Annotated in this window: 34 protein-coding genes and 2 tRNA genes (1 of these 36 cut by a window edge); 21 read left to right on the forward strand and 15 right to left on the reverse strand. The window is 62.2% G+C overall.

The features are described 5' to 3' along the window. From ftsH to phoR, 10 genes are all read left to right on the forward strand, one after another. Window positions 1-554, forward strand: the end of a protein-coding gene (ftsH, locus tag D769_RS02155) for an ATP-dependent zinc metalloprotease FtsH (RefSeq protein WP_008641654.1). It extends 1,348 nt beyond the left edge of the window; only the last 554 of its 1,902 coding nucleotides appear in the window; its start codon lies off the left edge, out of view; it ends in the stop codon at window positions 552-554. 112 nt (window positions 555-666) lie between these two features. Next, on the forward strand, window positions 667-1,536 hold the full coding sequence (gene folP, locus D769_RS02160; protein ID WP_008641655.1) for a dihydropteroate synthase: 870 nt from the start codon (window positions 667-669) through the stop codon (window positions 1,534-1,536). 5 nt (window positions 1,537-1,541) lie between these two features. Continuing rightward, the gene (gene glmM, locus D769_RS02165) at window positions 1,542-2,885 is read left to right on the forward strand and encodes a phosphoglucosamine mutase (protein WP_008641656.1); all 1,344 of its coding nucleotides are present in this window, start codon (window positions 1,542-1,544) and stop codon (window positions 2,883-2,885) included. Between the two features lie 303 nt (window positions 2,886-3,188). Continuing rightward, a complete protein-coding gene (gene pstS / locus D769_RS02170; protein ID WP_008641657.1) occupies window positions 3,189-4,220 on the forward strand; it encodes a phosphate ABC transporter substrate-binding protein PstS in 1,032 nt (343 codons plus the stop codon). A 113-nt stretch (window positions 4,221-4,333) separates the two neighbouring features. Then, the gene (gene pstC, locus D769_RS02175) at window positions 4,334-5,299 is read left to right on the forward strand and encodes a phosphate ABC transporter permease PstC (protein WP_008641658.1); all 966 of its coding nucleotides are present in this window, start codon (window positions 4,334-4,336) and stop codon (window positions 5,297-5,299) included. Next, window positions 5,296-6,207 (forward strand): phosphate ABC transporter permease PstA, encoded by a 912-nt coding sequence (pstA, locus tag D769_RS02180; RefSeq protein ID WP_035882303.1) that lies wholly within the window; start codon window positions 5,296-5,298, stop codon window positions 6,205-6,207. Before pstC ends, pstA begins: the two co-directional genes overlap by 4 nt. A 21-nt stretch (window positions 6,208-6,228) precedes the next feature. Next, the gene (gene pstB / locus D769_RS02185; protein ID WP_008641660.1) at window positions 6,229-7,017 is read left to right on the forward strand and encodes a phosphate ABC transporter ATP-binding protein PstB; all 789 of its coding nucleotides are present in this window, start codon (window positions 6,229-6,231) and stop codon (window positions 7,015-7,017) included. A 70-nt stretch (window positions 7,018-7,087) separates the two neighbouring features. Next, on the forward strand, window positions 7,088-7,792 hold the full coding sequence (phoU, locus tag D769_RS02190) for a phosphate signaling complex protein PhoU (RefSeq protein ID WP_008641661.1): 705 nt from the start codon (window positions 7,088-7,090) through the stop codon (window positions 7,790-7,792). A 36-nt stretch (window positions 7,793-7,828) separates the two neighbouring features. After that, the gene (phoB, locus tag D769_RS02195; RefSeq protein WP_008641662.1) at window positions 7,829-8,536 is read left to right on the forward strand and encodes a phosphate regulon transcriptional regulator PhoB; all 708 of its coding nucleotides are present in this window, start codon (window positions 7,829-7,831) and stop codon (window positions 8,534-8,536) included. A gap of 123 nt (window positions 8,537-8,659) precedes the next feature. Further along, on the forward strand, window positions 8,660-10,012 hold the full coding sequence (gene phoR / locus D769_RS02200; protein ID WP_008641663.1) for a phosphate regulon sensor histidine kinase PhoR: 1,353 nt from the start codon (window positions 8,660-8,662) through the stop codon (window positions 10,010-10,012). A gap of 89 nt (window positions 10,013-10,101) precedes the next feature. Here the strand turns inward: phoR and ppk1 are convergent, their stop codons facing one another. Beyond that, window positions 10,102-12,222 carry a polyphosphate kinase 1 gene (ppk1, locus tag D769_RS02205; RefSeq protein ID WP_080709698.1) on the reverse strand — a complete coding sequence of 707 codons (2,121 nt, stop codon included), beginning with the start codon at window positions 12,220-12,222 and terminating at the stop codon, window positions 10,102-10,104. A gap of 110 nt (window positions 12,223-12,332) precedes the next feature. Between ppk1 and ppx the strand changes: the two genes are divergently transcribed. Further along, entirely contained in the window at window positions 12,333-13,865 is a 1,533-nt protein-coding gene (ppx, locus tag D769_RS02210; RefSeq protein WP_008641665.1) for an exopolyphosphatase, read from the forward strand. Between the two features lie 131 nt (window positions 13,866-13,996). On the opposite strand, the gene D769_RS02215 is transcribed toward ppx, so the two are convergent. The 5 genes from D769_RS02215 to D769_RS02230 form a co-directional block, all read right to left on the reverse strand. Continuing rightward, on the reverse strand, window positions 13,997-14,848 hold the full coding sequence (locus D769_RS02215; RefSeq protein WP_081596761.1) for a GNAT family N-acetyltransferase: 852 nt from the start codon (window positions 14,846-14,848) through the stop codon (window positions 13,997-13,999). Between the two features lie 248 nt (window positions 14,849-15,096). Continuing rightward, on the reverse strand, window positions 15,097-15,573 hold the full coding sequence (locus tag D769_RS02220; protein ID WP_008641667.1) for a histidine phosphatase family protein: 477 nt from the start codon (window positions 15,571-15,573) through the stop codon (window positions 15,097-15,099). A gap of 162 nt (window positions 15,574-15,735) precedes the next feature. Further along, window positions 15,736-15,957 (reverse strand): translation initiation factor IF-1, encoded by a 222-nt coding sequence (gene infA / locus D769_RS02225; protein ID WP_008641674.1) that lies wholly within the window; start codon window positions 15,955-15,957, stop codon window positions 15,736-15,738. A 429-nt stretch (window positions 15,958-16,386) separates the two neighbouring features. Then, window positions 16,387-16,539 (reverse strand): hypothetical protein, encoded by a 153-nt coding sequence (locus tag D769_RS32185; protein ID WP_008641675.1) that lies wholly within the window; start codon window positions 16,537-16,539, stop codon window positions 16,387-16,389. 192 nt (window positions 16,540-16,731) lie between these two features. Next, window positions 16,732-16,808, reverse strand: a tRNA-Pro gene (locus D769_RS02230). A gap of 445 nt (window positions 16,809-17,253) precedes the next feature. Here D769_RS02230 and D769_RS02235 point away from each other — a divergent pair. Together D769_RS02235 and D769_RS02240 are read left to right on the forward strand one after the other, a co-directional pair. Further along, complete coding sequence (locus D769_RS02235; protein ID WP_008641677.1) at window positions 17,254-18,510, forward strand: GGDEF domain-containing protein; 1,257 nt, start codon at window positions 17,254-17,256, stop codon at window positions 18,508-18,510. A gap of 74 nt (window positions 18,511-18,584) precedes the next feature. Continuing rightward, window positions 18,585-18,661, forward strand: a tRNA-Arg gene (locus D769_RS02240). Between the two features lie 227 nt (window positions 18,662-18,888). Here D769_RS02240 and D769_RS02245 read toward each other — a convergent pair. From D769_RS02245 to D769_RS02275, 7 genes are all read right to left on the reverse strand, one after another. Next, on the reverse strand, window positions 18,889-21,075 hold the full coding sequence (locus tag D769_RS02245) for a c-type cytochrome (RefSeq protein WP_008641679.1): 2,187 nt from the start codon (window positions 21,073-21,075) through the stop codon (window positions 18,889-18,891). Between the two features lie 294 nt (window positions 21,076-21,369). Further along, window positions 21,370-23,829, reverse strand: a complete 2,460-nt coding sequence (locus D769_RS02250; RefSeq protein WP_040010829.1) for an ATP-binding protein — start codon at window positions 23,827-23,829, stop codon at window positions 21,370-21,372. Window positions 23,830-23,844: 15 nt separating this feature from the next. Then, the gene (locus D769_RS02255; RefSeq protein ID WP_008641682.1) at window positions 23,845-24,486 is read right to left on the reverse strand and encodes a response regulator transcription factor; all 642 of its coding nucleotides are present in this window, start codon (window positions 24,484-24,486) and stop codon (window positions 23,845-23,847) included. 66 nt (window positions 24,487-24,552) lie between these two features. Continuing rightward, entirely contained in the window at window positions 24,553-26,775 is a 2,223-nt protein-coding gene (locus D769_RS02260; RefSeq protein ID WP_008641683.1) for a PBP1A family penicillin-binding protein, read from the reverse strand. Window positions 26,776-27,001: 226 nt separating this feature from the next. Next, window positions 27,002-28,699 carry a penicillin-binding protein 2 gene (locus D769_RS02265; RefSeq protein WP_241227833.1) on the reverse strand — a complete coding sequence of 566 codons (1,698 nt, stop codon included), beginning with the start codon at window positions 28,697-28,699 and terminating at the stop codon, window positions 27,002-27,004. A 623-nt stretch (window positions 28,700-29,322) separates the two neighbouring features. Further along, the gene (locus D769_RS02270; protein ID WP_008641685.1) at window positions 29,323-31,212 is read right to left on the reverse strand and encodes a flagellin; all 1,890 of its coding nucleotides are present in this window, start codon (window positions 31,210-31,212) and stop codon (window positions 29,323-29,325) included. A 139-nt stretch (window positions 31,213-31,351) separates the two neighbouring features. Next, window positions 31,352-33,325 carry an alkyl sulfatase dimerization domain-containing protein gene (locus D769_RS02275; RefSeq protein WP_008641687.1) on the reverse strand — a complete coding sequence of 658 codons (1,974 nt, stop codon included), beginning with the start codon at window positions 33,323-33,325 and terminating at the stop codon, window positions 31,352-31,354. A 104-nt stretch (window positions 33,326-33,429) separates the two neighbouring features. On the opposite strand from D769_RS02275, the gene D769_RS02280 reads away from it, so the two are divergent. Beyond that, window positions 33,430-34,320, forward strand: coding sequence for a LysR family transcriptional regulator (locus D769_RS02280; RefSeq protein ID WP_008641689.1), 891 nt, complete (start codon window positions 33,430-33,432; stop codon window positions 34,318-34,320). A gap of 61 nt (window positions 34,321-34,381) precedes the next feature. Here the strand turns inward: D769_RS02280 and fabI are convergent, their stop codons facing one another. Beyond that, window positions 34,382-35,164 carry an enoyl-ACP reductase FabI gene (gene fabI, locus D769_RS02285; RefSeq protein WP_008641690.1) on the reverse strand — a complete coding sequence of 261 codons (783 nt, stop codon included), beginning with the start codon at window positions 35,162-35,164 and terminating at the stop codon, window positions 34,382-34,384. A gap of 209 nt (window positions 35,165-35,373) precedes the next feature. Here fabI and D769_RS02290 point away from each other — a divergent pair, with 209 nt between their 5' ends. From D769_RS02290 to D769_RS02310, 5 genes are all read left to right on the forward strand, one after another. After that, window positions 35,374-37,260, forward strand: coding sequence for an extracellular solute-binding protein (locus D769_RS02290; protein WP_008641692.1), 1,887 nt, complete (start codon window positions 35,374-35,376; stop codon window positions 37,258-37,260). A gap of 18 nt (window positions 37,261-37,278) precedes the next feature. Then, window positions 37,279-38,328 carry a microcin C ABC transporter permease YejB gene (gene yejB / locus D769_RS02295; protein ID WP_008641693.1) on the forward strand — a complete coding sequence of 350 codons (1,050 nt, stop codon included), beginning with the start codon at window positions 37,279-37,281 and terminating at the stop codon, window positions 38,326-38,328. Beyond that, window positions 38,325-39,455, forward strand: a complete 1,131-nt coding sequence (locus D769_RS02300; protein WP_008641695.1) for an ABC transporter permease — start codon at window positions 38,325-38,327, stop codon at window positions 39,453-39,455. Before yejB ends, D769_RS02300 begins: the two co-directional genes overlap by 4 nt. Further along, window positions 39,452-41,101 carry an ABC transporter ATP-binding protein gene (locus tag D769_RS02305; RefSeq protein ID WP_008641696.1) on the forward strand — a complete coding sequence of 550 codons (1,650 nt, stop codon included), beginning with the start codon at window positions 39,452-39,454 and terminating at the stop codon, window positions 41,099-41,101. Before D769_RS02300 ends, D769_RS02305 begins: the two co-directional genes overlap by 4 nt. Before the next feature lie 357 nt (window positions 41,102-41,458). Further along, window positions 41,459-42,139 (forward strand): C40 family peptidase, encoded by a 681-nt coding sequence (locus D769_RS02310; protein WP_008641698.1) that lies wholly within the window; start codon window positions 41,459-41,461, stop codon window positions 42,137-42,139. 133 nt (window positions 42,140-42,272) lie between these two features. Here the strand turns inward: D769_RS02310 and D769_RS02315 are convergent, their stop codons facing one another. Continuing rightward, complete coding sequence (locus tag D769_RS02315; protein ID WP_035882313.1) at window positions 42,273-43,223, reverse strand: patatin-like phospholipase family protein; 951 nt, start codon at window positions 43,221-43,223, stop codon at window positions 42,273-42,275. A 1,295-nt stretch (window positions 43,224-44,518) separates the two neighbouring features. On the opposite strand from D769_RS02315, the gene ltrA reads away from it, so the two are divergent. Both ltrA and gltX read left to right on the forward strand, forming a co-directional pair. Beyond that, window positions 44,519-46,219, forward strand: coding sequence for a group II intron reverse transcriptase/maturase (gene ltrA, locus D769_RS02320; RefSeq protein WP_008641702.1), 1,701 nt, complete (start codon window positions 44,519-44,521; stop codon window positions 46,217-46,219). A 151-nt stretch (window positions 46,220-46,370) separates the two neighbouring features. Continuing rightward, complete coding sequence (gene gltX / locus D769_RS02325; protein ID WP_008641708.1) at window positions 46,371-47,768, forward strand: glutamate--tRNA ligase; 1,398 nt, start codon at window positions 46,371-46,373, stop codon at window positions 47,766-47,768. Window positions 47,769-48,000: the final 232 nt, after the last annotated feature.

Consider the following 48,000-nt stretch of genomic DNA (forward strand, 5'->3'; position numbering starts at 1 on the left):
AGTTGCCGGAGCATGACAAGTACTCGAAGTACAAGGACAACATGCTCGAGGAAATTGCCATCCTGTTCGGCGGCCGCGCTGCCGAAGAGGTGTTCCTCAACGCCATGAGCACCGGTGCTTCGAACGACTTCGAGCGTGCCACCAAGATCGCCCGCGATATGGTGACCCGCTTTGGCATGAGCGATTCGCTCGGCGCGATGGTCTACGTGGACACAGAGCAGGACGGCATGTTCGGCAAGCTGTCGTCGAAGACCGTGTCCGAAGCGACGCAGCAGAAGGTTGACGCAGAGATCCGCCGCATCATCGACGATCAATACGCGCTGGCCAAGCGCTTGCTCGAAGAGAACCGCGACAAGGTCGAAGCGATGACCAACGCGCTGATGGAGTGGGAAACGATCGACGCCGAACAGGTGAACGACATCATGGCGGGCCGTCCGCCGCGTCCGCCGCGTGGCGCGCAGGGTCCGAACAGCGGTGGCAACACGCCTCCCGGCGGTTCCCCGGTGGCACCGACCAATGCACCCGCAACGGCACGTGCCGACGAAACGGTTTGATACGGATGTGACATGAGGTGATACGCAGAGACCAGCTCGCAAGGGCTGGTTTCTGATAGCCTCTCAGGCCGGTGCCTTGCGCGCCGGCTTTTTTGTTTTCAGGACGCGAATCTTGTCGACCGAGTTCTTCCAGTGCGGGCGCTATCGTTTTTCCCGCCGCCGCCGCCCACTCGTGATGGGTATTCTCAATGTGACCCCCGATTCGTTCTCCGATGGCGGGCAGCACACCACCCGTGACGCCGCGCTGCGCCACGCGGAGCAATTGATTGCAGAGGGTGTCGACATCATCGATATCGGTGGAGAGTCCAGCCGACCTGGGTCGGCCGCGCTGCCGCTCGATCAGGAACTAGATCGTGTGATGCCGATTGTCGAGTCGCTGGCCGATTGCGGTAAGCCGCTTTCGATCGACACCTACAAGCCGGAGGTTATGCGTGCAGCGCTGGCGGGCGGAGCGGATCTGATCAATGATATCTGGGGCTTCCGAATGCCGGGTGCCGTTGAGGCAGTTGCCGCAGGGCAGTTCGGACTATGCGTCATGCATATGCAGCGTGATCCCCAGACGATGCAGGAGGATCCGCACTACACCGATGTGGTTGCCGAGGTAGCGTCTTTTCTGGAAGAACGGGTGTCAACCCTGCGTGCGGCGGGCATCGACACGGCGCGTATTTCCCTTGATCCAGGTTTTGGATTTGGCAAGACTCCAGACCATAATCTGAGGTTGCTCGGGCAATTACCTAGCCTTGCCGTTGATGGCCTGCCGCTCCTGGTGGGCCTGTCGCGCAAATCGACGCTGGGTGCAATCATCGGCGGCAAACCTCCACAGGCGCGCGTAGCTGCCAGTGTGGCGGCAGCCGTGTGCGCAGCTGAGCGCGGTGCATATATCGTCCGGGTACATGATGTTGAACAAACAGTGGACGCCCTCAAGGTGTGGTGGGCGGTCCGCCAAGAATCAGTTGCCCCCGATGGGCAACACGGAGAATGAGAAATATGACACGCAAGTATTTCGGGACAGACGGCGTGCGGGGTCGGGTCGGCGACGCGCCGATCACGCCAGATTTTGTGATGCGACTTGGCCATGCGGCCGGCAAGGTGCTGGCGCTGGGGCAGAAGAGTTCGCAGGGCAAGCCCACCGTCCTGATTGGCAAGGACACGCGGATCTCTGGATATATGCTGGAAGCGGCACTCGAGGCCGGCTTTACAGCCGCAGGCGTCAATGTGCTGCTGACTGGTCCGTTGCCCACGCCGGGCATTGCCTATCTCACGCGAACGCTCCGGTTGGCGGCGGGAGTGGTGATTTCCGCAAGCCACAACCCGTACTACGACAACGGTATCAAGTTCTTTTCGGCGTCGGGTGACAAGCTGCCCGATGACGTGGAATCGCGGATCGAGGCCATGGTTGAAGAGCCAATGACCTGCGTGCACTCGGATGAACTCGGCCGCGCCCGCCGGATCGACGACGCTGCAGGTCGTTACATCGAGTTTTGCAAGAGCACATTCCCGTACGAACACGACCTGCATGGTCTGAAGATCGTAGTCGATTGCGCTAATGGTGCCGCTTATCACATCGCACCGCATGTGTTCCACGAGTTGGGCGCCGAGGTGATTTCGATCGGCAACCAGCCCAATGGCCGCAACATCAACGCCGGGTATGGCGCCACCGCGCCCGAGAAGCTGATCGAAGCAGTCAAGGCTAACGGCGCGGATCTCGGCCTGGCATTCGACGGCGACGCCGACCGCCTGCAGGTGGTGGACGCCGATGGCCGGTTGTACAACGGCGATGAGTTGCTCTATCTGATTGTGCGCGATCGTCAGGCGTCCGGCCAGCGGGTAGAAGGTGCGGTCGGCACGCTGATGACGAACATGGCAGTCGAACTGGCGCTCAAGCGCATTGGCGTGTCGTTCGTCCGCGCCAAGGTTGGCGACCGTTACGTGCTCGAGGAACTCAATCGACGCCACTGGCAGCTCGGCGGCGAGGGATCCGGGCATCTGCTGTGCCTGGACAGGCATACCACGGGCGATGGCATCGTGTCCGCGCTGCAGGTGCTGGCCGCGCTACGCCGCAGTGGCAAGACCCTTCCGCAACTGCTGGATGGCGTGAGTCTGTTCCCGCAGACGCTCATCAACGTGCGCGTCGAGAAGGGCTTTGACTGGCAGAACCACGCTGGACTCAAGGCTGTCCGGGAGCGTGTGGAGCCCGAACTGGAAGGCCGGGGTCGGGTACTGATCCGCGCCTCGGGAACGGAGCCCGTGGTCCGTGTGATGGTGGAGGCCGAACAGGTGGAAACCGCTGAGCGCGCCGCGCAGGAGCTTGCCGCCGCATTGCGTGCCTGAGCGTTCCTCTGGGCAGTTCAACGCTGTCAAAAGGCCACGGCATTGTGTCGTGGCCTTTTCTTTTTCGCAAATAAGGCAATTAACCGCCGTCACTTACCGCCATCCATAGATGAAATACTATCAATAATTGGGTGGCGATTGAGGCGCAAATGTATGCTGGCACATTGACAAGCCCTTGAATATCGGGGCCTCCAGGTGGCGTTTGAAGAAGATTTGGCGATGTCATGGAACTGTCATATGGAGAGCATACAGTTCGCCTTGTCAAAAATTTGTCATTCCCAACCCATGTTCTCTGGAGGACATATGAAGCTGGTCAAGACTGCCGTAGCAGGCATCGTGTCGATTGTGGTGGCGGGTACTGCGTTCGCGGCGGAAATTACCGGTGCTGGCGCTTCTTTCCCGGCGCCTGTGTATTCCAAGTGGGCTGATGCCTACCAAAAAGCAACGGGCAACAAGGTCAACTATCAATCTATCGGTTCGTCGGGTGGTATCAAGCAGATCGGCGCCAAGACCGTTGACTTCGGCGCTTCGGACGCTCCGCTGAAGGACGACGAACTGGCAAAGGGCAACCTGATCCAGTTCCCGACCGTGATCGGTGGCGTAGTGCCGGTGATCAACCTGCAAGGCGTGAAGCCGGGCGAGCTGATCATCACGGGTGACGTGCTGGCCAACATCTACCTCGGCAAGATCAAGAAGTGGGACGATCCCGCGATCAAGGCCCTGAACCCGAAGGCCCACCTGCCGAGCCAGGACATCCTGCCGGTGCGTCGTGCCGACGGCTCGGGTACGACGTTCATCTTCACGAACTACCTCTCGAAGGTCAGCCCTGACTGGAAGAACTCGGTGGGCGAAGGCACCACGGTGAACTGGCCGGGCGGTGGCACGGGCGGCAAGGGTAACGAAGGCGTGGCCGCCTTCGTGCAGCGTCTGAATGGCGCCATCGGCTACGTCGAGTATGCCTATGCCAAGCAGAACAAGATGACGTACCTGACGATGAAGAACTCGGCAGGCGAGATCGTCAAGCCTAGCGACGAAGCCTTCAAGGCGGCCGCTGCCGGCGCTGACTGGAGCAAGTCGTTCTACCAGATCCTTACGAACGAGCCGGGCAAGACGGCATGGCCGATCGCTGGCGCCACCTTCATCCTGCTGCACAAGACGCAGGAAAAGGCGGCACAGGGCCAGGAAGTCATGAAGTTCTTCGACTGGGCCTACAAGAGCGGTGGCACGATGGCTGCTGAACTGGATTACGTACCGCTGCCGGAATCGGTCGTGAACCAGATTCGCTCGACCTGGAAGAACAGCGTCAAGGACGGTTCGGGTAAGGCACTGTACTAATCCCGAAGTCTGTCCGGTCACGTAGTCCGGGGTCGTGCCTCGGCGTTGCGTGACGGGTGCCGCGGCGGCTGAAAAGCCGCCGCGGCTCCGATTCACCCATCGATCTTTTCATCATGGCGACCTCGTCCGATCTTCCCGTCGTCCGGCCTCCCAGCCGTCTTGGCGACATCCTGTTCGGCGGCCTGACCCGCGGCGCCGCCATTGTGACGCTGTTGCTGCTCGGCGGCATCATCGTGTCTCTGGCCATCAGCGCCTGGCCCTCGATCAGCAAGTTCGGCATTTCGTTCCTCTGGAACTCGGAATGGGATCCACCCGCCGACGTCTACGGCGCGCTTGTTCCCATCTACGGCACGATCGTCACCTCGCTGATCGCGCTCATCATCGCCGTGCCGGTCAGCTTCGGCATCGCACTGTTTCTTACCGAGCTGTCGCCCGCCTGGTTGCGCCGGCCGCTCGGCACCGCCATCGAGCTGCTCGCCGCAGTGCCGTCGATCGTCTACGGCATGTGGGGTCTGCTCGTGTTCTCTCCGATCTTCGGCGAGTACTTCCAGAAGCCGCTGGCCAACACCATCGGTCAGGTACCCGTGATCGGCAAGCTGTTCCAGGGCGCTCCGCTCGGCATCGGTCTGCTCTGCGCGGGTGTGATTCTGGCGATCATGATCATCCCGTACATCGCCTCGGTGATGCGCGACGTGTTCGAAGTCACCCCGGTGCTGCTGAAGGAATCGGCCTACGGCATTGGCTGCACTACCTGGGAAGTGATGTGGCGCGTGGTGCTGCCCTTTACGCGTGCCGGCGTCATCGGTGGCGTCATGCTTGGCCTGGGCCGCGCGCTGGGCGAAACGATGGCGGTCACGTTCGTGATCGGCAACACCAATATCCTCGACAACGTGTCGCTGTTTTCGCCGGGCAACAGCATTACCTCGGCGCTGGCGAATGAGTTCGCCGAAGCCGGCGCTGGCCTGCATACCGCCGCGCTGATGGAACTGGGCCTGATCCTGTTCTTCATTACGTTCGTGGTGCTGGCGCTGTCCAAGCTCCTGCTGCTGCGTCTGGCCAAGAATGAGGGTGGAAAATGAACCAAGCCAGTCAAGCCAGTCAAGCCGTGTCAAGTTCGTCCATCCCCGCCGTACGTCCTGACTCGGACGCTGTACGTGCGCGCCTGCAGGGCTCGCGCCGCCGCATGAACATGTACGCGCTGACCGCGTCGCTGGCCGCGATGGGTTTCGGCCTGTTCTGGCTGGCATGGATTCTCTGGACCACCATCTCGCTGGGCGTCGGCGGCCTGTCGCTCGACCTGTTCACGCAGATGACGCCGGCCCCGAACACCGCCGGCGGTGGTTTGGCCAACGCCATCTTCGGCAGCTTCGTGCTGGTGGGCATGGCCACGCTGATCGGCACGCCGCTGGGTATCCTGGCCGGCATCTACCTGTCCGAATATGGCAAGAAATCGCCGCTGGCCAGTTTGATCCGTTTCATCAACGACATCCTGCTGTCGGCCCCGTCGATCGTGATCGGTCTGTTCGTCTATGCCATCGTGGTGACCCGCATGGGCCATTTCTCGGGCTGGGCCGGTGTCTGCGCGCTGGCACTGCTGCAGGTGCCGATCGTGGTCCGTACCACCGAGAACATGCTGAACCTGGTGCCGAACGCATTGCGTGAAGCTGCCGTTGCGCTTGGCACGCCCAAGTGGAAGATGGTGATGTCGATCACGATCAAGTCGTCGTACGCGGGCATCGTGACCGGCGTACTGCTGGCCGTGGCCCGTATCGCCGGCGAAACCGCGCCGCTGCTGTTCACCGCGCTGTCCAACCAGTTCTGGAGCGCCGACCTGAACAAGCCGATGGCCAACCTGCCGGTGACGATCTTCCGCTTTGCCATGAGCCCGTTCACCGAATGGCAGCAACTGGCGTGGGCCGGCGTGTTCCTGATTACGATTGGTGTGCTTGCGCTGAACATCATCGCGCGCATGCTCTTCAAGAAGTAACAATTCAAGCGAGACATCAGCATGACCTCTACCGTCATCGATATTCCCGATACCGTGCGCGCCAAGATCGACGTTCGGAACCTGAACTTCTACTACAACCAGTTCCACGCGCTCAAGAACATCAACATGTCGATCCCGGATCGGAAGGTGACCGCCTTCATCGGTCCGTCCGGTTGCGGCAAGTCGACGCTGCTGCGTACGTTCAACAAGATGTACGCGCTGTACCCCGAGCAACGCGCCGAGGGCGAGATCAGCATGGATGGCGAGAACCTGCTGACGAGCAAGCAGGACATCTCCCTGCTGCGCGCCAAGGTCGGCATGGTGTTCCAGAAGCCGACGCCGTTCCCGATGTCGATCTACGACAATATCGCCTTTGGCGTGCGCTTATTCGAGAAGTTATCGCGCTCGGAGATGGATGACCGCGTCGAGTGGGCGCTCTCCAAGGCGGCGCTCTGGAACGAGGCCAAGGACAAGCTGCACCAGTCCGGATATGGCCTTTCCGGTGGCCAGCAGCAACGTCTGTGCATTGCGCGTGGTATTGCGATCCGCCCGGAAGTGCTGCTGCTGGACGAGCCGTGCTCGGCGCTGGACCCGATTTCGACGGGCCGCATTGAAGAACTGATCGCCGAGCTCAAGGACGAGTACACGGTCGTGATCGTGACGCACAACATGCAGCAGGCTGCACGCTGCTCGGACTACACCGCCTACATGTACCTGGGCGAGCTGATCGAGTTCGGCGAGACCGAGAAGATCTTCATCAAGCCGCATCGCAAGGAAACCGAAGACTACATAACCGGCCGCTTCGGTTGATCGAAGCCGGACTGAATTGCAGGACTCGAGCATCCACGCTTAGCATACGATTAGCGGCCAGGAGAACACCATGACTGACAAGCACCTGTCGACCCAGTTCGACGCAGACCTTAACGCGATCAACACCAAATTGCTGCAGATGGGTGGTCTGGTCGAGTCCCAGATCGAGCTCGCCATGCGCGCGCTGGCGGACTTCGACGGCGATCTCGCTGATCAGGTCATCACCCGCGAGCAGCAGCTCAACGCGCTTGAAGTCGAGATCGATGCCGATTGCGGCAACATCATCGCGCGCCGCCAGCCCACCGCGCGTGACCTGCGTCTGGTGATGGCGATCTCGAAGACGATCACCAATCTCGAGCGCGCCGGTGACGAGGCCGAGAAGATCGCCAAGCGGACCAAGCACATCATGGAAGATGCCGCGGCCCACACGATCAACTACGCCGAGGTGAAGCTGTCCGGCGAGATGGCCATCACGCTGCTGCGCCAGGCACTGGATGCCTTCGCGCGGCTGGATACCGTGGCCGCCGCGCGCATCGTGAAGGACGACAAGGCCATCGACGAGGAATTCCGGGCCTTCGTGCGCAAGTTGATTACCTACATGATGGAAGACCCGCGCACGATCTCGGTGGCGCTGGACTTCCTGTTCATCGCCAAGGCCGTCGAGCGTATCGGCGATCACGCGAAGAATATTGCAGAATTCATCATCTACATCGTAAAGGGCACGGACGTTCGTCATGCCTCGCGCGAGGACATGGAGCGCGAAGCGCTAAGCTGATAACGCGCCTGGACTGAGTTTGCGGAGAACAATTACATGCCAAGCAGTATTCTCGTTGTCGAAGACGAACCGGCAATCGCCGAGTTGATTGCCGTCAATCTGCAGCACGCCGGGCACTATCCCATCCGCGCATACAACGCCGAGCAGGCGCTGTCGCTGATGAGTGACGTGCTGCCGGATCTCGTGCTGCTGGACTGGATGCTCCCGGGCAAATCGGGTGCCACCTTCGCCAAGGAGCTGCGCAACAACGATCGCACCAAGCAGATCCCGATCATCATGCTCACCGCGCGCAGCGAGGAGCAGGACAAGGTGATGGGCCTCGAAGCTGGTGCGGACGACTATGTGACCAAGCCGTTCTCGCCGAAGGAACTGCTGGCCCGCATCAAGGCGGTGTTGCGCCGACGCGCGCCGCAGCTGACCGACGACGTGGTGGCGATCAACGGCCTGCGTCTTGACCCGGCCACGCACCGCGTTACCGGTCAGGATGACGGTGGTCCGATCAAGCTGGATCTGGGGCCGACAGAGTTTCGTTTGCTGCACTTTCTGATGACGCATCCGGAGCGTGTGCATAGTCGCTCACAGTTGCTGGATCAGGTTTGGGGCGACCACGTTTTTGTGGAAGAACGGACCGTGGACGTACACATCAAGCGCCTGCGCGCCGCGCTGACCCCGGGTGGATACAGCAACATGATCGAAACCGTGCGTGGCAGCGGCTATCGCCTGGCGCGATCGCCAAGCCACTGAGCGTAACCGGCCGGCGGCGGTGCGGCGAGGGCCCCGTCCGGTCGAAAAGGACCATGCAGGCCACGGCTGTTTCGTGGCAAACTCCGTCGCAATGCGACCGCCGCTCGAACTTCCTACCCTCGCATGAATGTCATCTGGGCCCGTTCCGTGGCCATTCTCGTCAGCCTGACGGTCATCGCCGCCGGACTGTACGTCTTTGCCGGCCCTGTCTCCGGTCTGCTGTTCCTCTGCATTTCGCTGTTTCTGCTGCTCGGCTACTACCTGTTCCAGATCAACCGGCTCTGGAAGGTGCTGGACGCGCCCGCATACGGCGAGATCCCCAGCGCGCTGGGTCTGTGGGGCGAGGTCTACTATCGCCTGCACCGTCTGGTGAAGCGCTGGCGCACCCAGGTGTTGCAGGTGGAGCAGCAGCACACCCGCTTTATCCAGGCCATCCAGGCATCGCCCTATGGCGTGCTGATGCTCGACGACGCCGACCAGATCGAATGGTGCAACGACGTGGCCGAGCAGCATTTCGGCCTCAACGCGAAGCGCGATGTGCGTCAGCGCATCACGCACCTGATTCGGCGCCCGGAGTTCGTGCACTACCTGACGCGCGAACGCTATGACGAGCCCCTGATCATGCGTGATATGGGCGAGCACAAGCGCAGCAGCACCTCGGTACAGATTCTTCCCTACGGCGAGAATCGCAAGCTCGTGCTGACGCAGGACATCACCAAGGTCGAGAACACCGAGGCGATGCGCCGGGACTTCGTCGCCAACGTCTCGCACGAGTTGAAGACGCCGCTGACCGTGCTGACCGGGTTTCTCGAGACCGTTCGCGACCTGCCGGTGTCGGAGGAAGATCGCAAGCGCTACATCGATATGATGCTGGTGCAGTCGATGCGGATGCAGCATATCGTCGAGGATCTCCTGGCGCTGGCCAAGCTGGAATCGGATGTCCAGCCTCCGACACTTGATCCGGTGGACGTCGGTGGGCTTGCCGCTCACCTCGTACATGACGCCGAGGCGCTGTCCCAGGGGCGCCACGACATCCACACGGAGATCGATACCGCCGTGGTGCTGCGCGGCTCGGAGGGCGAACTGCTGTCGGCGCTTGGCAATCTGGTGTCGAACGCGGTGCGCTATACGCCGGACGGCGGGCGCATTGCCATCCGTATGACGTACACGGACGGGCATTCGGTGTTCTCGGTGAGCGATACCGGGCTTGGGATTGCGCCCGAGCATATCCCGCGCCTGACCGAGCGCTTCTATCGCGTCGACCGCAGCCGCTCACGGGATACCGGCGGCACGGGGCTGGGCCTGGCGATCGTCAAGCACGTCCTGTCGCGTCACCACGCGGATCTGCGAGTGACCAGCGAAGTGGGGCGGGGTAGCACGTTCCGCATCGTGTTCCCGGTGGATCGCAGCGGGTATGAGCCTGAGTCGGCGCAGCCGATGCCGCAACTGGGCGATGCCCCGCGCCACGCGGCCTGACGTCAACGGCACGCTGCTTCAGGCGAATCCGATACAAAAAGGGCCGCTTCCTTTCGGGAAGCGGCCCTTTCGCTTGCAAGGTGCGCCGTTCAGGTGCCGAACCTCTCCAGTAGCTCCACCTGGCTTACGCGCTGTTCCTTGGCGCGCGATGGCTTGCGCACATACTCGCCGTCCGATTGCATGATCCACGCCGAGGCGTTGTCGCGCAGATGCACCTGCAGACCTTCCTTGATCACGCGTGCCTTGAGCGTGCGATCCAGTACCGGGAAAGCTACCTCCACGCGGCGGAACAGGTTGCGGTCCATCCAGTCAGCGCTCGACAGATACAGCACGTCATCGCCACCGGCATGGAAGTAGTAGACACGATGGTGCTCGAGGAAGCGGCCGACGATCGAACGTACCGAAATGTTCTCGGACATCCCCGGCACTCCTGGGCGAAGCGCGCAAACGCCCCGCACGATCAGATCGATCTTCACGCCGGAACGCGATGCCTTGTACAGCTCTTCGATGATCGTCGGCTCCAGCAGCGCGTTCATCTTCGCGATGATGCGCGCCCGCTTGCCCGCGCGTGCGTTGCGGGCCTCGGCACGGATGTGCTCGACGAGGTTGCTGTGCATCGTGAACGGCGACTGCCACAGGTGATTCAGGCGGATCGTGCCGGCGGTGCCCGTCAGAAGCTGGAACACGTGATGCGCGTCCTCGCAGATCTTTTCGTCGGCCGTCAGCAGCCCGAAGTCGGTGTACAGCCGGGCCGTGCGCGGATGATAGTTGCCCGTGCCAAGGTGGACGTAGCGGCGCAGCATGAAGTGCTTCGCCTTGGGCGTGGCCGGCTCGCGGCGCACGATCAGGAGCATCTTGGCATGGCATTTGTGGCCGACCACGCCATACACGACGTGGGCGCCAACCGATTCCAGCCGTTCGGCCCAGTTGATGTTGGTTTCTTCGTCAAACCGCGCAAGCAGTTCCACCACTACCGTCACTTCCTTGCCGTTGCGCGCCGCGGTCATGAGCGCTTCCATCACCGCAGATTCGTTCCCGGTGCGGTAGACAGTCTGCTTGATTGCCACCACGTTCGGGTCGTTGGCGGCAAGCTGCAGCAGGTCGAGCACAGATGAGAAGCTTTCGTACGGGTGATGCAGCAGCACATCGCGCTGACGGATCACGTCGAACATGTTGGAACCCGCCGGAAACGCCTTGACAGCTGCCGGCACATGGGGCGTGTACTTGAGGGTAGGGCGGTCCACCATGTCGGGAATCTGCATCAACCGCGCCAGGTTGACCGGACCGCTCACGCGGTACAGATCCTGTTCGGTCAGGCCGGACTCGAGCAGCAGCCGGCGCGTCAGCGCGGGCGGCGTGTCAGACGACACTTCGAGGCGGACCATATCACCGAAGTGACGTGTCGGCAGTTCGCCCTGGAGTGCTTCACGGAGATCGGTAATGTCGTCTTCGGACACGAACAGGTCCGAATTGCGCGTTACGCGGAACTGATAGCAGCCTTCGACTTCGATTGCGGGGAACAGCTCATGCACGAATGCCTGCATGAACGACGACAGCATCACGAACCCGTACGGATACCCCGAAAGCTGCTCGGGCATGCGCACCACGCGAGGCAGCGCGCGCGGGGCCTGAACGATGGCAAGATCGGCATCGCGTCCGAACGCGTCCTTGCCGGACAGTTCGATCACGAAATTCAGGCTCTTGTTGAGCACGCGCGGGAACGGGTGGGCCGGATCGAGCGCGATCGGCGTGAGCACGGGGCCCAGCTCGCGCACGAAGAAATCGCGCGCCCAGGCGCGCTGCTGCTCGGTCCAGGTGCTGGTCAGGTGGAAGAACACACCTTCCTGCTCCAGCGCGGGGAAAATCACGTTCTGCAGCATGTCATACTGCGAGGCAACCAGTCGCTGGGTGCGCTCGGTGACAAGCTGGTAGGTTTGCAGGAATGAGAGACCGTCGGGCGTGAGGCCCGATGCGTTTTCCCGCATCTGTTCCTTCAGACCCGCCATCCGGATCTCAAAGAATTCGTCCAGGTTGCTGGATACGATACAGATGAACTTCAGCCTTTCCAGCAGGGGAACATTAGGGTCGGCGGCCTGCGCGAGCACGCGCGCATTGAACTCCAGAATGCCCAACTCGCGATTGAGAAGCGTGCCGGGCGGCGTCGTCGACATGTCTATGACCTTATTTTGGCGATGTGGCGACTTTTTCATAGAATCGTGTCATTTTAATGACACTTTGATTTTGTCATGATGCGGACATGGCTACGACATAATCTTACGAGTTTGGCTCACCAGAGCCTAGCTCGCGCTTGACAGACGCAATGACACAGACTCCCCGCTTGCTGGCCGCCGTCGACATGGGCTCCAACAGCTTCCGCCTGATGATTGGGCGGGTGGATGAAACCCCTACGGCTTCCGGCCCCGCCAGTCAGATCTTCCAGGTCGACGCGCTCCGTGAGCCGGTGCGCCTGGCCGCCGGCCTGACCCCTGACAAGTATCTGGACCAGCCGGCCCGCCGCCGTGGCATCGAGGCCTTGCGACGCTTCGGTGACCGCCTGCGTGACTTCTCTCCCGACCAGGTACGCGCCGTGGCGACAAATACGCTGCGTGTGGCCAAGAATGCCTCCGAATTCCTGATCGAGGCCGAGGCGGCGCTTGGGTTCCCGATCGAAGTCATTGCCGGTCGGGAAGAGGCGCGACTGATCTACCTGGGCGCCTCGCACGACGCGCCCGCCTGCCAGGGCAACCGACTCGTCGTCGATATCGGCGGCGGCTCCACCGAGTTCATCATCGGTAGCGGCTACCAGTCGAAGTTGATGGAAAGCCTCTACATCGGTTGCGTGTCTCACAGCCGCCAGTTCTTTCCAAGCGGCAACGTCGATGAATACGCGATGAAGCAGGCCGAGCTTGCCGCGCGTCGCGAGATCCAGGTGCTGGTCCGCCAGTATCGGGCTGCAGGCTGGCAGCAGGCGGTGGGCTCGTCGGGCACGGCGAGGGCGTTGGCCGAGCTGATCGAGCTGAACGGCATGAATGACAGTGCTTCCGAGCATGGCATCACGCGTGACGGTCTGGAGCGGCTGAAGCGCGCGCTGATCAAGGCCGAGAACGCCAACCGCGTGAAGCTCGCCGGCCTCAAGGCAGACCGTATTCCCGTGCTGCCGGGTGGTTTGTCGATCATGCTTGGCGTGTTCGCGGAACTCGATCTCGATCGCATGGACGTGACTGATGGCGCGTTGCGGCTCGGTGTGTTGTACGACCTGCTCGGCCGCAGTCATCACGAGGACATGCGCACGGTCACCGTGGATCAGTTCATGCGCCGCTACGGCGTTGATCGCGCGCAGGCCGGCCGGGTAGGGCTGGCTGCGCGCGACCTGCTTTCGCAGTTTCCTGATCCGCCCAACGAGCGTCGCTCCGATAACCTGGCACTGCTGGGCTGGGCCGCAAGCCTGCATGAGATCGGCATGACGATTTCGCACAGCGGCTATCACAAGCACTCGGCCTACATCGCGACGCATGCTGATATGCCCGGGTTCTCGAAGACCGATCAGGCGCGTCTTGCCACGCTGCTGCTAGGACACGCGAGCAAGCTCAGCAAGCTCTCGGGCAGCGGAAAGTTTCTCGACTGGCGCATGCTGTTCAGTCTTCGACTCGCTTTCGTGTTGTGCCGTCGGCGTGCCGATGTGAAGCTGCCCGAGATTCAGGTTGGCCAGCGCTCCGACGAACTCGACGAAGGGTTTGAAGTGCGGTTGCCGAAGTCGTGGATCGACATGAATCCGCTCGTCGAATACAGCCTGGCGCAGGAGGCCGATGAGTGGGAGCGCATCGGCAAGCGGTACAAGGTGGTCTACGTCTGAGGTAGGTCTTAGGCGTGTCTGAGCGAAGCTATCGCGGGTCTCAGATTGACGTGGCCTGCGATGCAAAACGGCGACTCCTGGGAGTCGCCGTTTTGTTTGCGAGGTCAGAGGATCTGCCGATCCGACCGGGATCAGTCGCGATTCAGGCCCAGGAAATGGCGTGCATAACGCGGATTCATGTCGCGTACGCGCAACAGCGTCAGGAAATCCGCCACGTTGAAATCGGGATCCCAGGCGGGCAGGCCGCAGATCTTCGCGCCCAGGCGCAGATAACCCTTGATCAGCGCCGGCGGTTCGACGTCCAGCGTCTGGTTCAGGTCTTCGACCGGCAGCGGTACCCGCGGGAAGGCGTGGTACTCGATCGGCGCCAGCGATTTTTCCGCGAACAGGCGATAGAGACTGGCAGCGTAGTGGCCGCCATCGCTCATCGGCACGCTGGCGCAGCCCAGCATGGTTTCGAGGTTGTAGCGTTGCAGGTACTCGCCGAGCCCACCCCACAGCGCCATGATGACGCTGCCCGAGCGATAGTCGCGATGCACGCAGGAGCGGCCCAGTTCAAGCATCTTGGGGCGCAGGTGCGAGAGGCGAACCAGATCGAACTCCGATTCGGCATACAGGCAGCCGATGCGCTTGGCCTGATGCGGGGGCAGCACGCGATAGGTGCCCACCACCCTCAGCGTCTCCTGATCACGAACGATCAGGTGGTCGCAATAGGCGTCGAACATGTCGACATCGGTTTCAGTGGCCGACGATTGCAGTCGCGCGCCCATTTCCTCGGCAAAGACCTTGTAGCGCAGGCGCTGGGCCTCGGCTACTTCGTCCTGGTGACGCGCCCACGCCACGCTGAAAGCAGGCGTTGCAACTTGTGTTTCGGCTTGGCGTTGTGTTGGCTGACGAGGAAGACGCCTCCGCGCCGACTGGCCGGTCAGGCCAGTGGGCAAGGAGTCGAAGAGCGGCTGGGTAGGCGTCGGAAGGTCTCGCATCAGGTGTGTCCTTTCGGTGACGAAACGGCTTTGAAACAATGTAGAGATGCCGGGTGACAGCGCCGTGAATTGATGGTGACGCTTCAGTGACGGCCACGCGCCTGCGTGCGCGGTACATTGATTGCTAAGGCTGCAACCTTAGATAGGGAGCCGTTTCGCGGCTATCGCCGATATCCGAAATGTGAACGTCCAGATGGAAGACGTGCCAGGCAACTGTTCAGTTGCGGGTGTCGGAATTGGAGGTGGTGCTAGAGAAGTTCGGGCGGGATCACCGCGCGCAACACGACCTGCGCTTCGCTTTCGCGGGTGCGGGCAGTCAGCCACCAGATGCCGCTCTTCTTGACGCTCCAGTTGATCTCCTGCCCGGCCAGCAGCAAGCTGGCGAGTTGGCCGATCCAGGGCTGGTGTCCCACGACGACGGTGTATTCGTGCCCTTGCGGCCAATCGATCGCCGCAAGCACGGCGCCGACATCTGCTCCTGGGGCGAGTTCATCGAGGATCTCGGCCTTGCCCGTCAGTGCGGCCGCCGTTTCCCGGGTACGCAGCGCGGGACTGCAGACAACCCGATAGTCGGCCGGCAGACGGGCGCGCAGCCACGCGGCCGATGATTCGGCCTGCTTGCGTCCGCGGCGGGTCAGTGGTCGCTGAAGGTCGGCCGAGCGCGAGATGCTCAGAACGTCGGGCAGGTCTTCCGCCTCGGCGTGGCGCCACAGAATCAGGTTCATGTTCGGGGCAGGGGCTTCGTACGAGCCTTGAGTATGGTGAAACGGGCTGCCGCCATCAAGGCGGCGGTCGCCGCAAACAAAAACGGGCTATCCGGCGGGATTGCCCCCGGATAGCCCGTCAGTGTCCGTAGCGGCTGTGTCAGCCGCGTGACAGGATCGAACTCAGGATTTGTGGCGGAAATTGATACGGCCCTTGGTCAGGTCGTAGGGCGACATTTCCAGGGTCACGCGGTCGCCTGCCAGGATACGAATGCGGTGCTTCTGCATCTTGCCGGAGGCGTATGCCCAGATTTCCACGCCGTTTTCCAGCGTGACGCGATAACGGTTATCGGGCAGGGCTTCCGACACCACGCCGCCAAATTCAATGAGTTCTTCCTTAGCCAATCTGTTTTCCTTTGCGGCAGCACCCTAGGCTGCATGAGTTAAAGGGATCGAGGGGACCCTGAGGACGTTCACCCGCGGGCGTGCCACAACGGCGCGACCGTGTGCGTCACGGGGAAAGGCGGGCAATGTGTTTCCGGGTCTGACCGGTCCCAACTCCCCCGATATGGGGTGTGGGGGCCAAATGTTCCAGTGCGCCTGGCGGCGCCGACCCGGTTACAGGGCATGCTCAGATACCCCAAACTGACGCGGGATTATAGCACGATCGCAGGCGCAGCATCGGACGCGGAGGATCGTACGTCGTCAGCTACCTGGGACCGTGTTGCGGCGCGACATCGGCGCATCAAATGGCCGAGGCGCGACAAGCAGCTGATTGTGCAGTGCAAGTTTCATTTTGAGTCGCTGTCATTGCGCCTTCTGACGCGTAACGTGCTACGGTTTCCGGACCAGCCAGCGCGCCAGCACGACTGCGGCAGCGAAGCCGACCATGATGATGGCCTCCTCGTATTGCGGCAATTGCCGGGCCAGCAGGCCGACGAGAGTAACGCAGATCAGTACGGAGACGATGGCCTTTACGTAACGCATGATGCACTTTATAGGGTTGGTTTCTGCGTATGGTACTGCGCGGGCAGGACCGGTGCAGCGGCCTCCGTACGGTGTTGCGCGTGCTCCGGCACGACATCAACGATATGGGGAGGCGTACGACAGGCAAGAAAAAACGGCCTACGCCGTGAGGCGTAAGCCGTTCAATCTTCTACCTAAAACTGCCTGCAAATATGGTCGGAGCGATAGGATTCGAACCTACGACCCTCTGATCCCAAATCAGATGCGCTACCAGGCTGCGCTACGCTCCGAAGCCGGCGATTCTATCGCGGTGTTGCCAGCGAGGTCAATTGTGCCGTGAAAGATATTCTATTCGGCATGTCGTCGGTTGCCCGATGTGCCGGTTGATTCTCTGGCCACGCACCCTGCTTCAGGCGGGTTCGGTTTTGGCTTGACTTGGTGCGGCGCGCTGACATAATCCGCACACCGTAACGGTCCGACCTGGCGCTTCGCGCCTGGCATTGCAGTATTCACACGGACCTGGTCCCGACTATCACAACTATGGCGAGACAGCCCCGCGAGCGATGCGATTGGGCTGGGGCACGCCTGAGCCATGCCCGGCCCGGCACGCTGTGCCACGGCGCCCGGGCAGCCGGACCTGCGGAAAACAAAATATGACGGCTTGTCGCGGGCCGGAATCAGAAGGTGCGCCATTGCCGTGCGGAGCATGGCGACACCTTTGGAACGGGAATTGAGATGTTTCAGTCGCAGGTGGTAGTGCTGATCGCAGGCTTGATAGCGCTGCAGATGGCGATCGTCTGTGCCGTGCTGCGGCGCTCTGCGGGTATGGAGCGTAGCGGGCTCACATCGTGGGCGCTCGGCGATCTGTTGGTGACCCTGGCCGTGGTCCTTCAGGCCGCGCACGCATACCGGCCAGACTGGCCGCTGGTGGCGCTCCCCGAGTTCGCCCTTACCGCGGGTCTGTCGATGATGGTCTACGGCACGCGGCATTTCGCGGGCAAGCGTGGTCGTGGCGTGGTGCTTGGTGTGCTGAACCTCCCCGGGCTGGCTGCGCTGACGGTTTATGCGGCCGGTGGGCTTGTCGAAATGGGCCTGGGGCATGTGCCGGCCGGCACACTCGCCTGGCTCGAGCTTGCCACGACGTCGATCCAGACCCTGCTGCTACTGGAAATTGCCCGGATCACGGTTGCCCTGGTGCCGCACAAGCGCGGCACGGGTCGGCTGGCAGCACTCTCGTTATCCGTCCTGTCCCTTGGTTGCGCGGTACTGGCTGGTGCGGAGGCATGGCCGATGTTCGTCGCGCTCATGGACGGCCATACGCAGCCGATGGTTGATCGTCACGAAAGCATGACCGTCTGGTTCGTGTTCGGCGTGATGGGGCTGGCCGTCAGCTTCGCGCTGATGGCCCATGACCGCTTGCGCCAGATCATCGAACGTCGTGCGCGGCACGACGATCTAACCGATGTGCTATCTCGTGGCGCATTCTGGGAAGAACTCGAACTTGCCTGCAAACAGGCGGAGCGCTCGCGCAAGCCACTTACCGTGGCGTTCATGGACCTGGACCACTTCAAGGCCATCAACGATCTCTATGGACACCTGGCTGGAGACAGCGTGCTGCGCCATTTCGCGGGACTGCTGCGCAAGGTGGCGGCGCCCGGCTCAGTGATTGGCCGTCTCGGCGGCGAGGAGTTCGCGATCGTGATGCCTGCCACCGGACTGGAGACGGGCCGCGCCATCAGCGTCCGGCTCAGCGCGCTGGTGCGGGCGACACCATGTCCATCCGAGCCAGACCCGATCGCCTACACGGTCAGCATCGGGATGGCGGAATGGCAGTTGGGCGAAAACGCCGACGCGGTCATGCGTCGTTCGGATCGCGCGCTCTATGACGCCAAGCAGATGGGGCGGAACTGCGTTTCCTCGCACGATGCGGAGGAGTTCACGGGAATGCCGCGTCGCCCGCGCGTGCGCGAACGCGAACGCGAGCCTTCGTAAAGCAGACGAAGTGTCCTGTGCGCGGCATTCGTGCTGCGGTAGAATGCACGCCTTGCCGCAATGGCAAGGCCGCGCCGCCCTTAGCTCAGTTGGATAGAGCACTCGCCTTCTAAGCGAGCGGTCAGAGGTTCGAATCCTCTAGGGCGGGCCAAGAATCCCAGGTTTGGAGGCCGTTCGGTGGAGAGAGGATCGCCCACCAAGGCACGCAGTTCTGCAGGCTTTCTGGCATCCCGAGAGCTTCCATGCACCTGATGACACGCTGGGCACGCGATGCTCACACTGTGCCGAAATCCTATCCCTCCTGACCGCGTGTGTTTCCGGCATCTGGCGTCGGCGGCCCCAACGTTTTTACGTCGGGGCCGCGCCAGCCGAGAGACGTTAGTAACGCGCGTCGGCCGGCTTCTTGTCGTTGGGCCAATCCTTGACCTTGGCCGCGAAGTCTGGCCGGGGCATGTGGGTGAAGTACTCGGCGACATCCACGGCTTCCTGATCGGTCAACCCGCCCTGGCCCAAGGGGAAGCCATTATGGAAAGCGATGGGCATGTTGCGCTTGACGAAGGCCGCTGCCGTATAGGTTCGCGCCATACCCGCACCGATGTTGAAGGACTCGTCGCCCCACAGCGGCGGATAGACCCACTTGCCGTTGGCATTCTTGATGCCTTCGCCGCCGTCACCGTGGCATAGCGCGCACTGGACTGCGTAGATCTTCTTGCCGTTTTCCACGTTCGGTACCAGGCGGCGGTCAATCTTGCCGACACCGCGGCCTTCGACCTTGTCCTCTGGCTTGGTCTCGCGTTTCATCCAGTCGAAGTAAGCGACCATCGCCTTGAGTTCCTCGGAGTCGAGCGGCAGCGGCTTGCCGTTCATCGATCGCAGGAAGCAACCGTTGATACGGTCTGCCAGCGTGATGACCCGGCCAGCGCGCGGCGCGTAGCTCGGGAAGAACGCGGACACACCAACATACGGCGAGCCATCTGCGACGGTCCCGGCATTCAGGTGGCAACTCGCGCAGTTCAGCGCATTGCCCACATTCCTGGGCAGCATCTCGTGCGTGTTGATGTTCAGCCGGGCACCAAGAACCAGCTGCGTGGCGTTGGACTCCTTCAGGATGTTGGCGATGCGCGGGGTCTCGAACTTGCTGTCGTCAAGCTTACGGACGTCGAGTTGCTTGCGCATACTCCGCACCGTGGCTGCCGCGATCGGCTTGGCGGTGGCGTTGCCCCAGTTTCTGCGGGTGAAGTTCAGGATCTCGGCAATTTCCTGGTCGCTCAGGCGGGCGAATGCCGGCATGCTCAGGACGCGGGCATTGTCGGCAGTCTGGGCGGAACGCCAGCCCGTCAGCGTGATATGAACGAGCGTCGAGGGGTCGTCGGACATCAGTACCGGGTTGCCCGCAAGCGCCGGGAACACGCCTGACACCCCGGCACCATCCGAGCGATGGCAGTCGGTGCAGAACTGCAGGTATCCCAATCCACCGCGCGAGGTATAGAGGTCGGCGGGCGCTCCAGATGCGGTGGCCGGTACAACGTCCGATGCGGCCTTTGACGCGCGCGGCGCGATGGCGGGCGCGGGCCCCTGTGCGACCTGCATCGGCTTGTCATGCCCCGCAGCCGGTAGCGACTTGAGATAGACGCCGATGGCAGTCAGATCGCCATCCGTCATGTATTGGGTACTGTGCTGCACCACGTCGACCATGTTTCCGGACACCGTGCCATGCCGGTTGCGCCCGGTCTTCAGAATCTCGGCGGTGTCCTCAGGCGTCCACAGGCTGCGCAGGCTCAGTGCGCGCCATCCCTCCACGGTCTCTCCCGCGAGGAAAAATTTGCCCGTGCTGCCAGCATCGGACATGGTCTTCTCCTGGAAGCCAATGCCGCGAGGCGTATGGCACGCGCCGCAGTGTCCGAGCCCTTGCACGATATAGGCGCCGCGGTTCCATTCCGCGTCCTGCTTTGCATTGGTCTGGAAGGGCTTTGCGTCCAGGAACAGCCAATTCCAGACTGCCAATCCCCAGCGCTGGTTGAAGGGGAATGACATCCCCAACGGCTGATTGGCTTGGCGGACTGGCTTCACGCCGTGCATCAGGTATGCGTACAGCGCCTGCATGTCCTCCTGCGTGAGCTTGGCATAGGAGGGATACGGCATGGCCGGATACAGGTTGTGGCCGTCGGCGGCCACGCCCTTGCGCATCGCACGGTCGAACTGCGCGAAGCTGTATCTGCCGATGCCGGTTTCGGGGTCAGGTGTGATGTTGGTCGAATGCAGCGTGCCGAATGGCGTCTCCAGCGCAAGCCCGCCTGCCATCGGTCTGGACTTGTCGGTGCCGGTGTGACAGGCGACACAATCGCCCAGCCGCGCTACGTATCGGCCCCGTTCGACTTGCTTCCGAGTCGCGGCATCCAGGCTGGCAGCGTAGTTCGCTGGCAAGTCGTCGATGACCTGGGGATGGGACGCATTTGGCGAGGGTGCGGGCTCGGTTTGTGCCAGGGCATATGTCGCCCCGATGGCCGTCAGCAAGGCCAATCCGCCTTGCAGGGCCTTTCGAATGGTGATCGCGGGAATTCTCATTATTGTGTGCGGTAGGAACGGAACCCCATGAGGTTCCGCGTGTTTTATGCCCTTGATGTCCAAAGGGTTTTGTCAGTGCATGGTCGCGCCAACACCCCGCACATGGAGTTGACGTAGATCAATCATTTAGTGATGTGGAAGTAACTCTCGGTAGCGCTTACCGATACCGTCGGCGGGCAATCTCGCGCAGTCGTTGTCTGCGCGATCTGAATCGTTCGGTGTGCGCAAGCGCGCCGCGCTAGCCGGATGTCGAGGTGGAGGCCGGAAGAGGGCGATCAGCAGCGCTCGCCAGCATCAAGCGTCATCTGCCGACTGCCTGAGAATCTCGGATCGAAGGTGTTGAAGGCTCAGGACGACGCCATCCCAGTCGACGTCCTTGTCGAGGCTGGCCTCGATGGACGGGATGCTCTCAGCCAGGTTTGTGAGCTGCGAGGACTGGAGCAGTGTCCCCTTTAGGCGATGGAGATGATGTCTGGCCATGACAGGGTCTCGCGCCCGCGCGGCGGCATCGAGGGCCGCAAGTTCGAGCAGCGCGTATTCCGCCATGGTCTTGGTACGTTCCAAAAGGCTGGAATGGCTGGCGTCGCGTGCGTCGAGTGCGTTGAGTGCGTCGGGAGCAGGCGCCCCGATGGCGCCAGTCGCGTGGCAATCCGGAATCCACAGGTGCAATGTTTCCTGCAATCCCTGCAGATTGATCGGTTTGGCTAGAACGCAATCGATGCCCGCATCCAGCGAACGCAATGCCTGTTCCGGCCCGGCTTCGGCCGTCACGGCGATGATTGGTGTGGGTTGCGAATGCGTCGAGTCCTCCCGCGCGCGCATTTGCTTTGCGACTGTGACGCCGTCGACGTCCGGCAAGTGAAGGTCCAGCAGAATGGCGGCAAACGATCGAGTCGAGAACAGGTCGATGGCCTGGGCGCCGGATTCCGCAAGCACCGGGTCATACCCAAGCGCGCGCAACTGCTCCATGAGCACCAACTGGTTGGCCGGCGTGTCTTCGACGACCAGAATCGCCCCGGAGACGCTTGCTGCCACCTGTGGCGAGGGGGGCAAGGCGGCTTCGTCCTGTGTGTCGGCAATCGTCGTTTCCAGGGAGAATTCGACCGTCGTACCCTGCCCGAGGGTGCTCCAGATCGAGATGCTTCCCCCCATGGCTTCCACGAGCTTCTTGCAGATGGAGAGGCCAAGGCCACTGCTACCCGTTTGGCGTTGACGGGCGTTCCCCACCTGGCTGAAGGGCAGAAACAGCCGAGGTTGATCCTCTGGCGCGATACCGATGCCCGTGTCGCTCACGCGGATCGCCAGCGTGACGCGTTCCGACGACCGCTCTGACCGGGACAGCCGGACGTCGACCGTGACGGCACCCTGCTCGGTGAACTTGATCGCATTTGCCACGAGATTGCCCAGCACCTGGCGTATGCGATTACCGTCCAGGTCGATGGTGTGACCGCCAGACTGGTCGTTCAGCTGGAGCGCAATGCCCTTGCGATCGGCGATGGCCTCGAAGCCATTGAGCACCGAGCGGACGAGATCGTTTACACGCAGCGCCGAGGGCTTCACGAGGATCTTCCCGGTGCTGATGCTCGAATAGTCCAGGACGTTATTGAGTACCGCGAGCAACGAGTCGGCGCTTTCCCGAGCCCGATGAAGAAGCTCTCGTCTTGGCGTGCTGTTGTCTTCCCGATCGAGTAACTCCAGCGCGCCCACGACCGCACTAATGGGCGTCCGTATCTCATGGCTCATGATGGCCATGAACTCGGATTTCACCTTCTCGCTCTTCAAGGCATTTGCGCGGGCACGCATCGCCTGGTAGACGGAAACGCCCAGTGATATCAGGACGATCAAGAAAAGCACAATCGTGGTGCCGTAGTAGTGCCAGAGTGCCTTGAGCGATGGCTGAAGATAATCCGCGCCCTCCAGCCAGTTCTGATAGAGCTGGTCGGTTTCCCCGGCGCTGAGCGAAGCCAGCGCCTGATTCATCAGGGAGAGCAGCGGCGCGGAATCCTGGCGGACGGCCATGCGCAGCACCAGAGGCAGCTCGGCGATGGTCCCCGCGATATGAAGCGTTTTGTCGTACTGCAGCCGGATGAGCGGATGCAGTACCGCGCTCGGCCCGACGGCGGCGGCAGCCTTGCCGTCGCGAACCGCCGCCAATGCCATGCTGTCGCTCGGCTCCGGGAGTATCCGCGTGCAAGACAACGGGTGCCCTTCGAACCATTGGTGATAGGCGCCGCCTTCCTTGACCGCTACGGTAATGCAGCCCAGGCTCGACAAATCGAAGTAGTTCTTGTCCCGCGCATTTGCAACGACCAGTGTCGTGCCGACGTAGTAGGGACGTGTCAGCGCAATCCGTGTTCCAGCGGACTTGGGCAACTGGAAGTCAGGCACGGCAGGTAGCACGTCCACCTCGCCATCCAGAAGCTTGCGCACGGATTCCGACCATGACTTCGTGGGCACCAATTGCACCGTCATGCCAAGCCGATCGGCAATGGCATGGATATAGGCGATGCTGAGCCCGTGAGCGGTTCCTTTCTCGACATATTCGAGCGGTTGCCAGTAGGGGTCCACCGCGATACGCAGGACATGGTGCTCCTTCAGCCATGCTTCCTCCGCAGCTCCCCAGGGGCTTTGCGCCATGGCGCGGGCATACGGAACGAAGCCGGCCAGGACAGCCAGGATCAGGAGCAGTGCCCGTTTCATGATGCGTGGGGATTCGGTGCCGACATCGATATCTTCGTCTTGGGTTGCGGGCAAGTCGCTGGGCGTGGGTCAGATAAGATGGCGCACCTTGAACAGATCGTTGTCGGAGCGGATACCCAGCTTGCGGAGCGCCGACTGCTTGTGGCCGCTCACCGTCTTCTTGCTGCGCGAGAATTTCGCGGCGATCTCGTTGACCGTCATCCCGTCCAGAAAGCACCTGAGCACCTCGCGTTCCTTCTCGGTCAGCGCGGCGGTGAGGTCCCCCGATCCCGTTGCGCCTTCACCCTGCTCCTTGCCGAACACGGAAAGCGAAGCAACCTGGGCTGGGATATGGCTTGCCCCCCGGAGTATCTTGGCGATAGCCGCCGTGATTTCGGCAATCGAGCCGTTCTTGATGCAGTACCCATCGGCCCCCGCCTTCATTGCCAGGGCGATGGTGACGGGGCTGTCATGGGCGGATAGAACGAGGATCTTGATGCCCGGATACTGTCGCCGGATCATTCGGATAACGCCGATGCCGTCCGCATCCGAAGGCTCCAGCGCATAGTCGATGATCACAAGATCCGGGGCCTTGTTCCTGAGCGCCTGCACGAAATCCCTGCTGCGGGTGAATGTCCCGAGGATTGCGAATGCAGAGTTCTGCTGCAGTACCCGGACGATTCCCTGATGAACAATTTCGTGGTCATCCAGGACCATGATCGAAATGGGCATTTTGCGGCTTCCAAGACGTATCGCAGGCGCTGAATTATAAGCCTTGCAGCAATCGCGCCCGAGGCGTCACACGTTATCGGCGTCTTGCCGGAACCACTCCAGGACCTGCTCGTGCTCGCGTTGCTGCTCGCGTGTCGGGATGGGCGCGGGCTCGGATGCGCAGCGGTATCCCGTCCGGATGAATGCGTGGGAATCGCTCACGCAGGCGGACGAACGATACTCGCGGTAGATGTAGTCGCCGTTTTCCTCGACAACATCGTCCGGCAACGCTCTGCTGATCGGGGCACGGTCAGCCGTGGCGTGACGCATGAAGTCCGTCCAGATCGGCAGCGCAAGCGTCCCGCCCGTGACCGCCCCGAGGCTGCGGAACTGGTCATGGCCAACCCATACGGTGGTCGCCAGCCCCGTCGCGTATCCGGCGAACCATGCGTCCCTGGCATCGTTCGAGGTCCCCGTCTTGCCGGCAGCGTCGGCCTTGTCGATACGGGCCGCCGCGCGACCGGTGCCTTTCCGAACCACATCGCGAAGCAGCGAGTCCATGATGAACGCGTTGCGAGGGGAGATGATCTGTTTGCGCTCGATGTCTCCGGCCGATGTGTAGAGTTCTTGGTCGCCGCGCTGCACGATCCGGGCGATCAGGCGCGGCTGAACGAGATAGCCGCCGTTGGAGAAGACGGCGTACGCCTGCGTCAATTGCATCGGCGTCACGCTGCCGGCGCCCAGCGCCAGGGGGAAACTGCCGGGATTCAGGTCTGGCGCGAAGCCGAATCGCAGCGCGAAATCCCGCACGTAACCGATGCCGGAAGCCTGCGTCAGCCCTACCGTCACCAGGTTCTTTGAGCGGACAAGTCCCTCGCGCGCCGTGATGAAGCCGTCGTAGCGGCCGCCGTAGTTCTTGGGCCGCCAGGGCCGGGCACCGGTGACGGTCGAGTCCAGTACCCGCTGACTGTCGTCCACCATGGTTCCCGGAAAGTAGCCTTTTTCGAGAGAGGCGGAGTAGACGAAGGGTTTGAAGCAGGAGCCCGGCTGGCGCAATGCCTGCACGGCGTGATCAAACTTGCCGCGATGGAAGTCATAGCCACCCACCCACGCCACGACATCGCCGCTGACAGAATCGATGGAAACCAATGCGCCCTCCATGTCGGGCGCTTGCGCGATCTCCCATTTGCCATCCAGGCTTGCCATGGTGACGACCGTGCCGCGCGTCAGCGGCGTCGCGGCATACGCGGGTGCATGCGCGCGAAGGGTCGTGCCATCGCGTGTCTTGACCGTCAGGCGGCCGCCGCGATCGGCCGTGGCGGTGACGACGGCCGTGGTGAGGCCGTCCCGATCCGGATAGTCGTCAAGCCCCGACGTTGGCCCATTGGCGTCGATGGCCACCCGCCCCAGCGGGATATAGCGTCGTCTTTGCTGGGCGCGAAGCAGGCCGTCATGCAGGGCATCGTATGCGGCTGCCTGCGTGGCGGTTTGAATGGTTAGCGTCACGTCCAGGCCATCCCGATAGGCGCGTTCACCGTATTGGTCCACGACCAGTTGGCGTGCGCGCTCCACCGGAAAGGCAAATGCCGGATCGATGGCATAACTACGCGGCTTCAGCCGAAGCGGTTCATCCAATGCGGAAGCATATTGTTCGTCGCCCAGATACCCAAGCTCGTGCATGCGCGCGAGGATGTACCGCTGGCGTACGCGGGCCCGCTCCGGATTGACCGTGGGGTTGAATGCGGATGGTGCTTTGGGGAGGCCCGCGAGCAGGGCCGCTTCCGCTGGGGTCAACTGGTCGAGTGACTTGTCGAAATAGATGCTCGCTGCGGCAGCAAAGCCGTATGCGCGCTCGCCCAGGTAGATCTGGTTCATATAGACCTCGAGCAGCCGTTGCTTGCTGAATTGCTGCTCCAGCTTGAAGGCCAGAAGAACTTCACGGAGCTTCCGGTCGTAGGTCTTCTCGCTGGAAAGGTACAGACGGCGTGCCACCTGCATGGTGACGGTGCTAGCCCCCTGCGCGTGCCGGCCCGATGCGAAATTGGCCCATGCAGCGCGGAACAACCCCGAGAAGTCCACGCCACCGTGTTCGTAGAACCGGGCATCTTCGATCGCCAGCAGGCTCTGCTGCACGACGACCGGAATTCTGGAAAGCGGGACGATCTCGCGGCGCTCGTCGCCATATTCGGCCAGGAGGATGCCATCCTGAGAATAGATACGCAGCGGCCTGTCAGGTTTGAACGCGGCCAGGCTCGTGACGTCCGGGAGCGACAGCCATGTCTGATGGACGTGCCAGGCGCCGAAGGCCATTCCCAGCGCGATAAGGAGACCGGCAAGCGCGCCCAGGCAGGTTGCAATCCGGGCCCGTCCGGGAGTGCTGGTGGTTTCCGGCTTTGACTCTGTTGGCATCGCTGAAGGTTGGGCACGCGTGGATCGCCGCGCGCCGGTATGTCCTGAGGGTGGCAATGTCCACCAGTCTGTCGGACGGCTTCCGGGCTGCATACAGGACTGGTCTGGAATTGGCCCGAACCGGAACTCAATGTGCGATATTGGCCTCTGCCGGTGGGGCATCTGGAACCACATGCCGCAACTGCATGGCACGCGAGACGATCTGCGCGAAGATTGGCGCCGCGACTTTGCCGCCGAAGTGACTGCCTTCGCTGGGATCCTCGACGCTGACCACGACAACGATCTCGGGCGCGGACAGGGGGGCCACACCGGCAAACGACGCACGGTAGCGCTTCTTGTCGTATCCACGCCCCGGGACGTGCAGATAGGCGGTGCCCGTTTTGCCGCCGACGCGGTACTCGTTCACGCGGGCTTGTCGGCCTGACCCTCCGGCGCCGGTCACGCGTTCGAGCATGGCCAGCACGGCCTCCGCGGTTGCTGGCGTCAGCACCTGCGTGCCGCGCGTCTCGCTTCCTGCTGGCCGCCGTTCGAGCGTAAGGGGGACAAGCTGGCCGCGATTGCCGATCGCCGCATATGCCTGCGCAATCTGCAGCGCGGAGGCGGTCAGCCCGTATCCATAGGCCATGGTCGCCTGGGTAATCGGCGTCATCCCTCGCGCGCTATGCATGCGACCACTACCCAGGCCGGGAAACAGGAACGAGTCAGCTTTTCGTCCGAAGCCGAGCGCGTGCATGTGCGTCCACAGTTCGTCCGGCGAGAGGCGCGAGACGATCTTCACCATGCCAATGTTGCTCGATTTCTCGATAACGCCCGCGACCGATAGCTGGCCGAAGTTCCGGACGTCTGTGATCTTCGCGCCGGCAAAATCGAATCTGCCGTTCGTCTCGATCAACGTGTCTGGTGCAACGCGCTTCAGTTCCAGCGCACCCGCGACGATCAGCGGCTTGATGATGCTGCCTGGCTCGAAGGCGTCGATCAGCGCCGCAGCGCGACGTTTGCTGCTATCGGCGTGCCAGCTTGCAGCGGCGAGGATCTCGCCGGTCTTGACGTCAGTGACCACGGCAAGGCTGGATCGAGCCTTGACCGTTTCCGATGCCTGCTGCAGTGCCTGGTATGTGGCGGTTTGCAGCCGCTCATCGATCGACAGATGGATATCGCCGCCGTCCTCGGCCTCGGCAATCACCAACTGGGAGAGCGTATTGCCAAGGCGGTCCCTCTCGACGACGCTCCGTCCGCGCACGCCTTTCAGCCGGTCATTGAGCGCGAGTTCCAGTCCCTCGATGCCGATGCCGTCAAGATTGACCAGCCCGAGAAGGGCGTCGAAGGGCGGGCCAGATGGATAGACACGCTTGAACTCGCGTACCGTTCCCACGCCCGGCAGAGCAAGCGTCTTGACCTGCTCCAGCGTTGCCGCGTCGGTCTGGCGCCTGAGGTACACAAAGCCCCGGTCCGATGCCGATGCCGCCTCGATCTCTGTCAGGGGCATACCGAGTGCCTCCGCAAGCCCCGTGTATTTGTCACTGGAGGCCATCTGACGGGGGCTCAAGTAGATGGCGCCGGCCGGGAGGCTCTGTGCGAGCGTATGGCCGTTGCGATCAAGAATTCGCCCGCGCGTCGGCGGAACATCGAGCTGCCGCCTGACACGTAAATCGCCTTGCTGCTGGTAGAACGCGTTGCCAGGTCCGGCGATCCAGATGGCGCGGATAGCGAGCCCGAGGAAGCAGAGCGTGATCAGGAACACAAGAAACCGGGAGCGACCGGGGTGAAAACTCCCGATGGTGTTCGCGAAGCTCTGGGAATGGGCAATGTAGCGCTTGCTGGGCATCGTCAGCCTGTTGGCAAAGTTGCGGCGGTCGCAAGCAATCGGGCGCAATGTACGCCGGACACATATGTGCGGCTCTCGCCCGCAAATCAGGATCGAACAGGGTACCGACGCGCGGCCGGCCGGCGGGCCGGACTAGTCTGGTATTGATCGCTTTTCCGGCATGCGCTGGTCGCGCGACCACACGTGGTCAGAAACGTGGTCAGAAACGAGACCAGTCCGGGCGAAGCGGTGGCGTGGGCGGCTTAGCGTTGCTGCTTCAGGCAAACGTCGAGCTGTATGCGGAAGGGAGCTGTGAGTAGAAACAACGTCTATGTCGCCATCTACGTCGTAGCGATGGTGGGGCTGTCAGTCTGGGCCGTATGGCGCGACTTAGCGTCTCATCGACACTATTGGGCGCCTGGCGAGCAGTCGCCGGACAAGCCCGGCAGAATCGTACTGAGCGATCGGGAATCAGTGCTGCTGGAACGGTACTGCGCGATGCATGGGGATTGTGATCGGCCGGGTGAACGGCGGGGGCGCTAGCGCCGGTGGGCTCTCCTTGTTGCCATTGGCCTGGCCCACGATCGATTCCGCGACGTCAGCCAGCGGCGGGGCCTGTCCTAAGCCGCTGGCGTCGGCCGCAATTAGTTCCGACCCAGCAGCGAAAGCACCGCCTGGGACTGCTGGTTGGCCTGTGCCAGCATGGCCGTGGCTGCCTGGCTGACGATCTGGGAGGCAGTCATCTTCGAGACCTCGACCGCATAGTCGGCGTCCTCGATCCGTGAACGCGCCGTATCCAGATTGGTGGCGGTCGTCTGTTGGGCATTGGTGATCGAATCGAGTCGATTCTGCGCCGCGCCCAGCAGGCTGCGCTGGGCGTCGACGGCCGCGAGCGCGCGATCAAGCGTTGCCAGCGGATCGAGCGGCTGCTTGAGACGGATGCCTTCGCCGGCTTCCACCACATTGAGCACCGTCTTGTTGGTGGAGGCGTCGGTCAACGCAGTGAACGTCAATGGGTAGAAGATCAGTACGTCTTCGCTGCCGTTGACGGTGCGGATGTACTGCGAACCGTCCTGCGCGGTCACCAGCGTGCCGGTCTTGGCCGACTGCGGGAGGTTGAACACGTAGTTGCCGCTGGCGTCGAGCCCGAGCACGTTGCCATAGGTCACCCCGTTTCGATCGGTGTAGTTGACCGAGACCCTTGCCGGGTCGATGGTCACCGTCGAATCACCGCTGACCGACGGCAAGTCCGTGAACGACTGGTAGGTGGTGCTCACCGCCCTGGCTGTCATGGTCCGAGTGGTGCCGTCGTCGCTCATGGTGAGCGCTGCATCGTAATAGCGGAAATTGCCGCCGCCCGCATCCACCTCGATCACATAGGTACCATTGTTGCGTTGAAGCAGGCGCGAGGCGGATGCGCTGAGGCTGACGCCGCTGGCGTCCTGGAACGCGACGGTGTCGGTGGCGGGGTCCACGGGCGGCGATTGCGTGACCGTTGCCGGCAATGTGGAGAAATCCGCCGCGGTCAGCGGCGACGTCATGTCGGCGGCCTTTGCAGTGACCGTTCCCGAGGTGCCGAAACCGAGGCTGGCCTGATAGTAGTTGCCGGCCTTCCGGATGAAATAGCGGCCATCGTCGGCCTGGACCAGCGAAGCACCGGCGATCGGTGCATTCGTATCGTCAAGCAGGCTCGGCACGCCGATGGCGCGCGATGCCACCGCCGCCGGGCTTTGGAACACTGGCGGGCCTGACGGAGAGAGCGCGACGTCGCTGAGTCCCGTTACCGTATCGGTCGTCGGCCGGTACCCCACTTGCTGATAGGTTGGCTTGCCGGCGCCGTCCACGTCCTGCACGTAGAAGGTGCCGTTGGCGTCCCGCACGAGGTTGGGGCTCGTGCTGCCCGCTGGCCAGTGGACGGTGGTGGTCGGGCTGTCGATCATGACATTGGTACTGCGGCCCTGGAGCACGCCAAGGCCGCTGACGGTGCCGGGCAGCCCGGCGATCGTGAAGTCCTTCAGGCCCAGGGCGTTGACGCCAAAGCCGGAACCACCGAGGTTCACGGACAACTTGTCCGAATCGTTCGCGCCGACCTGCAGGTTGACCATGCCAGCGCTGCCGTCCAGCAGCCGCAAGCCGTTGAACGTGGACTGCTGCGTGAGTCGGTCGATTTCCTTCAGGTTCGCATTGATTTCGGCCTGGACCGCATCGGTATCCGTGAGCGAAAGTGTGCCGTTGAGGCCCTGAACGCTCAGGTCCCGAATGCGCTGCAGGCGTGCGTTCAGGGAGTCGAGGGCGCCGCTGGCAGTCTCCAGCATGGATTGCCCGTCGCCCGCGTTACGTCGTGCCTGGTTCAGCCCACTGACTTGCACCCGCATCCGGCTGGCAATGGCGAGGCCGGCTGCGTCGTCCCGCGCGGAGTTGATTCGCAGCCCGGAAGACAGGCGTCGAATGGTGTCGCCCACTGCGTTGCTCGCTTTCCCCGCCTGCAGGGATGCGCTGAGCGCCAGGACATTGCTGGCGATGGTAAGGGCCATGACTCGTGCTGGTTATTGTTATGACATTTAGCACGGTTATCGACACATTTGACGTTTGGCTTGAATGTAGCGTTCCCACACCAAAGCAGGGGATGCGAGCCGCCGGCTCGAGCTGGAGCCGGCGTGGCGAACCGCGTGATTACTTCTGGTATCCGTGCGGCGTGACGATATTGAAGGCCGGGTCGAACGTGTCGAGCATGGCGAACAGGCCCGCCACGGCCTGCGGGTTGCCATCGATGCGGATCGCGCCCGACTGCATGGCCTGCGGCAGGGTGAGCTGCTTCAGGCTGATCTTGTCGAGCGTGGCCTTGGTCAGCGTGACCGTGGCGGTCGGCTGCGCGTGCTGGGCATCGGCCACGTAAGTCAGCGCGCTGTTGCGCAGTGTCATCGCGTAGCGTTGGTTCAGGTCGGTGAACTGCCAGTTCAGCGTCATGGCCTTGCCGGCGGCCTTGTCCGCGTTCAGGCGCACGGCCAGGTAGTCGAAGAAGTTCGGCACCGTCAGCGCGCGCACGAGATCGGCCGAGCCGAGCGAGCTGCCCTGCAGCTTGGGCACGCCATCGCGAAGCTCCTGGGCGCCGGTCAGATAGATGTTGCGCCACGTGGCGTTCTCGCTCTGGTAGCCAAGCTGTTCCAGTGCATCGGCCTGCAGTGCGCGCGCCGCGGCGTTCGATGGATCGGCGAAAACCAGGTCATTGCCGATCTGCGCCACCCAGCGGTAGTCGCCCCGCGCATAAGCCTCGCGCGCCTTGGCCAGCACGGCATCGGCGCCACCCATCCATTCGATGGTCTTCCTGGCCGTTTGCTCGGGCGGCAGCGGGTTCAGGTGGGCCGGGTTGCCATCGTAGAAGCCCAGGTAGCGCTGGTAGACCGCGCGTACGTTATGGCTGACCGATCCGTAGTAGTCCCGTGCATACCACTTGCTGGCCAGCGGCTCGGGCAGCGTCTTGAGCGTGTCTGCGATCTCGAGCGGGGTCAGGCCCTGGTTCAGCAGCCGCAGGGTCTGGTCGTTCAGGTAGGCGTACATGTCGCGCTGGTCGGACAGCATCTCGACGATGCGTGCGTGGCCCCAGGTGGGCCAGTGATGCTGGCCGATCAGCACATCGGTCCGATCGCCGTAGCGCAATAGCGACTGGCTCAGGAAATAAGACCATGCCTTGGCGTCGCGCACCTGCGCGCCGCGCAGCGTCAGCAGATTGTGCTGGGTGCGCACCGCGTTTTCGGCGATGCAAAGCGTGCGGAACTGCGGCAGATAGATGTTCATCTCCGCGGGCGCCTCGGTGCCCGGGGTGAGCTGGAATTCGAAGTCGATGCCGTCGATCCGGCGCGTCTCGATCGGCTTGGTGATCGACGAGGTGGGCGCCAGCAGCGTGATGGTGCCGCGCGCGGTGGCTTTGCCCAGGCCGGTATCGACCTGGCCCGTGGCGTTCTTCGGCAGGTTGGTGCCGTACATGTACTGCGCCCGTCGGCCCATCGCGCCGCCCGCCAGCACATTTTCGCTGACGGCTTCGTCCATGAAGCCATTCGGCGCCAGGATCTCGACCTTGCCGGACTTCACATCGTCCTCGCTGACGATGCCACGTACCCCGCCGAAATGATCGACGTGGCTGTGCGTGTAGATCACGGCCAGCACGGGTTTGCGTGGACGGTGCGCGTAGTAAAGGTCGAGCGCGGCCCGGGCGGTTTCGGCCGTGAGCAGGGTGTCGATGATGATCAGGCCGGTGTCGCCTTCGACGATGTTCATGTTTGCCAGGTCGGCGCCGCGTACCTGATAGACGCGGTCGGCCACCTTGAACAGGCCAGCTTCGTTGTTCAGTTGTGCCAGTCGCCAGAGGCTCGGGTTGACCGTGGGCGGGGCGTCCGCCGCCGATTCGAAGGCGTAGGCGCCGAAGTCCCACGCCGTCTTGCCGTCGGCGCTCTTGATCGTCGCCTCGGGGAAGCGCGCCACGAGTCCGCGCTTCGCGTCTTCGAAATCGGCACGGTCGGCGAACGGCAGCTTGCGCAGCCATGCGGCGTTTGATTGCTCGGTCAGCGGAGTGGCGGGATTCGGGCCGGCGAGCGCGACGGACATCGTCAGCGCGGCGGAAGCAAGGACGGTCAAGCGGGCAATGCGCATGGGTGGGCTCTACAGGACTGAGTCGGTAAAAGAGTCATTGGATGCGGTGCGGACCTATAATTCAAGTGCAAATTTAGTATCGCAGCAATGCAATTTACGCATATATGAATCTCAAACGGCTCGAACATCTGGTCGCGGTGGCGGAAGAAGGCTCACTGGCAGCAGCAGCGCGGCGGGTTCATCTAAGTCAGCCGGCGCTGACGCGAAGCATCCAGACACTGGAAGAGGAAGCGGGCGCGGTGTTGTTCGATCGCGGCACACGCGGGGTGACGCTGACCGCTGTGGGGCGCATGGTCACCGAGCGCGCCCGGCGCATCCTGTTCGAGACGCACTGCCTGACCCGCGACCTGACGCTGGTGCGGCAGCACGAGATCGGCAGCGTCCAGATCGGACTCGGCGCCTTTCCGGCAGCGATGCTGCTGCCGGAGGTGCTCTGCCTGCTGCACCGGGAGTGGCCCGGGCTGCAGATTGCGACCGAGGTCAGCGATCCTCGCGCGCTGCTTGACGCGTTGCGCGCCGAGCGGTTGGATTTCGTCGTGATCGAGCAGAGCACAGTGCCGACCCTGGCCGAGCTGGAGGTGCAGCGGCTGCCGGAGGAGTCGGCTGGCCTGTTCGTGCGGCAGGGGCATCCGCTGGCGGGGCGGCCCGTGTTGCTGCCGGCGCTAAGGGAGGCAGCGCTGGTATCGGTGGTGTTCCCGCCCGAAACGCACGAGCGGCTGCGCAAGGTGTTGCGCTGCAAGCCGGGGGAGGCGCTGCCGTTCCAGGTCGAAAGCAACGATTTCCGGGCCCTGACCTATCTCGCCAAACACACCGATGCGGTGTTGCTGGCGCCAGCGCGTGCCGTCCGCGATGAGACGGCGGCGGGGGGTCTGGTGCCGCTCGACGTTCCGGGTCTGCCCGCCATGACAATGCAGTTCGCGGTCGTGCGGCTTGCGCAGCGGACGCTCTCGCCGGCCGCCGGGCGGGCCGTGGCGGCGATCGAGGCCGTGGCCTGAAGAAAGAAAAAGGCGCCCCGTGTTGGGGCGCCTGGATCGCAGGGGCGGTGCGAAGCCCGGATCAGTCCTCGACGGCCGTGCCCACGATGTTGTAGCCGCCGTCGACATACGTGATCTCGCCAGTCACGCCGCTGGCCAGATCCGACAGCAGGAAGGCCGCGACGTTGCCGACTTCCTCGATCGTCACGTTGCGACGGATCGGTGCCACGTCTTCGAAATGCTTGAGCAGGCGGCTGAAGTCCTTGATGCCCGAGGCGGCCAGGGTCTTGATCGGACCGGCCGAAATGCCGTTGGCACGCATCCCGCGCGGGCCGACCGCCGACGCCAGGTAGCGCACGCTGGCTTCGAGCGAAGCCTTGGCCAGGCCCATCGTGTTGTAGTTCGGTACCACACGCTCGGCGCCCAGGTAGGTCAGCGTCAGCAGCGATGCCTTGTCGTTGAGCAGCGGCATCGCGGCCTTGGCCAGTGCCGGGAAGCTGTAGGCCGAGATATCGTGCGCGATTCGGAAGCCTTCACGCGACAGCCCGTCCAGGAAGTTGCCGGCGATGGCTTCGCGCGGCGCGAAGCCGATCGAGTGCACCAGACCGTCGAACTTTTCCCAGCGCTGCCCCAGTGCGGCAAACGTGGCGTCGATCTGTTCGTCGCTGCCAACGTCGCACTCATAGATCATGTCGGAGCCGAATTCCTTGGCGAAGTCCGTGATGCGGTCCTTGAATCGTTCGCCGACATAAGTGAACGCCAGTTCCGCGCCTTCACGCTTGCACGCTGCTGCAATGCCGTAGGCGATCGAGCGGTTCGAAAGCAAACCGGTAATCAGGATCCGCTTACCTGCCAGAAATCCCATAGATTCTCCAAATATGTGTGGGGCGGGCGTATTTTATGCGATGGCCCATGGCCGATGCACAATAAGCAAACTTTCCCGCTTTTGTTGCACCGCGTAGAGGGAATGTCCGGATGGCTGTTGGCCACCCGAACGCATGTAAAATTGTCGCACAACTTCGCCCGGCCACAAGCCGCCGGGCTGTCCTGAGCATTGTGGAGGTCTGCAACCGGATGCTGATTCGTGCACGTTGGCCGCTTCGGGCGGCAGGGCAGTGCTTCTGTCGACGCGCGGTAGTGCAAGGGTGGGCGGCGCTGTCGATCGTGCTGGCTTCGGGTTTTCCCTTATCTGCTTTCGCTGCCCACGGCTTTGCGCTCCACGGCGACCTCAAGTATCCGCCGGACTTCAAGCATTTCGACTACGCCAATGCCGATGCCCCGCAGGGGGGCACGCTGACGCTGGCCAACCCGGACCGACGCACCAGTTTCGACAAGTTCAACCCGTTCACCCTGAAGGGTACGTCCGCGCCGGGGCTCAACGCCCTGATGTTCGAATCGCTGCTGATCAGTAGCGCAGACGAGACCGCCAGCTCCTATGGCCTGCTGGCCGACGATGTCACGGTGGCGCCGGACGAGTTGTCGGTGACGTTCCATATTCGCCGCGAGGCACGCTTCGTCAACGGTGACCCCGTGCTGGCGTCGGACGTCAAGTATTCGTACGACATGCTGATGAGCAAGTTCGCGAGCCCGGGCTATCGCAGCATGTGCACCGATGTGAAAGCCGTGGTGGTGACCGGCGAACGCACGGTGCGATTTGACTTCAAGCAACGCAATCCCGAGCTGCCGCTGATCGTCGGCTCGCTCCCGGTGTTCTCGAAGAAGTGGACGGAGAAGGTGTCGTTCGACAAGCTGACCTTCGAGGAGCCAATCACCAGCGGACCGTACAAGATCGAACGCTACGACGCCGGGCGCGGCATCGTCTTCGCGCGCGACCCGAAATACTGGGGCAAGGATCTGGCGGTACGCCGCGGCACGTTCAATTTCGGCCGGGTGGTCTACCGTCTCTACAAGGACGAGACGGCCAAGCTCGAGGCATTCAAGGCCGGTGAGTTCGACGCAATCGTCGAATATCGGTCGAAAAACTGGGCCAAGAGTTACGTCGGGAAGCGCTTCGAGGAAGGGGAACTGATCAAGACCGAGTTCCCGCACCGCAACGGCGCCGGGATGCAGGGCTTCGTGATGAACATGCGCAAGCCGATGTTCCAGGATGTGCGGGTGCGCCAGGCGCTGATCCTCGCGCTGGATTTCGAGTGGCTGAACCGCCAACTGTTCTATGGGGCTTACAAGCGGCTCGACAGCTGGTTCTCCAACAGCGAACTGGCTGCCAGCACCACCTTCGATGGCAAGCCGGGGCCGGGCGAACTGGCGTTGCTGGAGCCGCTACGCGCCGAGTTGCCGGCCGAAGTGTTCGGCGCTGATGTTGTGCAGCCCACGACGAACCCGCCGCGCTCCCTGCGCGACAACCTGCGCGATGCGCGCCGATTGCTGGCGCAGGCGGGGTGGACCTATTCGGATGGTGCGCTGCGCAATGCCAAGGGCGAGGCGATGGTGTTCGAATTCCTGGATGACGGCGGCGCTATGAGTCGGGTTATCACGGCCTACATCCGCAACCTGGAGAAGCTCGGCATCGAGGTGAACCAGCGCACCACGGACTTCGCGCTCTACCAGAAGCGACTCGAGGATTTCGATTTCGACATGGTGTCGATCCGTTTCCCGGATTCCCAGAGCCCTGGCAACGAACTGCGCGACCGCTTCACGGCCGAAGCGGCGGGCACGCCTGGTTCCGACAACCTGTTCGGCCTGAAGTCGCCGGCGGTCGACAAGCTTGTCGACACGCTGCTGCACGCCCGGTCGCGCGATGAACTGGTCACCGCCGGCCGCGCACTCGACCGCGTGCTGATGCATGGCTACTACATCGTGCCAAACTGGTACAGTGCGTTCCATCGTGTGGCATATCGCAAAGAGATGGCGTACCCGACGCGTCTGCCGTACTTCTACACGGCGGAAGGCTGGATCCTCTCCAACTGGTGGCGCAATGACCTGGTGCCAAAGACCCAGTAATCCCGAACCCGGACGGCCATGCTTGCCTATCTGTTGAAGCGCATTCTGCTGATGATTCCGACGTTGATCGGTGTCATTACGCTTACGTTCGTCGTGATCCAGTTCGTGCCCGGGGGCCCGGTCGAGCAGATGATGCTCGAGATGAAAGGGCGGGGCGGTGCCGCCGAGGCCAGCGGCGGCGGTGCCGAGTATCGCGGCCGTCGCGGCGTGGACCCGGACAAGATCAAGGAGATCCAGGCGCTGTACGGCTTCGACAAGCCGCCGATCGAGCGCTATTTCCTGATGCTCAAGCGCTTTGCAAAGTTTGACCTCGGCCAGAGCTACTTCCAGCACCGCAGCGTCTGGGAACTGGTGAAGTCGAAGATGCCGGTGTCGATCAGCCTGGGGCTCTGGACATTCTTCCTGACCTATCTGATATCGGTGCCGCTGGGCATCTCCAAGGCAATCCGGGCAGGTAGCCGCTTCGATGTGATCAGCAGCATGATCGTGCTGGTGGGGTATGCGATCCCGGGCTTCGTGCTTGGCGTGTTGCTGCTGGTGCTGTTTGGCGGCGGCACGTTCGTGCAGTGGTTCCCGCTGCGCGGCCTGACCTCCGATGACTGGGACCAGTTGTCGCTCATGGGCAAGGTGATGGATTACCTCTGGCACCTGGTGCTGCCGATCACCGCATCGGTCGTGGGCAGCTTCGCCGTGGTCACCATGCTGACCAAGAATGCGTTCCTGGAGGAAATCCGCAAGCAGTACGTGCTGACCGCGCGGGCCAAGGGCCTGTCCGAGCGCCGCGTGCTCTGGAAGCATGTGTTCCGTAACGCGCTGATTCCGCTCGTGACGGGGTTCCCGGCGGCGTTTATCGGCGCGTTCTTTACCGGCTCGCTGCTGATCGAGACACTGTTTTCGCTCGATGGGCTGGGTCTGCTGTCCTATGAGGCGGTGCTGCGTCGTGATTACCCCGTGGTGCTTGGCACGCTATACCTGTTCACGCTGATTGGTCTGGTGACGCGCCTGATTTCGGACATTTGCTACGTGATGGTCGATCCCCGTATTCACTTCGAGGGGATGCATCGATGAATCCCTTCAAACGCGCCCCAATCCAGAACGGGCTGCCGCACTCGCTGTCTCCGCGCCAGCGCGCCTGGCAACGATTCCGTCGCAACCGGCTTGGCTACTGGAGCCTGATCCTGTTCGTGGCGCTGTTCGTGCTGAGCCTGTGCGCCGAGGTGCTGTCGAGCGACCGGCCGCTGGTGGTCCGCTACAAGGGCGAGTACTACCTGCCGATCGCCAAGGTCTATCCGGAAACCACGTTCGACGGCGATTTCCCGACGCGCACCGACTATCTCGATCCGTTCATCCTCGATCGAATCACGACGCATGGCAATTTCGCGATTTTTCCGCTGAACCGCTATTCGTACGATTCGATCAACTACTTCGCCAAGGAGCCGAATCCGGCGCCGCCCTCGGCGGAAAACTGGCTTGGCACCGATGACCGTGGCCGCGATGTGCTGGCGCGGTTGCTATATGGATTCCGCGTATCCGTGCTGTTCGGGCTGGCGCTGACCATCATCGGCGTGCTGGTCGGCACGCTGACGGGCGCGCTGATGGGGTTCTTCGGCGGCCGGTTCGACCTCATGTCGCAACGCGCGATCGAGATATGGGGCTCGATGCCCGAGTTGTACCTGCTGATCATCTTTGCCTCGATCTTCGAGCCGAGTCTGGCGCTGCTGATCATCCTGCTGTCGCTGTTTGGCTGGATGGGGCTGTCCGACTACGTGCGCGCCGAGTTCTACCGCAATCGCTCGCTCGACTACGTCAAGTCGGCCCGCGCGCTGGGTTTGTCCAACGTGCAGATCATGTGGCGGCATATCCTGCCGAACAGCCTGACACCGGTGATCACCTTCCTGCCGTTCCGGATGAGCGCAGCGATTCTGGCGCTCACGAGCCTGGATTTCCTGGGTCTCGGCGTGCCGCCGACCACACCTAGCCTGGGCGAGCTGCTGGCGCAGGGCAAGGCAAATCTCGATGCGTGGTGGATTTCCTTGTCGACCTTCGCGGTGCTGGTGCTGACACTGCTGCTGCTGACGTTCATGGGAGACGCGCTGCGCGATGCGTTCGACACGCGCATGGGCCTGGCCCAGATGCGCGGCCGCGTGGCGCCGAAGGTGCCGGCACGTGGCGGGGCAGCGGAGGCCGTCCGATGAGCACGGCCATGACCTTTACCGAACCGGCGGCAGTGCCAGCACCGGGTACCAAGCTAATGTGCGTGGACCGCCTGTCGGTCACCTTCGGAGAGGGCGAGCACGCCACGCGCGCGGTGCGCGAAGTGAGTTTCGACCTTCGGGCCGGCGAGCGCTACGCGCTGGTCGGCGAATCGGGCTCGGGCAAGACCGTGACCGCGCTGGCGATGCTTCGACTGGTCGAGGATGCGCACTATCAGGGCTCGATCCGTTTCGAGGGCGAGGATCTGCTGCAGGTGTCCGATCGCGAGATGCGCCGCATTCGTGGGTCGGAGATCGCCATGATCTTCCAGGAGCCCATGACGGCGCTTAACCCGCTCTACACGATCGGTAACCAGATCGTGGAGACGCTGGCGCTGCACGAAGGACTGGACCGCCGGGCCGCCCGTGATCGCGCGATTGCGCTGCTCGAGCGCACCGGCATCACCGACGCGCCCAACCGTTTCAATAGCTTCCCGCACCAGTTGTCGGGTGGTCAGCGTCAGCGCGCGATGATCGCCATGGCGCTCGCGTGCCGCCCCAAGCTGTTGCTGGCCGACGAGCCGACCACCGCGCTGGACGTGACCATCCGGGCCCAGATCCTGGACCTGTTGCGGGACCTGCAGGCCGAGTTCGGCATGGCGGTGATGCTGATCACGCACGATCTGAACATGGTCAGGGCGTTCGCCCAGCGCGTGGGCGTGATGGAAAAGGGCGTCCTGGTCGAGACGGGCGAGACCACCGAGGTCTTTTCCAATCCGCACCATCCCTACACACGTAAGCTGATCGACAGTCGGCCCCGGCGCGAGGTGTTGCCGCTGGTGCCGCTGGCCCCGGTGTTGCTGGAGACCGATGCGCTGTGCGTCAACTACATGAAGAAGCGTCCTGGCATGGCGGGCTGGTTCCTCAAGGAAGCATTCCCGGCTGTGAAGGAGGTGAACCTGCAGTTGCGCGAAGGGGAAACGGTCGGAATCGTGGGGGAGTCGGGCTCGGGCAAGACGACGCTGGCGCACGCCGTGCTCGCGCTTCAGCGCAAGAGTAGCGGCACGATCCAGTTCCTGGGCCGCAGCTTCGATACCTGCACGGGCAAGGAGCGCAGCGCGTTGCGCTCGCGGATGCAGGTGGTATTCCAGGATCCGTTCGGGTCGCTGTCCCCCCGGATGACGATCGAGCAGATCGTGGAGGAGGGGCTCGCGCTGCACCAGCCGGGCCTGTCGCGCGAGGCAACGCGCGAGCGCGTGATCGAGGCACTGCGCGAAGTGGGGCTTGACCGCACCGCGCTGGGGCGCTACCCGCACGAGTTCTCGGGCGGCCAGCGGCAACGTATCGCCATTGCCCGGGTCCTGATCCTGAAACCTCAGGTGCTGGTGCTGGATGAGCCGACTTCTGCACTTGATGTATCGATTCAGCAGCAAGTGCTGGCTCTGCTGTCACAGCTCCAGCACAAGTACAACCTCAGCTATCTCTTTATCAGTCACGACTTGGCCGTGATTCGCGCCATGGCGCACCGGGTCGTGGTGATGAAGAACGGCGAGGTCGTGGAATCGGGCGAGACCGAAACGGTACTCGGCGCACCGCAGCATTCGTATACACGCAAGCTGATGGCGGCGGCCCAGCTAGGTGTGGCTTGATTTGATGTGCGTCGCATCATGCATTGACACGCCGACGTAACATGCGCTGTTTATGCGAAAACCAAGAAACTGGATGCGTTTTTTGCGCTAGTTCGTTGATTTGCAGGCGATTTGCGGGAAATTTGTAACCATCTTTGACATGTCAAGGGCGGCTACTTTAAGATCGCCCGATAAGTTTTTTGGGGGTGGTTCGTCCGCCGCGTGAGGTCTTGGGGAAGACCGGCAGTGCACGCGGCTGGTGCGAGACGGGAGCTTTTCTACTGGCGTACTTCTTGCGTCCGATCCGCCCTGATGTTTTCACGCTGTCCGGTGATGTCTTACTCGCCGGTCAGATTTGTCCGATCATCAGGAGAACCAATGCAGCGAACGGTACTTCATTCCCTGGCGCGCGCCGCCGTTGGAATTGCCATTGTCTGCGGTGCGACTGTGTCGAATGGAGTGCTGGCGGATACGGTGTTCAAGGATACCGACGCCCGGATCGACGCCCGTGCAGATGTCACGGACGCGCATCCGGAAGGCAAGCGTGGCTTGCTGTCGTCGATGATGAACTCCACCAGCAATGTCGCCACGAAAGCTGGCGACCTGGTCATGAACGCGCTGGGTCTGATCGGTGTTCGTTATCGCTTCGGCGGTAACAGCCCCGAGTCGGGTCTGGACTGCAGCGGCTTCGTCCGCTACGTGTTCAACGACACCTTCGGCTTCATGTTGCCCCGTCGCTCCGTCGAAATGAGCCAGGTTGGCGCCACGGTTGCGGCGAACGATCTGCGGCCCGGCGATCTGGTGTTCTTCAACACCATGCGCCACACGTTCTCGCACGTCGGCATCTATATTGGCGACAACAAGTTCGTGCATGCGCCTTCCACCGGCAGCAAGATCCGTGTCGACGACATGCGTGCCGCCTACTGGGTGACACGCTACAACGGCGCCCGCCGCATCGACGATTCGGCGCGTGGCTCGGTCGAGAACACCAGCAACATGATCGAGACGCTCAAGCGTTACGATCCGAATGCCCAGGGCCGCTCGCTTTACGGTGGCTAAGTACGGCGCCTAAGGTTTGCGGCTGTTGAAGCGGCAAATCCCGAAGGCAAAACAAAAAAGGACTGCTCAGGCAGTCCTTTTTTGTTGCGTGCTGTTTGGGGGAGGGTGATGTTCGGGCGCGGCGGGTCGCCGCTTATTGCGTCGCGATGGTTCCGCCCGTCGTCGGACGATTGCGCGCGGCGGCCAGCTTTTCACGCAACGCCGCTAGTACCGCAGACGTGGCCTGCTCGCCAGCCAGGATCGCCCGATTGCGCGACGTGAAATCGCTGCCGCCCATATCCGGCAGGTCGGGCCGGATCACAACGTCGGCGCGCGCCAGCGCCATCTTGTTGATCGACTGCCCCATGATGGCCGTTGTCTGCAGCAGGACGCCACTCTGCCCGCCATTTTTCTGGCTTGCCGGATCGGCGGAGATATTCACCGCGATCACGAAATCGGCGCCCATCTCGCGGGCGGCATCCACCGGTACCGGCTCCACCAGGCCACCATCGACGTAGTCGTGGCCGCCGATCGCCACCGGCTGGAATACGCCCGGGACACTGCTCGATGCACGTACCGCCTGACCGGTATTGCCACGCCGGAACAAAATCCGCTCGCCGGTCTTGAGATCCGTGGCAACGATGCCGAGCGGCAGCTTCATCGACTCGATCGGACGATTCTTGACCAGGCGGTTGACGTAGTTCTGCAGCGCCTCGCCCTTGAGCCAGCCGCCGAAGCGTGTGCCGAAGGGCAGGGCCCAGTCGGCGATGGTCGCTTCGTCCATCGTCAGCGCGAGCTTGTTCAACGTAAAGCCATCCATGCCCGACGCGTAGAGTGCCGCTACCACTGAGCCCGCGCTGGTGCCCGTGACGATATCCGGGCGAATTCCCTGGGCTTCGAGCGCCTTGATCACGCCAATGTGCGCGAAGCCACGCGCCGCTCCGCCGCCGAGCGCCAGGCCGATGCGGATGGGCCGGGGCGGGGTGGTCGCCACGGGTGGCACGGTGGCGGTGGTGCCAGGGTTCGTCGCGTCCGGCTTGGGGCCGAAGGAGCAGGCTGCCAGCAGCATCGCTGCCGAGGCGCCCAGGAAGTTTCGTCGTTGCATCGAGGAAAGGAGATCTTGCTGGATGTGATGCCGGGGGCACTGTGGGGCCCCGCATCGCGCATGGCCGAGTGTCAGACTGGCGGCAGCATAAATGATTCCACGGCGGAGATCGTATCGGGCAGCGCGTATAATGCAGCATTCCGTGCGACACGCACTCTCGTGTCCGGGTAGCTCCAACGTAAGGAGCATCGACCTTTGTTGAGACAAGGGGAAGGTTTCGGCCTGAACCGTCCAATCTCAACCATTACTTGCTTTGACAAGCCCAGCCGCAAGGCCGGTGCGAGTCCATGTGTTGCGGAGAAGCCGGAGTATCGGTCGATCCGTAGCTTGCTTTCTGCTGGATGGATCTCCAGCCATTGCCCAAAGGCGGGGACGCTTGCCTTTGGGCAGGTGTCTTTGCAGTACGCACTCTCTACGGAGGTGTGGGCGAATATGCGGCGGTAGTTTGCTGCGTCTTCGCTACATAGCATTCAAACCGGCCCAATAGGGCTGGAGCTACGTTCTTTGGGGCGAGGATCAGTGCTCGCAAGAGATCATCCTCGTCAAGCGCCTGCTAGTACGGAGGCACTGAAGTAAGGAAGTGAGGTTCCCGGAGCGTATAGCTCTGCGCGTTATGGTTCAGCCGAGTACATCCGTGAGGATGCCTCGATAGAGAACCTGCTATGCGACTAGCAGTAGCCTAGGGAGACATGCGTCACTGGTAACGGTGGGGTGTGAAGCTCTCCTGACAATGTAGCCCCCGCAAGGGTGCGTCTCTATCGTGAGGTAGGGGCGTAGAGACTCCGAGCAGCAATGGGGTCAAGGAGCTAGGCTGGCTGGTATGGGCAACATATGTGAACTGCTGATAAACACCGTAAGCATTGCAGTGCCAAAGCTGCTGACAGGCACTAACCAAAAAGGTGTGTGGTCGGGTACTCCGTTGGAATGTCGGAGTACGTCGCCTTTAGACCACCGGTGAAGAGGCAGGCCCTAACCCAGTCGTGTAATGCGCAGGGAACGTGGTAAGCCCGTATGGCTGCCGGGGCGCAGTTTGGCCCAGGCAGGCGAACCGCAAGGAACGCTGTTGGCTGTGCGGGTATGGGAGGTTGGAAAAAGCGAATGCCGGGCTGTAATGGCTCGGATAGGGGTTGAAACATCATCCCACGCGAAAGCGGGCAGACTTCCAACTGGTCTACTCGTCGCAAGACGACTGACTGAACTCGCTTGTTTAATTTTCTTCCCTTGAGGGGCAACCTGTCCCTCAAGGGGCATGTTGTCTCTGCTGTTTGGGGAAGTCCTCAAGATAGGAGAGCAGCATGGAAGCATTGATCCGTGAGGATGAATCTGCGCCCTCCGGCATTCCGCAGCGATGGGGCGACATCAATTGGCGCCGCGTCGAACGGAACGTTCGGGCAATGCAGATTCGAATTGCGAAGGCGACACAGGAAGGGGATTGGCGCAGGGTGAAAGCCTTGCAGCGGTCCCTGACCCGCTCGTTTTCTGCCAAAGCATCGGCGGTGAGACGAGTGGCGATGAACCGAGGAGCGCGGACGGCAGGCGTCGACCGCGTAAAGTGGGACTCGCCTGAAGCCCAGTGGGAAGCCATTGGGAGGTTGAAGCGCCGGGGGTATCGTCCGCTGCCGTTAAGGCGGGTGTACATCCCTAAGGCAAATGGGAAGGAACGCCCTTTGGGTATTCCGACTCTGCACGATCGAGCCATGCAGGCGCTGTATCTGCTGGCGCTGGAACCGGTGTCCGAAGGGACGAGCGATCCAAACTCTTACGGGTTTCGGATCAATCGCTCTACGGCGGACGCCATGTCCCAGCTATTTGCGTCCCTACACCAGAGAGCCTCAGCTCAATGGGTACTGGAAGCGGATATCAAGGGGTGCTTTGACCATATCAGTCACGACTGGCTGGAGCGCAATGTCCCGATGGACAAAGCAATCCTTCGGAAGTGGTTGAGGGCTGGCGTGGTATTTCAGGGCCAGTTTCAGGCGACCGATGCTGGAACACCACAGGGGGGCATCATTTCCCCGACCTTGGCAAACGTGGCATTGAACGGATTGGAACGACAACTGGTGGCGTCCCTGCGGGCAAAACTGGGAGTTACCAATACGCGGAAGCTAAAGGTGAATGTCGTACGGTATGCGGATGACTTCGTGATCACTGGCAACACGCCGGAAGTCTTGGAGCAAGAAGTGAAGCCGTGGGTCGAACAGTTCCTAGCAGTACGGGGACTTACTCTTTCCACGGAGAAAACGCGAATCGTCAACATCGCTGAAGGCTTTGACTTCCTTGGGTGGAATTTCCGGAAGTACTCGGGAACGCTACTCATCAAGCCGAGCAAGAAGAACGCGCAAGCGTTCTATCGCAAGGTGAAGGAAACTATCAGTGCCAAGAAGATGGCGAAGCAGGAGAATCTTATTGGCCTGCTGAACCCGATGCTGAGGGGCTGGGCGCAGTATCACAGCCCAGTGGTTGCGAAAGCGGCGTTCACCAAGATGGACTACCTGATTTTCAAGGTGCTATGGTGGTGGGCAAAACGGCGACACCGAGGGAAGAGTGCTGAGTGGGTGCGAGCGAAGTACTTCGCATCAGTTGGTGCACGACACTGGGTGTTTGGGACCAATGTTTTAGACAAGGCGGGCGAACGTCATTGGATGTCGCTGTACTCGGTATCGGGTACGCCTATCCGAAGGCACAAGAAGGTTCGCGGGGACTACAATCCCTTCGACCCAGCGCAGGAAATGTACGGCGAAACGCTGCGGCAGGAACGCATGGCAGAAAGCATGTCGTACCGAAAGCAGTGGGCAAAGTTGTTCATGTCCCAGCGAGGCTTGTGTGCGGTATGCCAGGGTAAGATAACCAAAGAGACGGGATGGGATGACCATCACATCGAATCACGGGTTTCCGGTGGTTCGGACGCTCTAGGAAATCGCGTTCTGGTGCACCCCGATTGTCACGTCCAAGTCCACTTCTATGGACAAGTTGCTGTGAAGCCGGTGTTTGATTAATTCATTCATTTTGTAGAGGCTTGAGCCGTATGCGTGGAAACTCGCACGTACGGTTCTTAGGGGGGAGGGGGTCAGCAATGACCTTCCTCCTACCCTACCTGACATCCGGCCTGCGCGCATCCGTGCGCGGGCCTTTTTGTTTCCCCGAACCATGACACAACGCGTCCGCACCCGCTTCGCACCGAGTCCGACCGGCTTCATTCACCTCGGCAATATTCGCTCCGCGTTTTATCCGTGGGCGTTTGCCCGCCGCATGAAGGGCGACTTCATCCTGCGTATCGAGGATACCGACGTCGAGCGTTCGACCGATGTTGCCGTCGACGTCATCCTGGAAAGCATGGCCTGGCTCGATCTGGACATCGACGAAGGCCCGTTCTATCAGATGCAGCGGATGGACCGGTACCGCGAGGTGGTACAGCAGATGCTCGACAACGAGCTGGCTTACCACTGCTATATGAGTACCGAGGAGCTCGACGCCTTGCGCGAAGCGCAGCGTGCTGCCGGCGAAAAGCCGCGGTACAACGGCTTCTGGCGTCCGGAGCCGGGCAAGGTGCTGCCCGAGCCGCCGGCTGGCGTGCAGCCCGTGGTGCGATTCAAGAACCCGATCGGCGGCAGCGTGGTGTGGGACGACGCTGTGAAGGGCCGCATCGAGATCTCGAATGATGAACTCGACGATCTCGTCATCGCCCGCCCCGATGGCACGCCGACCTACAACTTCTGCGTGGTGGTGGACGACCTCGACATGAAGATCACCCACGTGATCCGGGGCGATGACCACGTCAACAACACGCCGCGACAGATCAACATCATCCGCGCCCTGGGTGGTGAGGTGCCGGTCTACGCCCACCTGCCCACCGTGCTCAACGAGCAGGGCGAGAAGATGAGTAAGCGCCATGGCGCGCTGCCCGTCACGGGATATCGGGATGAGGGCTATCTGCCGGAGGCCGTCCTGAACTATCTGGCGCGACTGGGCTGGGCGCATGGCGATGCCGAGATCTTCTCGCGCGAACAGTTCGTCGAATGGTTCGATCTGGAGCACCTGGGCAAGTCCCCGGCGCAATACAACCCGGAAAAGCTGGCGTGGCTCAACAACCACTACATCAAGGTTGGTGACAACACGCGCCTGGCAGATCTGACGCGTCCGTTCATCGAGGCGCTCGGCGGCAAGGTCGAGGGCGCGAACCTGGTGGACGTGATCGCGCTGGTCAAGGATCGCGCGAACACGCTGAAGGAAGTGGCGCAGACCGCGATGTTGTTCTATCGCGGCGAGCCGCAGGCCGATGCGGCGCTGAAGGTGGAACATCTGACGGACGAGATTCGCCCCGCGCTGCAGGCACTGGCCACGCAACTCGCGGCGCTGCCGGAGTGGAAGCGCGAAGCGATTAGTGCCGCGTTCAAGGCAGTGCTGGCCGAGTTCGGCCTGAAGATGCCGAAGCTGGCGATGCCGGTGCGCCTGCTGGTGGCGGGGCAGTTGCAGACGCCGAGCATCGACGCGGTGCTTGAACTGTTCGGTCGCGACACGGTGCTGCGCCGTCTGGCTGCAGCGTAAAAAACTGCTGAAAAAGTCTCGGCTGGGGCTTGCGCTCTGGTCGAGACTTCAGCATAATCTCGTTCTCCCCGCTGCACGACGCGAGTCAAGCGGAACGGTTGAAAAATCGAACGGGGCTTGCAAAACGGTGAGAATGCTTTATAATCGCCGCTTCGCCAGAAACGCAGTAAATCTGGTGAGCAAGATTGCAGTAAATGGCAGTAACTATGGGGCTATAGCTCAGCTGGGAGAG

Source organism: Cupriavidus sp. HMR-1 (assembly GCF_000319775.1).
GTDB classification, from domain to species: domain Bacteria; phylum Pseudomonadota; class Gammaproteobacteria; order Burkholderiales; family Burkholderiaceae; genus Cupriavidus; species Cupriavidus metallidurans.

What these genes read in the sequence shown, in the direction of transcription:
- glmM (WP_008641656.1), top strand. Translation starts at nt 1,542, where the DNA reads ATGACACGCAAGTATTTCGGGACAGACGGCGTGCGGGGTCGGGTCGGC.
- pstS (WP_008641657.1), top strand. Translation starts at nt 3,189, where the DNA reads ATGAAGCTGGTCAAGACTGCCGTAGCAGGCATCGTGTCGATTGTGGTG.
- pstC (WP_008641658.1), top strand. Translation starts at nt 4,334, where the DNA reads ATGGCGACCTCGTCCGATCTTCCCGTCGTCCGGCCTCCCAGCCGTCTT.
- pstA (WP_035882303.1), top strand. Translation starts at nt 5,296, where the DNA reads ATGAACCAAGCCAGTCAAGCCAGTCAAGCCGTGTCAAGTTCGTCCATC.
- pstB (WP_008641660.1), top strand. Translation starts at nt 6,229, where the DNA reads ATGACCTCTACCGTCATCGATATTCCCGATACCGTGCGCGCCAAGATC.
- phoU (WP_008641661.1), top strand. Translation starts at nt 7,088, where the DNA reads ATGACTGACAAGCACCTGTCGACCCAGTTCGACGCAGACCTTAACGCG.
- phoB (WP_008641662.1), top strand. Translation starts at nt 7,829, where the DNA reads ATGCCAAGCAGTATTCTCGTTGTCGAAGACGAACCGGCAATCGCCGAG.
- phoR (WP_008641663.1), top strand. Translation starts at nt 8,660, where the DNA reads ATGAATGTCATCTGGGCCCGTTCCGTGGCCATTCTCGTCAGCCTGACG.
- ppk1 (WP_080709698.1), bottom strand. Translation starts at nt 12,222, where the DNA reads ATGAAAAAGTCGCCACATCGCCAAAATAAGGTCATAGACATGTCGACG.
- ppx (WP_008641665.1), top strand. Translation starts at nt 12,333, where the DNA reads ATGACACAGACTCCCCGCTTGCTGGCCGCCGTCGACATGGGCTCCAAC.
- D769_RS02215 (WP_081596761.1), bottom strand. Translation starts at nt 14,848, where the DNA reads ATGCGAGACCTTCCGACGCCTACCCAGCCGCTCTTCGACTCCTTGCCC.
- D769_RS02220 (WP_008641667.1), bottom strand. Translation starts at nt 15,573, where the DNA reads ATGAACCTGATTCTGTGGCGCCACGCCGAGGCGGAAGACCTGCCCGAC.
- D769_RS32185 (WP_008641675.1), bottom strand. Translation starts at nt 16,539, where the DNA reads ATGCGTTACGTAAAGGCCATCGTCTCCGTACTGATCTGCGTTACTCTC.
- D769_RS02235 (WP_008641677.1), top strand. Translation starts at nt 17,254, where the DNA reads ATGTTTCAGTCGCAGGTGGTAGTGCTGATCGCAGGCTTGATAGCGCTG.
- D769_RS02245 (WP_008641679.1), bottom strand. Translation starts at nt 21,075, where the DNA reads ATGAGAATTCCCGCGATCACCATTCGAAAGGCCCTGCAAGGCGGATTG.
- D769_RS02255 (WP_008641682.1), bottom strand. Translation starts at nt 24,486, where the DNA reads ATGCCCATTTCGATCATGGTCCTGGATGACCACGAAATTGTTCATCAG.
- D769_RS02260 (WP_008641683.1), bottom strand. Translation starts at nt 26,775, where the DNA reads ATGGCCTTCGGCGCCTGGCACGTCCATCAGACATGGCTGTCGCTCCCG.
- D769_RS02265 (WP_241227833.1), bottom strand. Translation starts at nt 28,699, where the DNA reads ATGCCCAGCAAGCGCTACATTGCCCATTCCCAGAGCTTCGCGAACACC.
- D769_RS02270 (WP_008641685.1), bottom strand. Translation starts at nt 31,212, where the DNA reads ATGGCCCTTACCATCGCCAGCAATGTCCTGGCGCTCAGCGCATCCCTG.
- D769_RS02275 (WP_008641687.1), bottom strand. Translation starts at nt 33,325, where the DNA reads ATGCGCATTGCCCGCTTGACCGTCCTTGCTTCCGCCGCGCTGACGATG.
- D769_RS02280 (WP_008641689.1), top strand. Translation starts at nt 33,430, where the DNA reads ATGAATCTCAAACGGCTCGAACATCTGGTCGCGGTGGCGGAAGAAGGC.
- fabI (WP_008641690.1), bottom strand. Translation starts at nt 35,164, where the DNA reads ATGGGATTTCTGGCAGGTAAGCGGATCCTGATTACCGGTTTGCTTTCG.
- D769_RS02290 (WP_008641692.1), top strand. Translation starts at nt 35,374, where the DNA reads ATGCTGATTCGTGCACGTTGGCCGCTTCGGGCGGCAGGGCAGTGCTTC.
- yejB (WP_008641693.1), top strand. Translation starts at nt 37,279, where the DNA reads ATGCTTGCCTATCTGTTGAAGCGCATTCTGCTGATGATTCCGACGTTG.
- D769_RS02300 (WP_008641695.1), top strand. Translation starts at nt 38,325, where the DNA reads ATGAATCCCTTCAAACGCGCCCCAATCCAGAACGGGCTGCCGCACTCG.
- D769_RS02305 (WP_008641696.1), top strand. Translation starts at nt 39,452, where the DNA reads ATGAGCACGGCCATGACCTTTACCGAACCGGCGGCAGTGCCAGCACCG.
- D769_RS02310 (WP_008641698.1), top strand. Translation starts at nt 41,459, where the DNA reads ATGCAGCGAACGGTACTTCATTCCCTGGCGCGCGCCGCCGTTGGAATT.
- D769_RS02315 (WP_035882313.1), bottom strand. Translation starts at nt 43,223, where the DNA reads ATGCAACGACGAAACTTCCTGGGCGCCTCGGCAGCGATGCTGCTGGCA.
- ltrA (WP_008641702.1), top strand. Translation starts at nt 44,519, where the DNA reads ATGGAAGCATTGATCCGTGAGGATGAATCTGCGCCCTCCGGCATTCCG.
- gltX (WP_008641708.1), top strand. Translation starts at nt 46,371, where the DNA reads ATGACACAACGCGTCCGCACCCGCTTCGCACCGAGTCCGACCGGCTTC.